52 protein-coding genes, 1 tRNA gene and 1 riboswitch (1 of these 54 only partly in view) are annotated in these 55,744 nt (G+C 71.3%); of the genes, 27 read left to right on the forward strand and 26 right to left on the reverse strand.

From position 1 onward, the window contains the following. Window positions 1-8: 8 nt before the first annotated feature. The 5 genes from OHB04_RS29130 (at window position 9) to OHB04_RS29150 (ending at window position 4,050) form a co-directional block, all read left to right on the forward strand. Window positions 9-467, forward strand: a complete 459-nt coding sequence (locus OHB04_RS29130) for a peroxiredoxin (protein WP_326690605.1) — start codon at window positions 9-11, stop codon at window positions 465-467. Between the two features lie 183 nt (window positions 468-650). Further along, window positions 651-1,226, forward strand: a complete 576-nt coding sequence (locus tag OHB04_RS29135) for a TerD family protein (RefSeq protein WP_326690606.1) — start codon at window positions 651-653, stop codon at window positions 1,224-1,226. A 122-nt stretch (window positions 1,227-1,348) separates the two neighbouring features. Continuing rightward, entirely contained in the window at window positions 1,349-1,924 is a 576-nt protein-coding gene (locus OHB04_RS29140) for a TerD family protein (protein WP_326690607.1), read from the forward strand. Between the two features lie 76 nt (window positions 1,925-2,000). Further along, a complete protein-coding gene (locus OHB04_RS29145) occupies window positions 2,001-3,161 on the forward strand; it encodes a DUF475 domain-containing protein (protein ID WP_326690608.1) in 1,161 nt (386 codons plus the stop codon). Between the two features lie 130 nt (window positions 3,162-3,291). Continuing rightward, window positions 3,292-4,050 (forward strand): TerD family protein, encoded by a 759-nt coding sequence (locus tag OHB04_RS29150; protein WP_326690609.1) that lies wholly within the window; start codon window positions 3,292-3,294, stop codon window positions 4,048-4,050. A gap of 61 nt (window positions 4,051-4,111) precedes the next feature. Here the strand turns inward: OHB04_RS29150 and OHB04_RS29155 are convergent, their stop codons facing one another. Then, a complete protein-coding gene (locus OHB04_RS29155; protein WP_326690610.1) occupies window positions 4,112-5,374 on the reverse strand; it encodes a TerD family protein in 1,263 nt (420 codons plus the stop codon). A gap of 201 nt (window positions 5,375-5,575) precedes the next feature. On the opposite strand from OHB04_RS29155, the gene OHB04_RS29160 reads away from it, so the two are divergent. From OHB04_RS29160 to OHB04_RS29170, 3 genes are all read left to right on the forward strand, one after another. Continuing rightward, window positions 5,576-6,754, forward strand: coding sequence for an HpcH/HpaI aldolase/citrate lyase family protein (locus OHB04_RS29160; protein WP_326690611.1), 1,179 nt, complete (start codon window positions 5,576-5,578; stop codon window positions 6,752-6,754). A 119-nt stretch (window positions 6,755-6,873) separates the two neighbouring features. Further along, complete coding sequence (locus OHB04_RS29165; RefSeq protein ID WP_326809546.1) at window positions 6,874-9,459, forward strand: phosphoribosyltransferase; 2,586 nt, start codon at window positions 6,874-6,876, stop codon at window positions 9,457-9,459. A gap of 206 nt (window positions 9,460-9,665) precedes the next feature. Then, complete coding sequence (locus OHB04_RS29170; RefSeq protein ID WP_326692965.1) at window positions 9,666-10,424, forward strand: HAD family hydrolase; 759 nt, start codon at window positions 9,666-9,668, stop codon at window positions 10,422-10,424. Between the two features lie 81 nt (window positions 10,425-10,505). On the opposite strand, the gene OHB04_RS29175 is transcribed toward OHB04_RS29170, so the two are convergent. Continuing rightward, the gene (locus OHB04_RS29175; RefSeq protein WP_442814973.1) at window positions 10,506-11,213 is read right to left on the reverse strand and encodes a DUF4383 domain-containing protein; all 708 of its coding nucleotides are present in this window, start codon (window positions 11,211-11,213) and stop codon (window positions 10,506-10,508) included. Window positions 11,214-11,350: 137 nt separating this feature from the next. Then, the gene (locus OHB04_RS29180; protein ID WP_326692967.1) at window positions 11,351-12,607 is read right to left on the reverse strand and encodes a hypothetical protein; all 1,257 of its coding nucleotides are present in this window, start codon (window positions 12,605-12,607) and stop codon (window positions 11,351-11,353) included. 173 nt (window positions 12,608-12,780) lie between these two features. Between OHB04_RS29180 and OHB04_RS29185 the strand changes: the two genes are divergently transcribed. Beyond that, window positions 12,781-12,855 (forward strand) — tRNA-Val (locus OHB04_RS29185). A 216-nt stretch (window positions 12,856-13,071) separates the two neighbouring features. Here OHB04_RS29185 and OHB04_RS29190 read toward each other — a convergent pair. Next, window positions 13,072-13,299, reverse strand: a complete 228-nt coding sequence (locus OHB04_RS29190) for a holin (RefSeq protein WP_326690612.1) — start codon at window positions 13,297-13,299, stop codon at window positions 13,072-13,074. A 233-nt stretch (window positions 13,300-13,532) separates the two neighbouring features. Between OHB04_RS29190 and OHB04_RS29195 the strand changes: the two genes are divergently transcribed. The 5 genes from OHB04_RS29195 (at window position 13,533) to OHB04_RS29215 (ending at window position 17,117) form a co-directional block, all read left to right on the forward strand. Continuing rightward, the gene (locus OHB04_RS29195; protein ID WP_326690613.1) at window positions 13,533-13,826 is read left to right on the forward strand and encodes a hypothetical protein; all 294 of its coding nucleotides are present in this window, start codon (window positions 13,533-13,535) and stop codon (window positions 13,824-13,826) included. Window positions 13,827-14,042: 216 nt separating this feature from the next. Further along, a complete protein-coding gene (locus OHB04_RS29200) occupies window positions 14,043-14,282 on the forward strand; it encodes a hypothetical protein (protein ID WP_326690614.1) in 240 nt (79 codons plus the stop codon). Between the two features lie 675 nt (window positions 14,283-14,957). Beyond that, window positions 14,958-15,191, forward strand: a complete 234-nt coding sequence (locus OHB04_RS41960; protein WP_442814974.1) for an ElyC/SanA/YdcF family protein — start codon at window positions 14,958-14,960, stop codon at window positions 15,189-15,191. A gap of 460 nt (window positions 15,192-15,651) precedes the next feature. Beyond that, the gene (locus tag OHB04_RS29210; protein WP_326693145.1) at window positions 15,652-15,843 is read left to right on the forward strand and encodes a hypothetical protein; all 192 of its coding nucleotides are present in this window, start codon (window positions 15,652-15,654) and stop codon (window positions 15,841-15,843) included. A 164-nt stretch (window positions 15,844-16,007) separates the two neighbouring features. Next, window positions 16,008-17,117, forward strand: coding sequence for a chitinase (locus OHB04_RS29215; protein WP_326690615.1), 1,110 nt, complete (start codon window positions 16,008-16,010; stop codon window positions 17,115-17,117). A 111-nt stretch (window positions 17,118-17,228) separates the two neighbouring features. Here the strand turns inward: OHB04_RS29215 and OHB04_RS29220 are convergent, their stop codons facing one another. Next, window positions 17,229-18,173, reverse strand: coding sequence for a DedA family protein (locus OHB04_RS29220; RefSeq protein ID WP_326808627.1), 945 nt, complete (start codon window positions 18,171-18,173; stop codon window positions 17,229-17,231). Between the two features lie 312 nt (window positions 18,174-18,485). Here OHB04_RS29220 and OHB04_RS29225 point away from each other — a divergent pair, with 312 nt between their 5' ends. Further along, on the forward strand, window positions 18,486-19,007 hold the full coding sequence (locus OHB04_RS29225) for a superoxide dismutase family protein (RefSeq protein WP_326690617.1): 522 nt from the start codon (window positions 18,486-18,488) through the stop codon (window positions 19,005-19,007). Here the strand turns inward: OHB04_RS29225 and OHB04_RS29230 are convergent. Beyond that, complete coding sequence (locus tag OHB04_RS29230; RefSeq protein WP_326690618.1) at window positions 18,970-20,700, reverse strand: alkaline phosphatase D family protein; 1,731 nt, start codon at window positions 20,698-20,700, stop codon at window positions 18,970-18,972. The two genes, OHB04_RS29225 and OHB04_RS29230, sit on opposite strands and share 38 nt — an antisense overlap. A gap of 107 nt (window positions 20,701-20,807) precedes the next feature. After that, window positions 20,808-21,491 (reverse strand): HNH endonuclease family protein, encoded by a 684-nt coding sequence (locus tag OHB04_RS29235; protein ID WP_326690619.1) that lies wholly within the window; start codon window positions 21,489-21,491, stop codon window positions 20,808-20,810. Between the two features lie 408 nt (window positions 21,492-21,899). On the opposite strand from OHB04_RS29235, the gene OHB04_RS29240 reads away from it, so the two are divergent. From OHB04_RS29240 to OHB04_RS29260, 5 genes are all read left to right on the forward strand, one after another. Beyond that, window positions 21,900-22,700 (forward strand): ABC transporter permease, encoded by an 801-nt coding sequence (locus OHB04_RS29240; RefSeq protein ID WP_326690620.1) that lies wholly within the window; start codon window positions 21,900-21,902, stop codon window positions 22,698-22,700. Between the two features lie 216 nt (window positions 22,701-22,916). Further along, complete coding sequence (locus tag OHB04_RS29245) at window positions 22,917-23,501, forward strand: TMEM165/GDT1 family protein (RefSeq protein ID WP_326808628.1); 585 nt, start codon at window positions 22,917-22,919, stop codon at window positions 23,499-23,501. Window positions 23,502-23,809: 308 nt separating this feature from the next. After that, window positions 23,810-25,837, forward strand: a complete 2,028-nt coding sequence (locus OHB04_RS29250) for an MDR family MFS transporter (protein WP_326808629.1) — start codon at window positions 23,810-23,812, stop codon at window positions 25,835-25,837. 254 nt (window positions 25,838-26,091) lie between these two features. Next, window positions 26,092-27,237 (forward strand): peptidoglycan-binding domain-containing protein, encoded by a 1,146-nt coding sequence (locus tag OHB04_RS29255; RefSeq protein WP_326808630.1) that lies wholly within the window; start codon window positions 26,092-26,094, stop codon window positions 27,235-27,237. A 144-nt stretch (window positions 27,238-27,381) separates the two neighbouring features. Continuing rightward, window positions 27,382-28,041: an HAD-IA family hydrolase gene (locus OHB04_RS29260; RefSeq protein ID WP_326690624.1), complete on the forward strand. Its 660-nt coding sequence runs from the start codon at window positions 27,382-27,384 to the stop codon at window positions 28,039-28,041. 125 nt (window positions 28,042-28,166) lie between these two features. On the opposite strand, the gene OHB04_RS29265 is transcribed toward OHB04_RS29260, so the two are convergent. Both OHB04_RS29265 and OHB04_RS29270 read right to left on the reverse strand, forming a co-directional pair. Further along, window positions 28,167-28,493: an antibiotic biosynthesis monooxygenase family protein gene (locus OHB04_RS29265; RefSeq protein ID WP_326690625.1), complete on the reverse strand. Its 327-nt coding sequence runs from the start codon at window positions 28,491-28,493 to the stop codon at window positions 28,167-28,169. A 324-nt stretch (window positions 28,494-28,817) separates the two neighbouring features. Further along, a complete protein-coding gene (locus tag OHB04_RS29270; RefSeq protein WP_326808631.1) occupies window positions 28,818-28,949 on the reverse strand; it encodes a hypothetical protein in 132 nt (43 codons plus the stop codon). 199 nt (window positions 28,950-29,148) lie between these two features. Between OHB04_RS29270 and OHB04_RS29275 the strand changes: the two genes are divergently transcribed. Next, the gene (locus OHB04_RS29275) at window positions 29,149-31,326 is read left to right on the forward strand and encodes a phosphatase PAP2 family protein (RefSeq protein ID WP_442814975.1); all 2,178 of its coding nucleotides are present in this window, start codon (window positions 29,149-29,151) and stop codon (window positions 31,324-31,326) included. Here the strand turns inward: OHB04_RS29275 and OHB04_RS29280 are convergent. Continuing rightward, complete coding sequence (locus tag OHB04_RS29280; protein WP_326690626.1) at window positions 31,247-31,657, reverse strand: DUF2000 domain-containing protein; 411 nt, start codon at window positions 31,655-31,657, stop codon at window positions 31,247-31,249. The two genes, OHB04_RS29275 and OHB04_RS29280, sit on opposite strands and share 80 nt — an antisense overlap. A gap of 79 nt (window positions 31,658-31,736) precedes the next feature. Between OHB04_RS29280 and OHB04_RS29285 the strand changes: the two genes are divergently transcribed. Next, window positions 31,737-32,585, forward strand: coding sequence for an AraC family transcriptional regulator (locus tag OHB04_RS29285; protein ID WP_326690627.1), 849 nt, complete (start codon window positions 31,737-31,739; stop codon window positions 32,583-32,585). A 101-nt stretch (window positions 32,586-32,686) separates the two neighbouring features. Here OHB04_RS29285 and OHB04_RS29290 read toward each other — a convergent pair whose 3' ends face one another. Then, a complete protein-coding gene (locus OHB04_RS29290; RefSeq protein ID WP_326690628.1) occupies window positions 32,687-33,925 on the reverse strand; it encodes a cytochrome P450 in 1,239 nt (412 codons plus the stop codon). A 204-nt stretch (window positions 33,926-34,129) separates the two neighbouring features. Here OHB04_RS29290 and OHB04_RS29295 point away from each other — a divergent pair, with 204 nt between their 5' ends. Continuing rightward, window positions 34,130-35,299 carry a steroid 3-ketoacyl-CoA thiolase gene (locus OHB04_RS29295; protein WP_326808632.1) on the forward strand — a complete coding sequence of 390 codons (1,170 nt, stop codon included), beginning with the start codon at window positions 34,130-34,132 and terminating at the stop codon, window positions 35,297-35,299. A gap of 306 nt (window positions 35,300-35,605) precedes the next feature. Here OHB04_RS29295 and OHB04_RS29300 read toward each other — a convergent pair whose 3' ends face one another. The 3 genes from OHB04_RS29300 to OHB04_RS29310 form a co-directional block, all read right to left on the reverse strand. After that, window positions 35,606-36,415, reverse strand: a complete 810-nt coding sequence (locus OHB04_RS29300; RefSeq protein WP_327392099.1) for a chitinase — start codon at window positions 36,413-36,415, stop codon at window positions 35,606-35,608. Between the two features lie 210 nt (window positions 36,416-36,625). Beyond that, complete coding sequence (locus OHB04_RS29305; RefSeq protein WP_326692969.1) at window positions 36,626-37,243, reverse strand: response regulator transcription factor; 618 nt, start codon at window positions 37,241-37,243, stop codon at window positions 36,626-36,628. Continuing rightward, complete coding sequence (locus OHB04_RS29310; protein WP_326808634.1) at window positions 37,243-38,508, reverse strand: sensor histidine kinase; 1,266 nt, start codon at window positions 38,506-38,508, stop codon at window positions 37,243-37,245. The genes OHB04_RS29305 and OHB04_RS29310 overlap by 1 nt, the downstream gene beginning before the upstream one ends. Before the next feature lie 341 nt (window positions 38,509-38,849). Between OHB04_RS29310 and OHB04_RS29315 the strand changes: the two genes are divergently transcribed. Further along, the gene (locus OHB04_RS29315; RefSeq protein WP_326808635.1) at window positions 38,850-39,536 is read left to right on the forward strand and encodes a DedA family protein; all 687 of its coding nucleotides are present in this window, start codon (window positions 38,850-38,852) and stop codon (window positions 39,534-39,536) included. A 99-nt stretch (window positions 39,537-39,635) separates the two neighbouring features. Here the strand turns inward: OHB04_RS29315 and OHB04_RS29320 are convergent, their stop codons facing one another. From OHB04_RS29320 to OHB04_RS29355, 8 genes are all read right to left on the reverse strand, one after another. Beyond that, window positions 39,636-39,824, reverse strand: a complete 189-nt coding sequence (locus OHB04_RS29320; RefSeq protein ID WP_326690633.1) for a hypothetical protein — start codon at window positions 39,822-39,824, stop codon at window positions 39,636-39,638. Between the two features lie 184 nt (window positions 39,825-40,008). Further along, window positions 40,009-40,593: a TetR/AcrR family transcriptional regulator gene (locus tag OHB04_RS29325; protein WP_326690634.1), complete on the reverse strand. Its 585-nt coding sequence runs from the start codon at window positions 40,591-40,593 to the stop codon at window positions 40,009-40,011. Between the two features lie 447 nt (window positions 40,594-41,040). Then, complete coding sequence (locus OHB04_RS29330; RefSeq protein WP_326690635.1) at window positions 41,041-41,982, reverse strand: ECF transporter S component; 942 nt, start codon at window positions 41,980-41,982, stop codon at window positions 41,041-41,043. After that, window positions 41,979-43,781 (reverse strand): ABC transporter ATP-binding protein, encoded by a 1,803-nt coding sequence (locus OHB04_RS29335; RefSeq protein WP_326690636.1) that lies wholly within the window; start codon window positions 43,779-43,781, stop codon window positions 41,979-41,981. Before OHB04_RS29335 ends, OHB04_RS29330 begins: the two co-directional genes overlap by 4 nt. Then, entirely contained in the window at window positions 43,778-45,154 is a 1,377-nt protein-coding gene (locus OHB04_RS29340) for an energy-coupling factor transporter transmembrane component T (RefSeq protein WP_405803334.1), read from the reverse strand. The genes OHB04_RS29335 and OHB04_RS29340 overlap by 4 nt, the downstream gene beginning before the upstream one ends. A gap of 1 nt (window position 45,155) precedes the next feature. Further along, window positions 45,156-46,001 carry an SCO2322 family protein gene (locus tag OHB04_RS29345; RefSeq protein WP_326690637.1) on the reverse strand — a complete coding sequence of 282 codons (846 nt, stop codon included), beginning with the start codon at window positions 45,999-46,001 and terminating at the stop codon, window positions 45,156-45,158. Continuing rightward, complete coding sequence (locus OHB04_RS29350) at window positions 45,998-47,452, reverse strand: prenyltransferase/squalene oxidase repeat-containing protein (protein WP_326808636.1); 1,455 nt, start codon at window positions 47,450-47,452, stop codon at window positions 45,998-46,000. Before OHB04_RS29350 ends, OHB04_RS29345 begins: the two co-directional genes overlap by 4 nt. 264 nt (window positions 47,453-47,716) lie before the next feature. After that, window positions 47,717-47,825: riboswitch (cobalamin riboswitch) on the reverse strand. Window positions 47,826-48,059: 234 nt separating this feature from the next. Then, window positions 48,060-49,193, reverse strand: a complete 1,134-nt coding sequence (locus OHB04_RS29355; protein ID WP_326808637.1) for an MBL fold metallo-hydrolase — start codon at window positions 49,191-49,193, stop codon at window positions 48,060-48,062. Between the two features lie 192 nt (window positions 49,194-49,385). On the opposite strand from OHB04_RS29355, the gene OHB04_RS29360 reads away from it, so the two are divergent. From OHB04_RS29360 to OHB04_RS29370, 3 genes are all read left to right on the forward strand, one after another. Next, window positions 49,386-50,915: an aldehyde dehydrogenase gene (locus tag OHB04_RS29360; RefSeq protein ID WP_326690641.1), complete on the forward strand. Its 1,530-nt coding sequence runs from the start codon at window positions 49,386-49,388 to the stop codon at window positions 50,913-50,915. Window positions 50,916-50,924: 9 nt separating this feature from the next. Then, window positions 50,925-51,158, forward strand: a complete 234-nt coding sequence (locus OHB04_RS29365; protein ID WP_326690642.1) for a ferredoxin — start codon at window positions 50,925-50,927, stop codon at window positions 51,156-51,158. Between the two features lie 224 nt (window positions 51,159-51,382). After that, complete coding sequence (locus OHB04_RS29370; protein WP_326808638.1) at window positions 51,383-52,414, forward strand: LLM class flavin-dependent oxidoreductase; 1,032 nt, start codon at window positions 51,383-51,385, stop codon at window positions 52,412-52,414. A 70-nt stretch (window positions 52,415-52,484) separates the two neighbouring features. Here the strand turns inward: OHB04_RS29370 and OHB04_RS29375 are convergent, their stop codons facing one another. The 4 genes from OHB04_RS29375 to OHB04_RS29390 form a co-directional block, all read right to left on the reverse strand. Continuing rightward, window positions 52,485-53,690: a DUF2891 family protein gene (locus tag OHB04_RS29375; RefSeq protein WP_326809549.1), complete on the reverse strand. Its 1,206-nt coding sequence runs from the start codon at window positions 53,688-53,690 to the stop codon at window positions 52,485-52,487. Between the two features lie 83 nt (window positions 53,691-53,773). Beyond that, window positions 53,774-54,457, reverse strand: a complete 684-nt coding sequence (gene pcp, locus OHB04_RS29380; RefSeq protein WP_326690644.1) for a pyroglutamyl-peptidase I — start codon at window positions 54,455-54,457, stop codon at window positions 53,774-53,776. Window positions 54,458-54,642: 185 nt separating this feature from the next. Beyond that, the gene (locus OHB04_RS29385; protein ID WP_326690645.1) at window positions 54,643-55,611 is read right to left on the reverse strand and encodes a DUF979 domain-containing protein; all 969 of its coding nucleotides are present in this window, start codon (window positions 55,609-55,611) and stop codon (window positions 54,643-54,645) included. Beyond that, window positions 55,608-55,744, reverse strand: partial view of a DUF969 domain-containing protein gene (locus tag OHB04_RS29390; protein WP_326808639.1) — the final stretch only. The gene runs 706 nt beyond the window's last position; the window shows 137 of its 843 coding nt (coding positions 707-843); its start codon lies off the right edge, out of view; the stop codon is at window positions 55,608-55,610. Before OHB04_RS29390 ends, OHB04_RS29385 begins: the two co-directional genes overlap by 4 nt.

Consider the following 55,744-nt stretch of genomic DNA (forward strand, 5'->3'; position numbering starts at 1 on the left):
ACACCGTCATGGCGATCGAGGCCGGCACCAAGGCCCCGGACATAGAGCTCAAGGACCAGCACGGCCAGACCGTGCGGCTCTCGGACTTCCAGGGCAGCAAGAACGTGGTCCTGCTCTTCTACCCCTTCGCCTTCACCGGTGTGTGCACCGGTGAGCTGTGTGCGCTGCGGGACGAGCTGCCGAAGTTCGTCAATGACGACGTGCAGCTGCTGGCCGTCTCCAACGATTCGCCGTTCTCGCTGCGCGTATTCGCCGAGCAGGAGGGGCTGGAGTATCCGCTCCTGTCCGATTTCTGGCCGCACGGTGAGGCATCCCGTGCCTTCGGCGTCTTCGACGAGGAGAAGGGCTGCGCCGTACGCGGGACCTTCATCATCGACAAGGAGGGTGTCGTGCGCTGGACCGTCGTCAACGGGCTGCCGGACGCGCGCGACCTCGACGACTACGTGAAGGCCCTCGAAAGCCTCTGAAACGCCCCTTCCGGTCCCTTGCAGGGCCCGGGTGCCGCGCACTCGCGAACCGAAAGGCGGAATCCCGTCCCGTAAGAGGGCTGTACCGAGGGGAACCGCTCACTAGGATCGAATCGTTGATCTGACGGCATCCAAATACGGGGGCACGCAGTGCTCCTTACGAACAATTATCCAGGAGGACTCGTGGGAGTCAGCCTCAACAAGGGCGGCAATGTCTCGCTGACCAAGGCGGCGCCGAATCTGACCGCGGTCATCGTCGGTCTGGGCTGGGACGCACGCACGACCACCGGCAGCGACTTCGACCTCGACGCGAGCGCCCTGCTGACGAACACGGAGGGCAAGGTCGCCAACGACCAGAACTTCGTGTTCTTCAACAACCTCAAGAGCCCCGACGGCTCCGTGGAGCACACCGGTGACAACCTCACCGGTGAGGGCGAAGGCGACGACGAGGTCATCAAGGTCAACCTCGCCGGGGTGCCCGCCGATGTGGACAAGATCGTCTTCCCCGTCTCGATCTATGAGGCGGAGAGCCGCCAGCAGAGCTTCGGCCAGGTGCGGAACGCCTACATCCGCGTGATCAACCAGGCCGACAACAACGAGCTGGCGCGCTACGACCTGAGCGAGGACGCCTCCACCGAGACGGCCATGGTCTTCGGCGAGCTGTACCGCCACGGTGCCGAGTGGAAGTTCCGTGCCATCGGCCAGGGCTACGCCTCGGGTCTGCGCGGCATCGCGCAGGACTTCGGCGTCAACGTCTGACCGACCCGGTCAGGCAGACACCGGCAGTCACGGGCGCCGCAGACTTCCGTAACCGGGAGGTGTGCGGCGCTCGGTGGTGCGGACACACTGGAGGCATCACACACCGGGGAGAGGACCAGAACATGAGCGTGACGCTCGCCAAAGGGGGGAACGTCTCCCTTTCGAAGGCCGCACCCAACCTGACGCAGGTCCAGATCGGCCTGGGCTGGAAGGCCCGTTCCACCACTGGCGCCGACTTCGATCTCGACGCGAGCGCGCTGCTGTGCTCGGGCGGGCGGGTGCTCGGCGACGAGTACTTCATCTTCTACAACAACCTCAAGAGCCCCGAGGGCTCCGTCGAGCACACCGGAGACGAGCTCGTCGGCGGCTCCGGCGGGGACGACGAGACGGTGCTGGTGGACCTCTCCCTGGTTCCCGCGCAGGTCGACAAGGTCGTCTTCGCGGTTTCCATCTACGACGCGGAGACGCGACACCAGACCTTCGGCCAGGTCACCGACGCCTACATCCGCGTGATCAACCAGGCTGACGGCGTCGAGCTGGCGCGCTACGACCTCACCGAAGACGCCTCTTCCGAGACTGCGATGATCTTCGGGGAGCTGTACCGCTACAACGCGGAGTGGAAGTTCCGTGCAGTCGGCCAGGGGTACGCGTCGGGGCTGAGAGGCATCGCCCTAGACTTCGGCGTCAATGTCGCCTAGACGCCTCCAACGTCGCAGACGACGCGCCCAGACCCTTCGAACACACTTGTAGACCGGATACCGGATTGGGAAGCCCGTGCTCCTGAAAACCTTTGGCTGGTCCTTCGGCGTTACCGCCGTGGGGCTCGCCGCAGCGGCGTACTTCTGGGGGTGGGAGGCGTTCACCCTCGTGGCGATCCTGTCCGTCCTGGAGATCTCGTTGTCCTTCGACAACGCGGTTGTCAACGCCGGCGTACTGAAGAAGATGAACGCCTTCTGGCAGAAGATCTTCCTCACCATCGGCATTCTGATCGCGGTATTCGGTATGCGGCTGGTCTTCCCAGTCGTCATCGTCGCCATCACGGCCAAGGTGGGACCGATCGAGGCAGTGCAGGTGGCCCTCGACGACCCCAATCGTTATGAGCAGCTTGTCACCGACGCGCATCCCGCCATCGCGGCCTTCGGCGGGCTGTTCCTGCTGATGATCTTCCTCGACTTCATCTTCGACGAGCGCGACCACAAGTGGGTGAGCTGGCTGGAGCGCCCGCTCTCCCGGCTCGGCAAGGTGAACGGGCTCTCGGTCTGCATCGCGCTGATCGTGCTGCTCGTCGCGGCGATGACCATCGCCACCGGGGCCCACCAGCACGGCGGAATGCACGCCGACAAATCGGGCACGGTGATGCTCTCCGGCATCGCGGGGCTGATCACCTATCTGATCGTCGGCGGACTCTCCAGCCATTTCGAGGACAAGCTGGAGGAGGAAGAGGAGCGCGAGCAGGAGGCCGAGGAGGCCGCCGAGCGGGCGGGCAAGCAGCCCTCCGCCGTCGGACTGGCCGGCAAGGCCGCGTTCTTCATGTTCCTCTACCTCGAAGTCCTCGACGCCTCCTTCTCGTTCGACGGGGTCATCGGCGCCTTCGCCGTCACCAACCAGATCTTCTGGATGGCCCTCGGCCTGGGCATCGGCGCGATGTACGTCCGTTCGCTCACCGTCTACCTGGTGCGCCAGGGCACCTTGGACGACTACGTGTATCTGGAGCACGGCGCGCATTACGCGATCGGCGCGCTGGCCGTGATCCTGGTCGTCACTATCAAGTACGAGATCCACGAGGTCATCACCGGAATGGTGGGTGTCCTCCTGATCGCTGCCTCCTTCTGGTCCTCCGTGCGGCGCAATCGCGCCATCGAGGCCGAGGGGGGCTCCGACGGGGACGACAGCGGGGGCGAGGCCGAGGAATCAGAGGTCACCTCACGCGTGTGACCGTCTCCTGAATGAGGAACGCTCCATGCGGGGCGGCTTCGAAACGGCGCGAGCCAACGGCTCCGCCCCGTTCCGGAGCCGCCCCGCCGCGTAGGCAGAGCGTGCACAGAGCACTGAGTGGGGGTGCGGGATGGTCTCCCTGTGGGAGAACTGGCGGCGCGGTGTGGGGATGTCCCGCCGCGGGCCCAAATTCGATACGGTCGGCGGCGCTTCGACGTACGCGGTGGAGCTGACCAAACGGAACGCCGAGCTGTCACTGACCAAACAGGGGGCCGACAGCGGGAGCATGCGGGTCAACCTCTCGTGGCGGATGCGCAGCTCCGACCTGGGCGGCAGGCCACGGCGCAGCGGCTCGCTGCGACACCCGCTCCAGATGCTCAAGCCCCACGTGGTGCAGGCCCACACCCAGGGCGTCGTCAATGTCGACCTCGACCTCGCGTGCATGTACGAGCTGGTGGACGGCAGCAAGGGCGTCGTCCAGCCGCTCGGGAACTTCCTGGGGGACTGGAACGCGCCCCCCTACGTCAAGCTCACCGGTGACGACCGGTTCGGCTCACCCTCCGGCGAGACGCTCTACGTCAACCTCGACCACCGGGACGAGATCAAACGCCTGCTCTTCTTCGTCTACATCTACGACGGCACACCCGCCTTCGACCGTACCCACGCCATCCTCACGCTCTTCCCGAGCAACGGCCCGCGCGTGGAGGTCGGTCTGGACGAGCGGGCCCCGCAGGCGCGCTCGTGCGCCGTGCTGCTGATGGAGAACGTCAAGGGCGAGCTGATGGTGCGCCGTGAGGTCCGCTACGTCTACGGATTCCAGGCCGAGCTGGACCGGCTCTACGGCTGGGGCCTCCAGTGGGGCCGCGGCTACAAGACCAACAAGGTCTGACCCGGCGGCGTGCGGCCGTGCGACGGGCCCCGGCCGCCATGCGGCCGGGGCCCGCGCGCTGTCATCGTTGGGTGAGGAACTGCGGCCCCTGGGGCGGCAGCGTGAACGCCGGGTCCGGCTGGGGATATCCGTAGGCGGGCTGGGGATATCCGTACGCCGGCTGGGTGGCGGGCGGCTGCTGGGGCGGCTGGGGGTAGCCGTAACCGGGCTGCTGCGGGTGCGGGCCCGGGGTCTGGGTGGTCCGCTGGTCCGGCGGTACGAACGGCGGTGGCCCCACGGTCGCCGCCGCGACCCCGGCCGGGTCCGGCTGGGGCTGGGGCGGCGCCGGTGCCGGGTCCGGGCCCGGGGTCGGACCGGGGCCCGGCGCCGGCGCGGGTCCGGGCTCGGGGCCCGGGGGCACCGGCTCGGGTCCGGGGCCGGGCGGAGGCCCTGGCGGGCCGGGAGGCGGCCCGGGCTCCGGCTGGGGCGCGGGGCTCGGATACGGATCCGGTACCGGGTCGGGGTCGGGGAAGCCGGGCTCAGGGGGCGGCTGCGGGACGGTCCCCGAGGGCGGCACCAGACGGAAGTCGTCCGCGCCCGTCGTGTCGGGGCCGGGTACGTGCGCCATGGTCGCGTCCGCGTCCACGCCCGAGTCCACACCCGCGTCCGTGCCGGGGTCGGTGCCGTGCGGGGGCGTCTCCTGGCTGGGTTCGCCCTCGTCGACGGAGATCCCGTACTCGGTGGCCAGCCCGATCAGGCCGGTGTCGTAGCCCTGGCCCAGCGCCCGGAACTTCCAGCCGTCACCCCGCCGGTACAGCTCCCCGCAGACCATCGCGGTCTCGGAGCCCGTCTCCGGCTCGATGTCGAAGGTGGCCAGCAGGCTCCCGTTACCGGCGCCGTCCGCTGCGCCATCCGGGTTGCCGCCCTTTGCGCCCTTGGTGCCGTCCGCACCGCCGGCCGCCGTGCTGTTCGAGCCCGCGGACGCGCTCGCGTCGTGCAGCAGCAGGCGCAGTTCCCGTACGCCGGTGAACGTACCGCCGTCCGCGGACGCGGCCAGCAGGACGCGGTCCACCGACGGGTCCAGCGCTGAGAGATCCGCCTCGATGGTGTCGCGCAGGCCCTCGGGCTCGCGCTTCTTGGCGAGGTGCCGGACCAGCCCCGAGGGGTGGCGCGGCTGGTTGTAGAAGATGAAATCCTCGTCGGACCTGACCTGGCCGTCTGTGCCGAGCAGCAGCGCCGAGGCATCGACATCCGGCACACCGGCACCAGGCGTCCAGCAGAGGACGGCACGCACCGCCGAGGCCTCCAGCTGGATGTTCGATCCCTTCGTCATCGCGTGCGTCATGTACTCATCCTGCCCTTCGTCCGCGGGACTCGACAACGCGGAACCGCCGACGGACGCGGCGGAGGAAGCGAACCGAGAGGTGTACATACAGGGAGAGTGATGTGTGTCCTGTCGTTTTGGAGAACTCTTGACCTCTGCTCATACGTACGATGAGCGCCTGTGCGGGGGACGCACAAAAGTTACAGCGAGACGGGGACCTTCATGCGGCATTTCAGGCATCTGACGCCTGAGCGCCGGAGCGCGCTCTTCCACCGCGAGCCTGCCGGGTTTACGGCCCAGGCACCCGCGAGAACGCTCGCCGTCGCCCTCGGCGCCACCCTCTACAGTCCCGCGACCAGGCCGGAGCTGGCCGAGGACGTGCTGAAACAGTCGGGGCGCGGCGTGGTGTCGATGGTGCTGTGCCTGGAGGATTCGATATCCGACGCGGAGGTCCCGGAGGCCGAGGACAACCTCGTCCACCAGCTCGCCCGCCTGGATGAGCGGCTGGATGAGGCGGAGCGCGACGAGCGGCTGCCGCTGCTGTTCGTGCGGGTCCGCACGGCACGGCAGATCCCCGCGCTGGTCGGCAGGCTGGGCCCCGCCGTGCGGATGCTGTCCGGATTCGTACTGCCGAAGTTCACCGAGGACAGCGGAGCGCTCTTCCTGGAGGCGCTCACCGAGGCCGAGGCGTCCTGCGGGCAGCGGCTGTTCGCGATGCCGGTGCTGGAGTCGCCCGAGCTGCTGCACATCGAGACGCGTACCGAAGCTCTGGCCGGCATCGTCAGGACCGTCGAGAAGTACCGCGACCGGGTCCTCGCGCTGCGCCTGGGCGTCACCGACTTCTGCTCCGCCTACGGGCTGCGCCGCACGCCGGAGATGACCGCGTACGACGTGCAGCTCGTCGCCTCCGTCATCGCGGACGTGGTGAACGTCCTGGGCAGGGCGGATGGCACCGGATTCACCGTGACCGGACCCGTGTGGGAGTATTTCCGGCCACAGGAGCGGATGTTCAAGCCACAGCTGCGGCAGAGTCCCTTCCTGAGCGGGCGCGCCGAGGACGTGCGAACGGCGCTGATCGAGCACGACATGGACGGGCTGCTCCGGGAGATCGAGCTGGACCGGGCCAACGGACTGCTGGGCAAGACCTGCATCCACCCCTCACATGTCGCGCCGGTGCACGCGCTCTCGGTCGTCAGCCACGAGGAGTTCTGCGACGCGACCGATGTGCTGCGCCCCGAGCGCGGTGGAGGCGGAGTGGTGCGCTCCGCGTACACGAACAAGATGAACGAGGTGAAGCCGCACCGTGCGTGGGCCGAACGCACGCTGCTGCGCGGCGAGGTCTTCGGTGTGGCCCGCGAGGGTGTGAGTTTTGTGGAAATGCTGGCGGCGGGAGTCAAGTGAGCGCGGACATACGAGGAGACAGCACCGGCGGCGCGGCGGGTACGAGCGCCGAGGTGGCTGCTGTGGGTGGCGGCGCGCCTGATACGGGCGGCGGCGCGGGCGCTGTGGGTGGTGGCGAGGTGTGGGCCGGGGCCTGGGTGGCCGAGCGGCTCGGTGTGCGCCTGGAGGGCGAGGGGCTGCGGGACCTGCTCGGGCTGGCGCTGCGCCGCAATCCGCGGCGGGCCCACCTGCTGGTCTCCCGCGTCCTCGGCAAGCACGTGCCGGAGAGTCCCGGCCGGATCGTCGGCGCCGGGGTCCGCCTGGGGGAACAGGTGCGCGAGCTGCTGGGCGGCCCCGAGGCGGACCGCTGCGTGGCGCTGGGCTTCGCCGAGACCGCCACGGGGCTCGGACACGGCGTGGCCGACGGCATCGGAGACGTCCCCTGCCTGCACTCCACCCGGCGACGGGTGCCGGGCGTCGACCCGGCGGGCGGCTTCGAGGAGGAGCACAGCCACGCCACCTCGCACCTGCTGCTGCCCGAGGACCCCGGACTGCTGGGCGGGGAGGGCCCGTTGGTGCTGGTCGACGACGAGCTGTCCACCGGCAGGACCGTGCGCAACACCATCGCCGCGCTGCACGCGCACCGGCCGCGCGACCGCTACGTCGTCGCGGCGCTGGTCGACACCCGCGCCCCGGCCGATGTGGCGTCCCTGGAGAAGTTCGCGGCCGACCTGGGCACCCGCGTCCAGGTGGTCGCCCTCGCCTCCGGCCAGGTACGGCTCCCGGACGCCGTGCTGGAGCGGGGCCGGGAACTGGTCGCCGCACACGGCGAAGGCCCGGACGCCGACGCCGTCCCGCACCAGGGGGTCGCCGGGGCTGCCGGGGCCGCGGTACGCCGGGTGGACCTCGGCTGGCCGCAGGGGCTGCCCGACGGCGGACGGCACGGCTTCGGCCCCGAGGAGCGGCAACGGCTGGACACAGCGCTCCCCGGCATGGCCGGACGGGTGCTGACGGAGCTGGAGTCGGCGGGGCTGGGCGTCGCGGGTCAGGACACCGCGGGGCAGGACACCGCGGTGCGTGACTTCGCGGGGGAGGGGCAGGCCACCGGGCGGGGTCCGTCCGCACCGGCCGGTACGGTCCCGGCCGGGACCTCGCCGCCGCGCGTGCTCGTCCTCGGCAACGAGGAGCTGATGTACGCGCCCCTGCGGCTCGCCGCCGAACTGGAGCAGCGCACCCAGGGCGCCGCCGAGATCCGCTTCTCGACCACCACCCGCTCGCCCGTCCTCGCCGTCGACGTCCCCGGCTACGCGATACGCAGCGCGCTGCGTTTCCCCGCGCACGACGCGCACCGTTGTTCGAGCGACGAGGACGACCCCGGTGAGCGCTACGCCTACAACGTCGCGGGGCAGGGCTTCGACGCCGTCGTGGCCGTCGTGGACAGCGAGGGCGACACCACCGAACTGCACGCTCCCGGCGGCCTCCTGGACCAGCTGGCCGGATGTGCCCCGCACGTGCTGCTGGCCGTCATCCCCTCCTACGTCCCCGGGGCTCCGCCCGCCGCGCCGACGCTGCCACGGCCGCGGTCTCGGCCCCTCGCCCGGCCCCTGCGGGGGCCCGCCTTCTCCTCGTACGCGCCCGAGGACGTCGCCTGGCTGCTGCGGGACCTGTCCGGCGTCGAGCTGGAGGCACCCACCGAGGAGCGCGAGGAGGCCATCCAGGCCGGCGGCGCCCACTACGCGGAGTCGCTGCCGGTGGAGTACCAGCCCTCCGAGGAGTATCAGCGGCTCTTCCACAGCGCGCTGGAGGGCTCGGCCGAGCGCATCGCGCGTGCCGTCGGTGCCGTGACGGAGACGGTGCTCGCCGAGCGCGGTCCCCGCCCCGTGCTGGTGTCGCTCGCGCGTGCGGGCACGCCCGTCGGCATCCTGATGCGCCGCTGGGCTCAGCACGCGCACGGGCTCGACCTGCCCCACTACGCCGTCTCGATCGTGCGCGGACGCGGCATCGACACCAACGCGCTGCGTTATCTGGCGGCCCACCACGACCCCGCCGACGTGGTGTTCGTCGATGGCTGGACCGGCAAGGGCGCCATCACGCGGGAGCTGGCCGAGGCGCTCGCCGGGCATCCGGGATTCGACCCGGACCTGGCCGTCCTCGCCGATCCGGGCTCCTGCGTGCGCACCTACGGCACGCGCGAGGACTTCCTCATCCCCTCCGCCTGCCTCAACTCGACGGTCTCCGGGCTCATATCACGCACCGTCCTGCGCCCCGGCCTGATCGGGCCGGACGACTTCCACGGCGCCAAGTTCTACCGCGAGCTGGCCGACAGCGACCTGTCCCGGCACTTCCTGGACACGGTCGCCGCCCGCTTCGAGGCCGCACGGGCCTCCGCAGGGCGGGACGCCACGGCGCTCGCCGGCGCGGACCGGGCGCCCACCTGGGAGGGCTGGCGCGCGGTGGAGCGCATCAGCCAGTCCTACGGCATCGGGGACGTGAACCTGATCAAACCGGGTGTCGGGGAGACCACGCGTGTGCTGCTGCGCCGCGTGCCGTGGCGCGTACTGGCCCAGCGCGGTGCCGGCGCCGACCTCGACCACGTACGGCTGCTGGCCGGGCAGCGCGGGGTGCCCGTCGAGGAGACCGACGACCTGCCCTACACCTGCGTCGGCCTGATCCACCCCCGCTACACGCGCGGTGCCACGGGCGCCGACGGAAGGGCGGCCCGGTGACACACCAGGACGAGGGTCGGGGACATGGCGAGGGACACGTGGGGCAGGACGGGGGCGAGGACGTGCGCGGGGACATGCGCGGGGACGGGGACGCAGGCGGGGACATACGCGGGGACGGGGACGGAAGCGGCGGGGGTCCGCTTCCGCTGATCGCCAGTGACCTGGACAGAACGCTGATCTACTCCGCCGCCGCGCTGGATCTGACAATGCCCGACGCCGAGGCGCCACGGCTGCTGTGCGTCGAGATGTACGAGCACAAGCCGCTCTCCTTCATGACGGAGCGGGCCGCCGCGCTGCTCGCCGAACTCGCGGACCGCACACTCTTCGTGCCCGCCACCACCCGCACCCCCGAGCAGTACCGCCGCGTCAGCCTGCCGGGGCCGGCCCCGCGCTTCGCCGTCTGTGCGAACGGCGGCCACCTGCTGGTCGACGGCGTGAGCGACCCGGAGTGGCAGGCCGTGGTCCGCGAACGGCTGACCGAGTGCGCGCCGCTCGCGGACGTACGCGCACACATGCTGCGTCACGCGCAGGACGCGTGGCTGCGCAAGGAGCGGATCGCGGACGATCTGTTCGTCTACCTCGTCGTCGAGCGCTCGCTGCTGCCCGACACCTGGGTCAAGGAGCTGGCCGACTGGGCGGGCCCGCGCGGCTGGAACGTCTCGCTCCAGGGCCGCAAGATCTACGCCGTGCCGCGCCCGCTCACCAAGAGCGCGGCCGTCGCCGAGGTGGCGCGCCGCACCGGGAGCCCCGCTACCTTCGCGGCCGGGGACTCCCTGCTGGACGCCGACCTGCTGCACGCCGCGGACCGGGGCTGGCGCCCCGCGCACGGCGAACTGGCCGAGAGCGGCTGGGACCCGCGGCATGTGCGGGCACTGACCGAACAGGGGGTCATGGCGGGGGAAGCCATCCTGCGCGCGATGGGCGCGGCGCTGACGTCGGCGGGCGCAGGGGCGCCCGTGGCGTGACGGGGGGCGTCCGCGGTGTGACGAGGGGCGCCCGGCGGCACGCGAGACCGGGTCGCCCGCCCCCACGCGCCTCCTCCGCCGTCAGTCCCGCTGGCCCTCGCTCCCATCCTCGCCGCCGTCGAGCTCCTCGCCTTTGTCGAGCTCCTCGCCTCCGTAGAGCGAGGCCTTGCGCCGCAGTTCGTGGCCCCGTGCGGCGGCCGAGGCGTGCCGTTCGCGTTCGGTCTGGTCGGGGTGCCGGTGCTGCCAGTACGGGTTGTCGTGCGGCAGCGCGCTGCCCACGCGCCCGTACATGCCGAAAATCAGCAGCAGCAGTCCGACGACAAAGCTGAACAGCACGTTCTGGAGGCCGAAAGCCAGCAGGTTGAACCCCGTGTCCAGCAGCGCCAGGTTGGCGAACCCGCTCAGGACGAACAGGGCGCCCAGCGTGATGTTGAGGCTGGAGGCGAAGTTGCCGCCGCGCACCATCCCGTAGAAGAGCAGCATTCCCACCACGACGGACAGCACGCTCAGCGCGCCGTTGGTGTTCAGCCCGGCGACCCGGTCGCCCCCTGTGTCGAGGAACCCGATCTGGTCGACCAGACCCAGGATGCCGAAGCCCGCCAGCCCCGCACCCACCAGCCCCGCGCCGACGCGGTAGATGCGGCTGAGCTTGTGGTGCGCCGGCATGTGTTCGTTGAGGAGCTGCCGTCTCGGCGGTTTCCGCTGCTGAGAGTGCCGACCGGTGTGCGGGTGGATGTGCGAGGGGCGGGGGTGCGACGGGCCGGTGTGCGACGGGTGGCTCACGACCATGATCCGGCCTCCCTCGGGAACGGTTCTGGAGGCGCCCAGCTCTCGCTCTCCAGCATCCGCCCCTGAGCCCAGGACCTCAACCGGGGCCCAGTACGCAGCCTCCTCAGCCCCGGGGTCAGTGCTCCCTGGACCCAGGATTAATGTCCCCCGGCACGCTCGTGGCGGATCTGTTCCACCACGAGCTGCACCGTCTCCTTCACCGCGTCCAGCTCGGTCAGCAGATGCCAGTAATCCGGGTGGCGCCCGGTGAGCGAGGCGACCGCGCGGTCCACCCGCTCCACGGCACTGTCCAGGGGCTGCGCGTGCCGGGGGTCGGGCGTGCTGCGCCCGGCCATCGCCAGGCGCTGCGCGTCGCGGATCGCGAAACGGGTGCGCTCGACCTCCTTGCTGTGGTCGAAGGAGACTTCGTTGAGCCGCTGGAGCCGCTCACCTGCGGCCTTCACCGCCTCGTCCGTCGTGTTGAGCAGGGCTCTGACGGTCGACAGCAGCGCCGTCGCATCCGGCCAGCGCTGCTCCTCGCGCGCTGTGCGGGCCTCCCGCAGCTTCTCGTCGGCCTGCCGCGCCGAGTGCTCCGCCTGCTGAGGCACCTGCTGGAGGTCTTGCCAGCACGCCACGCTGAAGCGTCGCCGCAGCTCGCTGAGCACCGGCTCGACCTGCCCAGCGCGGGTCTGGAGGGCCTGGGTGCGGGTACGGAGGGAGGTGAGGCGTTTGTCGATGTCGGCGGCCTTCTCCGGCAGCCGCTCGGCCTCGCCACGGATCGCCTCGGCCTCCCTGACGACCTTGTCGGCGCGCTGCACCGTCTCCTGAACGCCGTGCGCGCCCGCGCCCTCGTTGAGCTTGGTCAGCTCGGGGGAGAGCCGGGCCAGCCGGGCGGCCAGGTCGTCGGCCTTGAGGCCCTTGCCACGGACCGCGTCCAGCGCGTTGCTGGCCGCGAGGAGGCCCTGCCGGGCCCGCTCCACGGCGGGCGCGAGCCGCGCGAGCTGGTTCTCCGCCTGCGTCAGCACCGGGCCCAGGCTCTCGGCGAACCGGTCCAGCTCCGACTTGACGCGCTCCAGGTCCTGCCGCGCCTTGTCCAGCTCGGAGCGGGCGCGGGCGGCGGCGCCCGTGTCGAGGTCGTCGCGGTCCAGATCGTGGGAGTCCACGGCGGTGATGTAGTCGTGGCTGACGCTGTCGATGCGCGTGCCGAAGTCCGCGAAGCCGGCGACGGCCTGCCGGGCGGCGGGGGAGCTGTCGACGGCGCTGATCGTCTCGATCGAGATGCGCAGGTCGCGCTGAGCGGTGTCCAGCTCGTAGAAGGCGGCGGCGGCGGCGTCCTTCGCGGCTTGCGCGTCGGCCCGCAGATTCTCCGCGCGGCCACTGCCCCAGCCCCAGCGGCGGGTACCGCCGCCGTTCATCGCCGCCACGAAACCCTCTCCCCGTATGCGCCCGTCGATACTCGACCGGTGGTCATTCTCCCACCTGAGGACAACGAACACACGAGCTGGTTAGTTCGCGACCGCTCTCAGGAGCCCCTTTTGGCTTGCACCGCGAGCGGCCAGGCAAGGTACTCTGTCCTCTCACCACGTCAGGGCGCATAGCTCAGCGGTAGAGCGCTTGCCTTACAAGCAAGATGTCACTGGTTCGATCCCAGTTGTGCCCACCAGCCTTAGCGGCACGTCAGGTTGATTGAACGGCCCCCGGAGGGAGCTCCCCCGGGGGCCGTTTCATGATCAGAGTCCACCTCGCCGTTCGTACCGCCCTGGCCGGGGCGTCCGCCCGCCCGGGCTCGTGGTCGATGCGGGCCCGGATGACGACGACGGCCTCCGCGAGGGCGACCAGTACGCACGCCGGCAGCATCCCTCCGTGCCGCCCGAGCCGGCTACGGCGGTCGGCAGGGCGAGGACGGCGGCCAGGCCGCCGACGGAGAGCGCGGGTCCCAGTCGACGTCGAGCAGGCCGAGCCCGTCGCCGCCGAGGAGCGCGAGTACGGCCTGGGCGAAGGCGCGAGTACGGCCCTGGGCGAAGGTGCGTATGGCGTGCTCGGCAGTGGCGCGCCAGAAAGCAGAAGTGGTTATGGAGATATCTCGCCGTGGGTGTTGCCGGGACATTCGCGAGTCCCGCGATTCTCGAATCCCGACGGATTGGTGCTATTGGCTGGTCCGGGAAAACGAAGTCGTTCAGTTTGCATTCCTCGCGGGAATCATCACGTCGATCAGCAGTCCATGGCTCAGCAGCTCGTCACTCGTTCGACGGTAGTGATCCTCCTGTCGCCGGAATCGCCTTTAGCTCGCTTTCTGCGGGAATGCCGTACTCGTCGGACTCCGGACTGGTAAGGAGATTCATGCGTACCCGAACCTCTGTCACGGCTGCGGCGCTCGCCGTACTGGTCACGCTGGGAACTGCGGGAATCGCCGCAGGTGATGCAGCGACGCCCGATAGTCGCGCCTCCCGCACGTTGCACATGAACGATGACCCGCCGTCCCCGGACGGACACGAGTGGAAGGAAGGTTCATATAGCACCAGGATTGCCTGCATCAACCGTGGGGACTGGGGTGTAAAGAACGGGAAGTGGAAGAAATACAAGTGCGTGAACTACCCCCACTGGGAGTACACCGAGCTGTGGGTCCAGGCATAGCGGCTCCGAGGTCCGCCTGAGCCCGGACGTGGTCCGCCTCGGAGTGCTGTAGCGTCCCCGGCCTCATACGCATTTCGTCCTCAGTCTGTCGCCGGGCGACCGGGAAGCGGAGTGCGTCATCCGCTCGTCGACTTCGCGCAGGAGTCGGGGATGCGGTGGGCGAGTACACCGGGCCTGCGCCAGCACCACGTCGACCGTGAAGAGGCGACCGCGTCAATGCGGGAGATCATCGTGGATGACCACGGGAGACTGGTGCGGCAGGCCATGCCGAAGACCACCGCAGGGTTCCGCACGGTGCCCCTCTCGGGGAAAGCGATGGACGCGCTGAAGACGACGGAAGATGTCTGGGGAGTCCATTCGGGGCGCTCCGCACCCGAGGACGGCATGCACGCCGAAGAGCTGACCTTCAAGGGGGCCGAAATCCAGCAAACACCACGAAGAAGGGAAAGCCTCTGAACAACAGGAGGAGCTGCTTGCGACAGACGACCGCGGTTTCGTTCGTACTCCGGTGTCCGACGAGCTTCGAGATCTCCTCGGCGGGGACCCCGTGCTCGCCCAGGCGAGACGAAGCCTGTTCGGAGGCGAATACGAGACCCTTTTCCATCCACTTCGCGCCCGCCCGCCCGCCCGCTTCTGCTGACGGGTCGTGAGGGCTCGCAGTTCCTCGGTGCGAGCTCCGTCGGCCGCGGCGGCGGCTTTCGTGCGCTGTACGATGCCGGGTAAGAAATCGACCATATGCGGGAAGAGCTGTTCGCCCGTATCCCGATGCCGGCCGAGGGTAATCTCTTCTGGCTGCCGGCCGGCGAACCGTCATGGAGCTTCACCGAGCGCATACACGGCGGATGACACCGTGGTTGAGTCCGCCCATCGGGGTGCATGCCGATGGCCGCCCATCGGGGTGCACGCCGCCTCGCGCCTTCGCGTGGGCGTACGACTTCAGGTTCCTGAGTCGACAAAGGCCGGAAGGACGAGCAGTGATCTCGACGCAGGTACGGTCGGACGCCCGCCGTATCCGGGACTTTCATCAGATGCATCACCGGCTGCGGCGCCGTGCTCTGTGACTGTGGATCTCGGCAGCCACGACCTGGGCTGGGCGTGGCCGACACAACGGTGGACCTCTGCCAGCGGGGCATGGCTCCACTGATCGTCTTCGCCGGCTCCACGAGCCCTACGGCGAAGGTACGTATGCCGCGGGGCGAGGCAATCCACTACCGTGAGCGAGCACTTGAGCTCGGCGTGCCCAGCCCGGATGTGCTCGTGGAGCCGAACGCGTGCAACACGGGAGAGAACGTCCGCCTCTCCCGGGCCGTCCTCGAAGAAGCCGGCATCGACGTGGAGTCGGTGCTCTTGGCCGGCAAGCCGTAGGAGGAACGCCGCGCGTACGCCGCAGCACCCAAGCCGTGGGCCGAGGTCTAGATCGTGAGCGCGTGGCCCCGATGAGGTTCGAGGAGACGTGGACTCCCTCGGGGACGCTCAGTTGGTCATCGGCATGTTGGTGGGCGCGCTCCAGCGGCTGCTCCGCTACCCCGAGCAGGGATTCATGATCACGCAGGAGCCGACGGGCCCCGGGCGAGCCCCCAAGCACGCCGTCGGGCTGCTGAGTTGGGCCTCCAAGCAGGTCAACGTGGTACTGCTCCGTTCCGCGCGGGACGCGGGGGCGCTCCCCGTGAGTCGGGGACCCCTGTGTGTGAAAAGTCGAGGCGGGGTCACGTCCGGGTGTTGTGGGGGCTGGGGGCGCGTGCCTTCTGGGGGTGTGTGGTCGTTACCGGGGCTGAAGGCCCGGCCATCGGAATGCCGGGCACTCGGTACCACGAAGGAGAACCCCATGCGCCGATCCCTCGCCACCGCCGCTGCCGTCGCGGCCCTGGTTGTCGCTGTCGTGCCCGCCGCCACGGCACAGGCCGCGGGTCCGGGCCCCAAGAGCGGCTCGGGCAAGGGCGGAGCCGCCAAGAGTGTGGTGGACGTCCTGAAGGGTGTGCCGCCGATCCTCGGCAAGAACGGTCTCAAGAACCGCTGACCGTACGGAACCACGCGCCGCTCGCGGTGCGGACGCCTCGGCCGGGACGGGCCTCAGAGCCGTCCCGGCCTTGTCGTGCGATCGGGCGCACCCGCTCATCAGATGGCGTGAACGGTCGGATGCCGATGGGGCGTTGAGGGTGCGGCCGGACAGACATGGGTGGCATGACCCGTTCGCGAACGAACGTCCGAGAGCCCCGTCTGGCGCGCACAGCACGCGCGGTGGGGCTGCCCCTCCTGGCACTGACGGCACTGGTCGCCGTCCCGCAGGGAGTCGCCGCCCCGCAGGGGGTCGCTGACTCGCAGGGGGTCGCCGCCCCGCAAGGAGCCGTTGCCCCGCGGAGAGCCGCTGACTCGCAGGCGCTGGGGGTCGTCGCGCCCCGTGGCGTGCCGTCCGTCGCGCCGTATCTGTCCATGGGCTGGGGCGATCCGCCCGAGCCCGGTTCGCTGTTGCGCTCGACCCGATCGGATGGTTTCAGCTTCGCCTTCGTTCTGAGCGCGGGCGGTTGTGAGCCCCGCTGGGACGGCAGGCGTCCGCTGAAGGGCGGCCAGGACGAGCGGGCCGTGCGGGCCGTCCGTACGGCGGGCGGCTCGGTGGTGGTCTCCTTCGGCGGCGGGTTGGGCCGCAAGCTGGAGCAGGACTGCCCCACCGAGCGGGCGCTCGCCGGCGCCTACCAGAAGGTGATCAGCGCCTACGGTCTGCGTGCGATCGATGTCGACATCGAACTGGGCGCCTACGACAGCGCGGCGGCCCGGCAGAAGACCGTAGCGGCACTGAAGCGGGTCAAGGCCGCGAACCCCGGGCTGACGGTCTACGTCACGCTGTCGAGCATGCGCGGCGGGCCGGACACCGCGCTGATCGACCACGCCGCGCGGGCGGGACTCGCACCGGATGCCTGGACGGTGATGCCGTTCGCCTTCGAAAAGGGCTCCGGCAGTCCCGGCACCGAGGACATGGGCCGCTCCACCGTACGCGCCGCCGAGGGCCTCAGAGCGAGCCTCCAGGAGGCATATGGCTACAGCGCGACCGAGGCGTACGCGCACAGCGGTATTTCCACCATGAACGGTGTCACCGGGCGCGGCGAGGTCATCACCCCGGCCCACTTCCGCACCATCGCCCGCTACGCCCGCGGCCACCGGCTGGCCCGTCTCGCCTTCTGGTCGGTAAACCGTGACCGCCCTTGTGGGCAGCGCCCGTATCCGGCGGGGGACCGCTGTTCCGGGGTCACACAGAAGCCGTGGGAGTTCAGCAGGGCGCTGACGGCAGGGCGTTGACAGCCGGGCGTTGAGGCGGGCTGTGGGCTGTGGGCTGACGCAGGCTGAGGGCTGGGGGCTGACGCCGACTGGGGCCGAACGCCTGACCCGTCGCCAGTTCTGGGGGCGCGCTTACGCCGAGGGTGTCTCCGTCGGGGCCGCCGCCGCGGGCGCGACAGGCGCCGGCAGCAGGCCGCCCTCGCCGACCGCGGCGCGCATGGACGGCAGCAGCGGGAAGCTGAGGCCGACGGGAGTGACGGCCGGGCCCGCCAGCGACTGGAGGGGAGAAAGAGGCGGGAGAGACCGGGCCGCGAGAGCTGGGGCTGCGGGAGACAGAGCTTCGAGCGTCGGAGCTGTGAGTGACGGGGCCGTGGGAGACGGCGCTGTGGGAGAGGGGGCCGCCGTCTCCGGGGGCGTCGGCTCTTCCGTGGCGGCGGCCTGCTCGTCCGTCAGCTCCTGCTCCGGCTCTCGCCGTATCAGGAAGGCCGCGAAGCCCCCCGCCGCGAAGAGCGCGAAGACCGATACGACGGTGCCCAGCCAACTGGCGCCCAGCCATTGGCCGCCGAGGTAGCCGAGGCCCACGCTGTACGCGGCCCAGGCCAGGCCCGCCAGGGCCGACCAGGGCACGAAGTCGCGGGCGCTGCGGTGCGCGGCGCCCGCCGTCAGGCTGACGACCGAGCGGCCCGCAGGGGCGAAGCGCGCGAGGACGACGAGGGCGCCACCCCCACGGGTGAGGGCCTTCCCGAGCTGTTCCTGCGCGCTGGCCAGCCGCCGGGAGCGGGCGATGGCGCGGTCGAAGCGGGCGCCGCCGCGCCAGGCCAGGCGCCAGGCGACCAGGTCACCCAGGACGGAGGCGACGGCCGCGCACAGCACCAGCAGTGCGACCTCCGCGAGGTGGCCGCTGTCGGCCGCGTGGCGCGTGGCGGCGCTGGGAAGGTCGGCCGCGTCGGCGGCGGTGGTTCCGGCTGCGGCCGTGGCCGCGGCGATCACCAGCACTCCGCTCGGCAGGAGGGGCACGAAGACGTCCAGCAGTACGGATGCCGCGATGACGGCGTAGATCCACGGGGATCCGGTCATCGTCCCCAGGATTTCCAGCACTGCGCTCCCCGTTTCTCCCCTGCCCGACTCTCGTTGCACTGGAGGTTTACCGCCGTACAGCGTACGCCCGGGTCCCCCGCTCAGGGGCGCTGGGTCCACGTGGCGACGCTCGCACCGCACTCCGGGTTACAGATGCACTGAATCGGACCATAGGCGGAACTTGAATCACTGGAGGCCAGCACGATGAGGGCAGCACATCGCAGGGCAGGCGTGGTGGGAGTGATCGCTGTGACGATGGTGACAGCGGTGCTCGCGGGGAGTGGACCGAGTACGGCGAGTGACGCACGCCGTGTGGACGATCAGTTCGTTTCCGTACTGGTGCGCTCCGACCAGTTCTCACCGCCCACCGCCTTCATCCGCCCGGGCGCGGTCACCTACAACTTGCGCAAGGTACCCGCCGGCGCTGACATCCGCGCCGTCCGGCGGGCGACCCGGCACGCGACCTCAGTGGGCATCGTCGTACGGGGCCTGCCCGCGCACCGCACGTACGGCGCGCACGTGCACACCAAGCCGTGCGGCGCACGCCCCGACGACTCGGGGCCGCACTACCAGCACGTCAAGGACCCGGTACAGCCCTCGACCGATCCGCGCTACGCCAACCCGCGCAACGAGGTGTGGCTCGACTTCACGACCAACGCCAAGGGCATTGGCACCGCAACCTCCCGCCACCGCTGGAACTTCCGTGCGGGCGAGGCCAGGTCGATCGTGCTGCACGAGACGGCCACCCACACCGAGCCGGGCCACGCGGGCCAGGCCGGGGCCCGTCTCGCCTGCCTCACGGTGCCGCTGAGTGCTGAGGTCCGGGTGCGCTGAGCCGGCTGCTGAGCACCCGCTCCAGGCTGGAGCGGGGCGTCCCGTCGGGCGCCGATGTCGCGGGGCGTGCCTGGTCGAGCGTGTAGTCGGCGGCGCGGCCGTGCAGGGTCAGCGTCATGATCTGGTTGCCGAACCATGGGCCCCCGGTGCGGCGCCAGGTGAGCGGCGGCTCCTCCGCACGGCCGTGCCGGGCCAGCGCCCGCCCGAGCCACCGGCCGGGGCGGCTCCAGCCGAAGCGGAAGCCGGAGCGCATGATCGCCGGGATGCTGTTGTGCATCGGCGAGCAGGTGAGCTGGACGACACGCGACCTGGGGCCGCCCCCGGCAACCTTGAGGTTGTCGAACTCGGGCTCGGTCACGTAGGCGTGATGCACGTCCCCCGACAGGACGCTGACCGACGCCGGCGCCTCCTGGTCGCTGGCCACCCGCTCGATCAGCTCGGTGAGTGCCCGGAACGAGTGGGGGAAGGCCGGCCAGTGCTCCAGGTCGGCCCGCTGGCGCAGCTTCTCGCTGAACCGTATCCAGCGCTCGCCGCGGGCACCGGCGCACAGCGCGCTGTTCCACACCTCCACCCCGTGCACGGCCGGAGGCAGCAGCCACGGCAGCGAGGAGCCGATGACCAGGTGGTCGACGGCGCCGGAACCTCCGTCGAGCGCCTGCTCGTGCAGCCAGTCCATCTCCTCGTCGTCGACCATCCGGCGCTTGCCTTCGGGCAGCACCCGTCCGGCGCGGGTGTCGACCATCATCAGCCGGACCCGGCCGAAGTCCCTGCGATAGCTCCAGCGGGCCGCCGTGGGGTCGTGGTCGGCGCGCTCGGCGAACTCCCGCAGCGGCCCGGCGCCGTCCCCGCCGTCCTGCCCTGCGGCGCGCACCGTGGCGTACAGGGGGTCCTCGGCCAGCTCGGCGGGGGAGAGGTTGCCCAGGTGCTGGTGGACCCAGTACGAGGTGAGCCCGCCCAGCACCCGCTCGCGCCACCACGAGGTGCCGCGCACCTCGCGCTGCCATGCCTCGCTGGTGTTCCAGTCGTCGATCACGTCGTGATCGTCGAAGATCATGCAGCTGGGGACGGTGGACAGCAGCCAGCGGACCTCGGGATCCAGCCAGGACTCGTAGTACAGCTCGGTGTACTCCTCGAAGTCCGCCACCTGGTCCCACGGGGGCTTCGACAGGTCGCGGCGGCGGCCGAGCTTCTCCCGGACCCGCTCGGAGGTGGCGTCCGCGTAGACCTGGTCGCCCAGCAGGAGCAGGACATCCGGCCGCTCGCCGCCCGCGATGGCCTGCTGGGCGAGCGCGTCCAGCGCGTCGGGGCCCACCGGGTCGTGGCGCGCGTCGGCGGGGCGGGATGCCCAGCGGCAGGAGCCGAAGGCCATCCGGAAGGGCTGCGTCCGGCTCGGCGGCTCCTCGGGCGGGGGCAGCGTACGGATCGCGCTGCGCGGGTGGGGGGAGCCGGGCAGCGGCCACACCTGCTCGCCGTCGAGCGTGACGCTGTACGGCGTCTCGGTGCCCGGCTCCAGGCCGACCACCGTGATCAGCGCGTAGTGGTGCCCTGCGACCTGCCAGGTGCGGGCCGAGCCCCCGGCCGTGGTCCCCTCGCAGTGGACCTCGGCCTCGCAGGGGGCCGCCGCCTCCACCCAGACGGTGGCGGTGTCCTGGTCGACGTAGCGCAGGAGCGGGCCCAGTCGGAGGCCGGTCATGCGGTTCTCCCTCGTCCTCGTCACGCCGTACGGTGCGGATCCTGCACCCGCACCGTACGGAACGAGGGAGCGTTTCTACCAGTTTCCGGACAGGTCCGGTCCGGCGATCAGCAGGTGGTCAGCGTCTTCTTCAGCGCCTCCTTCTCCGGGGCGTCGGCGGTCAGCTTGTACTCGTGCTTGACCCAGATCCACATGCGGACGTATTCGCAGTGGTAGCTGTCCTTGGGGGGCAGCCACTTGGCGGGGTCCTTGTCGCCCTTGGCCTGGTTCACGTTGTCGGTCACCGCGAGGAGCTGGGCGATGTCCAGGTCGTTGGCCAGCTTCTGGCGCTGGTCCTGGGTCCAGCCGGAGGCACCGGAGCGCCACGCCTCGGCGAGCGGGACCATGTGGTCGATGTCCACGTCGCCGGGCTCGGTCCAGGACCCGTCGTCGTAGGGGCTCTTCCAGGTGCCCTTGGTGGGGTAGCAGTCGCTGCCGGTCTCGACGCCTTCGCCGTCCCGCTTGAGCACGGCCTCACGGGTGTTGCAGCCGCTGCCCTGGTCGATCCAGTGCGGGAATTTCTCGCGGGAGTACCCGTCGAGCGAGCCCTCGGCCTTCTCGGTGATGTCACCGAGCATGGTGGTGGCCTCCTGGGCGCTGGGCGGCGCGGGGGGCTCGGCCTGCGCCGTGGCGGTGCCCAGGGTGAGGGCGATCAGCAGACCCGAAAGAGTGGCGGCGAGCGCGATGAGCGGCGCTGTCCAGCGTCGACGCGCGTAGCGGCGGCGGGGGGTTATCCGGTGCCCGTGCGGCATTCGAACTCCCAAGTGGTGGGGGGATGTTGAGCGCTAACAGCGTGACGGTCGTGAGCACGTCACTTCAAGAGCTTGCCCATGATCCGGTGTTCCCCCACACGCGATACACCCATCCGGCCCTCAGACGATGGGAGTTGAGTGCCGGATGCCCACGATGTTCCGATACGCGATCCCTGGTGTTCCCTCACATGTCGGGTTTCTGACCGCTTCCGGGCGCGGGACCGCCCTTCGGGGGCGGGCCGGTGGTACGTGGCGGCTGGTGCCGGATTGCCGGCACCGGATGGTCGGCACGGAATTGCCGGGCACCGGATGGTCGGCGCGGGGTTGCCAGCACCGGATGGTCGGCGCGCGGGATTTCCGGCGTGCGGTTCACACGTCGCTGTGAGGTTCACGGGGCGGCCGTAAGGTGTGCCGGTGCCGCTCGCCGCCGCAGCCCTGCTGCCCGTCACGCCCACCCTCGGGGCCGTCCTGGCCGCCCTGCTGCTCGCCGCCGCCGCGCTCGCCTCGTACGCCCGCCTCACCCAGGACAACGGCCGCCCCTACGCGCGCGCCATCCTCGCCGCCGGGTTGCGGGCCACGGTGCAGCTCGGCGTCGTCTCCCTGGTCATCGGCTGGGCCGTCGGCGCCGTGCCCTCTCTGATCGGTTTCATCCTGGTGATGCTCGGCGTCGCCGTACGGACCGCGGGACGGCGCCTCACCGCCAACCGCACCTGGTGGTGGGCCGCGGTGCCTGTGTGCGCGGGTGTGCTGCCGGTCCTGGCCGTCCTGCTGCTGACCGGGCTCGTTCCGCTGCGGGGCATCGCCCTCATCCCCATCGCCGGGATCCTCACCGGAGGAGCGCTCACCGCGACTGTGCTCGCGGGGCGGCGTGCGCTGGAGGAGCTGACGACGCGGTACGGCGAGGTCGAGGCAGCCCTCGCGCTCGGGCTCCTGGAGCGGGACGCCCGCCTGGAGATCGCCCGGCCCTCGGCGGCCGGGGCGCTGGTGCCCGGCCTCGACCAGACCAGAACGGTGGGGCTCGTCACGCTGCCCGGCGCCTTCGTCGGCATGCTCCTGGGCGGTGCCTCGCCTCTGATGGCCGGGGCTGTACAGCTGTTCGTGCTGGTGGCGCTGCTGTTGGTGCAGGTGGTGGCGGTGGGGGCCGTGCTGGAGCTGATCGCGCTGGGTCGGCTGCATCGCGTACAGTCGGACGCGTCAGAAGGGGAGTAGCTCTTCGCCGGACCGTCGACATACTGGCCCACCTCGGTGGGCCCGGCGCCCGGAGCGAGGTGCCGCGCGGGCGGTTGAGCCGCCCGCCGTGTACCGCGCCAGCGAGACCTTCGGCCGCAGTGTCCTTGCCCGCACGCGTGTGCGGGCACCTACGACGCTGCCGTGCCGGAGAGTGCTCAGCGTCGGCGCGGCAGCCCTTACCGGAGGGATCCCCCCGTGATCAGCCTCACCGTCATCGGCGTGGTCTTCGGCGTCGTCTTCCTCGCCGAACTGCCGGACAAGACGGCCCTGGCCGGGCTGATGCTCGGCACCCGCTACCGGGCGTCCTACGTCTTCGCGGGCGTCGCCGCCGCCTTCCTCGTACACGTCGCGCTCGCCGTCGCGGCGGGCAGCGTCCTCACGCTGCTGCCGCACCGGCTGGTGCAGGGCATCGTGGGCGTGCTCTTCCTGGTGGGCGCGGGTCTGCTGCTGTTCAAGAAGGACGACGAGGACGAGGGCGAGGCGCGCAGGCCCGCCGACCAGTCGTTCTGGAAGGTCGCCGGCAGCGGGTTCATGCTGATCCTCGTCGCGGAGTTCGGCGATCTGACGCAGATCATGACCGCGAACCTCGCGGCCCGCTATGACGACCCTCTCTCGGTGGGGGTCGGCGCGGTCCTCGCGCTGTGGGCGGTGGCCGGACTCGGCATCGTGGGCGGCCGTACGCTCATGAAATACATTCCGCTCCGCCTCATAACCCGCGTTGCCGCGCTCTTGATGCTGGCCCTCGCCGCCTTCAGCCTCTTTGAGGCCGTCGTCCCGTAACCCCCCGCCCGGGAGCCCTTTCCGTCGTGTCGGGACCTCCCACATTCCCGGTGGGGCTGCTCCCTTTTCCAGGTGGGGCTACGCCCTTTGGCGAGCCACCCCCTTCCCCGCCGCAGCGGTGCTCAGCCGGGACGTGCGTGTTCGGCGGTGCCGAGCTGCGTGAGGCCGTGGGGGCACCGCCGGTCCCGCGTCATCGGGGTGTCCGTCGTCGCGGCCGGGCAAGGGCCGCCGTCGCGGCGGGAAGGCGCCGGGCCCTAATGGGGGCGCTCGGCGGGCGCCGGGCGCCGGGAGGCGCGACCGTGGGGGGTATGAGCGGGCAGTACGGGGTGCCGGACACGTATGGGGCGCCGGATACGCACGGGGCGCCGGGCACGCGTTCGGGGGTTCTTCTGCCGATCGGTGCTCTGCTGCTCGGACTGCTGCTCGCCGCGCTCGACCAGACGATCGTGGCGACCGCGCTGCCGACGATCGTCAGCGACCTCGGCGGGATGGATCACCTGTCCTGGGTGGTCACCGCCTACCTCCTGGCGGTGACGGCGGCGACGCCGCTGTGGGGCAAGCTCGGCGACCAGTACGGGCGCAAGCGGCTGTTCCAGGCGGCGATCGTGATCTTCCTGGTGGGCTCGGCGCTGTGCGGCATGGCACAGGACATGACGCAGCTCATCGGCTTCCGCGCGCTTCAGGGTCTGGGTGGCGGCGGGCTGATCACGCTGTCCATGGCGATCGTCGGCGACCTCGTACCGCCCCGGGAGAGGGGCCGCTACCAGGGGCTGTTCGGCGCCGTCTTCGGGACGACCAGCGTGCTCGGCCCGCTGCTGGGCGGCTTCTTCACCGAGCAGCTCAGCTGGCGCTGGGTGTTCTACATCAACCTGCCCATCGGCGCCATCGCCCTGGTCGTGATCGCTCTGGCCCTGCACATTCCCGTGCACGCGCACCGGCACAAGATTGACTACCTCGGCACGTTTCTGATCGCTTCTGTCGCCACCTGCGTGGTACTGGTCACCTCGCTCGGCGGCACCACGTGGGCCTGGCGGTCTGTCGAGGTCTACGGGCTGGGCGCGCTGGCCGTCGTCCTGCTGGTGTGCTTCGTGGTTGTGGAGCGCAAGGCGTCGGAACCGGTCCTTCCGCCGAGCCTGTTCACCGTCCGCAACTTCACGCTGTGCGCGGCCATCAGCTTCGTCATCGGCTTCGCGATGTTCGGCGGCATGACCTATCTGCCGACGTTCCTCCAGGTCGTGCACGGGGTCTCGCCGACGATGTCGGGTGTACACATGCTGCCGATGGTGCTGGGGGTGGTGTTCTCCGCGACCCTCTCGGGCCATCTCATCACCCACACAGGGCACTGGAAGATCTTTCCCGTGCTGGGCACGGCTCTCACCACGCTCGGCCTGCTTCTGCTGCACCGTATGGCCCCGGACAGCTCGCAGTGGGAGATGGGCGCGTACTTCGCGGTGTTCGGCCTGGGCCTGGGCCTGGTGCTCCAGGTGCTGGTGCTGGTCGCGCAGAACGCCGTGCACTACCGCGACCTCGGCGTCGCCACCTCGGGCGTCACCTTCTTCCGCTCCATCGGCGCCTCGGTCGGCGTCGCCGTCTTCGGCGCGGTCTTCGCCTCGCGCCTGGGCGGCAAGCTCGCGGACGCGCTGCGCGGGCAGCGGCTGCCCGGCGGGCTGTCCGCCGGCTCCCTCAAGCGCGATCCGCACTTGGTGAACCGGCTGCCCTCCGCCGAGCGGCGCGGTGTCCTGGAGGCGTACTCCTCCTCGATCACCGATGTCTTCCTGTACGCCTCCCCGCTCGCATTCGTGGCGTTCGTTCTGACGTGGCTGCTGCGCGAGCAGAAGCTGCGGCGCAGCGTGCAGGTGCCCGACGAGAGCGAGACGCTCGGTCCCTGCCCAGTCGAACGCTCCTCGGCGGACGAGGTCGCCCGCGCGCTCTCCCGGCTCAGCACCCACGAGGGGCGGCACGATCTGTACGCGCGGATCGCGGATACGGCCGGCCTGGACCTGACGCCCGCCGCCACCTGGATGATGCTGCGCGTGCACAACGACGGCCCCGTCGAGCCCGCGCGGCTCGCGGACTCGGGGGTGATTCCCCGGCGCGTGATCGCCGAGGGCGCACGGCAGTTGGAGGAGCAGGGGCTCGCGACCCGGGAAGGGCTGAGCCTGATGGCCACCCCGCGCGGCGAACAGGCGGCGCGCGCCCTCTCGGATGCCCGCCAGGAACTGCTGACCGACCTGCTGGGCGACTGGTGGACGGCGGACCGCCCCACGGATCTGACCGAACTGGTGCGGCAGTTGAACGAGGAGACAGGCCGCGCCGAGCCGCCCCGCGCGGCCTAGGTGTGTCGTCGAAGTCCCGTCCGCCCGCCGGGCGGACGGGACTTCGACGACACTCCCCAGTGCCCCTTCCGGCAGGCTTTGCCCGGCCGCGGCACCAGCCTCCCCCGAGAACGCCTCCGTTGGCGGCTTTTCAGGCGAGCTTGACCATGACCGACCTCGACCGCGTATGGTCCAGCACTGGACAGTTGCTGGCGATTCGGGCACGGCTGTCGTGAGCCGGATGGTGGGCGAGGTGCCCAGGGGAGGGGACCGGGATGACGGCGGACGAACGCTGTCCCGAGTGTGGGGAGAGCGCGCGCACGTGCGCGCACGGCGCGGAACACGGCCACGAGCCCGAGGACCCGCTGCACATACGCCCCTACGTACGCCTGACCGAGGTGGGAGAAGGCGACGGGAGCGAGCCGGGACCGGGGCAGATGGCCGCCTCGCCCGGCGACGGGGCATCCGGTGGGACTGATGGTTCCGGGGCATCCGGTGGGGCTCCGGCGGGAGCGCATGTGCCACTGCCCGACCTGTCGCCGTTCGCGCGGCAGGGCACGGACGAGACGGCCGAACTGCCCCCTGTCTCCAGGAAGTCCGGGCCGAAGCGGCGCGTCCCCTTCACGCGCCCGCGTCACTCCGAGCGGCCCGAGGAGCCGTCCGGAGAGCCGTCCGGGGACGCTGGTACGTCCGGGGGCGCCCGTCCGTCCGTCGACGCGGCGGCATCCGAGGGCTCCGGCTTAGGCTCCGGCTCGTCGTCGCCCGCCGTCTCGCACCGGAGGGACGACGGTGAGCGGCGGCGGCCGAGTACGGGAGTGCTGGCGGGCGTCGGCGTGGCCGCTGTCCTGGGCGCCGGGCTGCTGACCACTCAGGTCCTCACCGGCGGCGAGGGAGGCGCGCACGGCGGCGAGGAGCGCGCCCTGCGGCACACGCCGACCGGCGTCCCCACCGACGACGTGCCGCCCTCGTCCTCGCCGTCCCGCGGCAAGAGCCCGGGCAAGAGCGAGCGGCCCTCCGCCGTGCCCTCCCGTCCGAGCGCCTCGGGCACGCCACGCGCCGCGCGGGACGGCGAGGGGCACACCGCCCCGGCGGCCCCCTCCCGGCCCCCCAAGTCCGCCTCCGCCCGGCCGGACAAGACCGCCGAGGACCAGCGCCCCCGGCCCCCGCACCCCGGCTGGCCCGGCCACCCCTCCGAGGGCACGCTGCGTCCCGGCGACTCGGGGACCGAGGTCGCCGAGCTGCAGCGGCGGCTGAAGCAGGCCGGGTTCTACGACCGGGGCGCCGAGGAGGACGGCGTCTACTCGGCAGAGGTCCAGGAGGGCGTCTTCCGCTACCAGGCCCGCTACAGCCTCTTCGACGACGTTCCCGGTGACTACGGCCCGGTTACCCGGCGCCATCTGGAGGCCAGGACCTCGGACTGACGCGGACTGTTTCCCATCAGGCGGAGTTTGTATGATGGAGGAACAAATGGTCCCGCCCGTGTCCCTCACCTGACGGGAGGGGCGTCCCTGACCGGCGGGCGGGCCCATCTGTTCCGCCGTCCGCGACCCGCAGGGAGCCCGCGCATGCCCACTCCGTCGATCACCGTCCGAGGGCTGCTGCTCGACATGGACGGCACGCTGGTCAACTCCGACGCCGTGGTCGCCCGCATCTGGCGCGACTGGGCAGCCGAGCAGGGGCTGGATCCGGACGAGGTGCTCCGCGTCGCCCACGGCCGGCAGGGCCACCTGACGATGGCCATGGTGCTGCCCGAGCGTTCCACGGAGCAGAACCTTGCTGACAACCGCGCGCTCTTGGCCAAGGAGACCGCCGACCTCGAAGGCATCGTTCCGGTCCCCGGCGCCCCCGCCTTCCTCGCGGCGATCGAGCGGCTCCCGCATGCGCTGGTGACCTCGGCCGACCGGGGCCTGTCCACCGCCCGCATGGACGCGGCGCGCCTTCGGATGCCGGAGATCCGCATCACATCCGAGGACGTCAGCGCCAGCAAGCCCGACCCGGAAGGCTTCCTCAAGGGCGCGGCGGAACTGGGCTTCCTGCCCGCAGAGTGCGCCGTCTTCGAGGACTCAGGAGCGGGCATCGCCGCCGGGCTGGCGGCCGGTATGTCCGTCGTCGGCGTCGGCCCGCGCGCCGCCGCACACGGCCCGACCGCACACGTGCCCGACCTGGAGGCGGTCCGGGCCGAGCCGCTCCAGGACGGCCGGGTGCGCCTCAGCTTCCGCGACTGAGCCCGTACGCCGCGCACGTCCCCGCCCCTCCCGGAGCGGGGTGGCCGTGCGCCGCTCGGGTCCCGTAGTCGCTCGGGCCTCGTGCGCTGCTCAGGTCTTGTGCGCTGCTCGGGCGGGGCCTGCCGCTACTTGGGCTGCGCCTGCTGGACGACCTCGAAGGACCAGGTCTCCGAGCCGGTGGCGGCCGGCTTGGGGCGTTCCTTCGCTTCATCCGGTGAGCCGGTCTGGTGGGCCTGCTTCATGGAGCCGTTCATCCACGCCTCGAACGACTCCTCGTCCCGCCAGCGGGTGTACACGAGGTAGCGGTCGGTGCCGTCGACGGGACGCAGGAGTTCGAACCACTCGAAGCCGTCGGAGCCCTCCACGGCACCGGCGCGCGAGGCGAAGCGCTTTTCGAGGGTTTCCCGCTGGTCGGCCGGGACGGTCAGGACGTTGATCTTGACTACGCTCATGGGGCCATCCTGCCGCAAAGGTGATCCTCGGCGGGCCTCCGGGGTTGGCCCGAAGTGCCGTTGTGGCGTTGCCGGACGCTCAAGGCCGCATGAGCGCGCCTCCGGATGCTGCACTGCCGGACTGACCGTGACCTTGGACAGGTCTCGAACTCCGCGCCGGACGCGACGGCGAGGCGGGCGTGACGCCGAGGGGGCGCGACGGTGAGGCGGTGCCGCCCGCGAAGCGGGGAACGGGCCGCGTGCCGTCGTGCGGCACCCCTCCCCGCGCTGTGAGCGGACGCCGGCCGTCTCAGGCGGGCGGCCGGTGGTCCAGCAACACACCTGTCACAGGCGGGAGTTCGAACCGCCCGAAACCGTCCGCGCACTCGCGAAGCCCTTGCGCGCGACGAAGCGCTGCTCCAGAATTTTCCGCCGTTCGCCGGGCACAGTCAGCGCGTTGATCTTCACAATGTTCACGAGCCCATCCGGTCTCAGCCCGTGAAGAGTGTGCTAATTCCCCAAAGACGCGGACACCCCTTACAAAAAGGCTGGTCTGGGTCTCCCCAAGCGTGGCGCCGGAGCAGTCAGGTAGCGAGTAGGTTTCTTGCGTCTGACCTCCCGGGTCGGGTGACCCGGATCAGGTGGGGATCGGCGGACAGGACGGAGACGGCGGGGCGTGGCGGCGGAATCGGCGGCGGACAGGCCGGACAGGGGCGGGCAATATCGACGGCTGGCCCGGCAGATGGGCTCGCATATGGGCTCGCGCTCGGGGATGGCCCTGGTAGGCCTGTGGCTCCTCGCGCTCGCGCTGGCGGCCCGGCAGGCGGCGGTGGTGCTGCGCATGCCGCAGGAAGACCGGCTGGTCGATCTGTTCGCCTGGATCGGGGACAACGGAGTCCTGCGCGTGCACGGCTCCCTCTACGACGGGGACACCCCCTTCACGGGGACGCCGTTCGCGGGCCTGGTGCTCAAGCCGCTCGTGCACTCCGCCGAGCGCGGCCTGGGCGTGGCTTGGACGTTCGGCACGATGCTCCTGGTCGCCGCCGTCGGGGTGGTGGCGGCGCGTGCCCTGCCCGAGCCCGTCTCCAGCCGGACGGCGCGCTTCGCGGTGCCGGTCGCGCTGAGCCTGCTGGTGATCTCGGTGCCGGTGCGCAACACCTTCCACCTGGGCCAGACCAGCATCCTGCCGGTGCTGCTCGTGCTGGCGGGCTGGCTGCTCAAGGGCGACAGGAGACAGGCCGGCGGCGTCCTCATCGGTGTCGCGGGCGCCCTCCAGCCCGCCACGCTGCTGTTCGTTCCGCTGCTGTGGCTGACCGGGCGCCGCCCGGCGGCCCTCGCCGGCGCGGGCACGTTCCTGGCCTGCACGCTGGCCACCTGGGTGGCCATGCCCAGCGACTCGTGGATGTACTGGATACATCACCTCGCCGGGGCGGGGCTGGGCGATCCGGCCGACGCGACGGCCAACCAGTCGCTGCACGGCGCCCTGTTGCGTGTCGGTCTGCGCGGCCCGGGCGAAGTGGCGCTGCTGCTCGTGCTGGTGGTGGCGGTCGGGGTGCTGGCTGTGCGCCGCGCGGTGCGCTACGCCCGTGACGGGCAGCCGCTGCTGGCCGCGGCGATCGCCGGGTGCGCCGCCGTCGCCGTCTCGCCGACCGCCTGGCAGCACCAGCAGCTGTGGGTGCTGCTGGCGGTCGTGGGCCGGGTGGGCAGACGCAGCGGCGACCGGCTGATGTGGCCGGTGTTCGTGGTCATGGTGATGACCCTGGACGGCTCGGCGCTGGTGCCCAAGGTCGCGGCCTTCGGAGTGCTGGGCGGCAACGCGGTGCTGCTGGCCGCCCTGTTGGCGGCCTGCGCCATCCCCTTCCTCACGCGCACCTCCCCTGTGTGGGACAGCCCGGTGCCCTCGGGCCCCCTCAGCCGCCCCAACCTGATGCTGGAGCTGCTGCTGATCCGTGTCGGATACTGGGCGTATTCGTACGTCCGTGGCCACGCGCCCGACTCCCGCTCGCTGGCGGAGGGGCACGGGGATCAGATCCTGCGCCTGGAGTCGTTCCTTCACATCGACATGGAGCACAGCCTCAACAAGCTGGCGGTGCGCACCGGATGGCTGCGCGATTTCGCGGACTTCTACTACACGACGTTCCACTTCCTGGTGCCCATCGCGCTGCTGGCCTGGCTGTATGTGCGCAAAGCGCCGCAGTACCGCACGGCGCGCACGGCGCTGAGCTTCGCCACGCTGCTGGGCCTGGTCGGCTTCTGGCTCTACCCGCTGGCGCCGCCGCGGCTGATGCCGGGCCTCGGCTACATCGACACGGCGCACGGCCCGCAGGATCTGTCCAACCCGGACTTCGGGGCGCTGACGCAGCTGTCCAACCAGTACGCGGCGATGCCTTCGCTGCATGTGGGCTGGTCGCTGTGGTGTGCGCTGATCATCTTCAAGATGACGAAGAACTGGTGGCTCAGAGCGCTGGGTGCGCTGTATCCGGCGCTGACGACGTTCGTGGTGATGGCCACCGCCAACCACTACCTGCTGGACGCGGCCGGCGGTGTCCTGGTCGTCGCGGCCGGCTTCCTCGGCCAGCGGCTGCTCGCCAGGACGCGGGAGGGGGAGCCGCAGGAGGCCGCCCCCGAGGCCGGGCCCCCGGCGTCCGCCGCCGTGGCGGGCCCGGAGGGCGGGAAGCCCGGGAAGCCGGAGGAGGCAGGGAAGCCAGAGGGGCCAGGGAAGACGGGGGAGCCGGTGGAGGCCGACGAGCCCGTGGAGGTGCCCGCGGGCGGGGTCAGCCGTGCAGCTTCAGACCTTTCGTCGTCCGGTCCACCGCGTTCCGGGGACCGTAGACCGCCAGCCCGGCGAGAGTGAGCTTGCCGGCCTCCACGGCGCGCACGGCGGCGCGGTTGTCCGCGTCGTTGCCGGTGGCGAACAGCTCGTCGGTGTAGACGGCGGTGGCCAGGCCGCGGGAGAGGGCGCGGCCGTGCACCGTGGCGAGTTCCTCGGCGTCGGCGGCGAAGCACAGCACCGGCTCGCGGAACATGGGCAGGTAGCGGTTGCCGGAGCCGTCCTCGTAGGGCTCGCCCATCACCTCGTCGGTGGCGGTCGCGATCCCGCCGGCCAGGAACGCGGTCACATTGAGCTTCTGCCAGTCCGCCAGGCCGGAGCGGACGATCACGGCGATCTTCGTATCGGAACGCATGGGCTGATCCTGCTCCATGCCAGGTCAGCGGTCTTGAACGCTTGTGCGGGCCGCTCCGCGCGGTGGCAGACTGGCTTGTATGACGGGGATGGTGGGCGCGCGCGAGGCGGCCGACAAGGACTGGGTGCGCTACTGGCGTGCTCCGGACCGGCCGATGGAGGCCATGCGCGCGCACTTCACGGGGCACGTCTTCCACCGGCACAGCCATGACGCCTACTCCTTCGCGGTCACGGAGACCGGCGCGCAGCGCTTCCGCTGCCGGGGCGGGGACCACACCAGTGGCGAGGGCATGGTGATGGCCTTCAATCCGGACGACCCGCACGACGGGGAGGCCGCGGCGGCCGACGGCTTCACCTACCGCATCGTGCATCTGGGCCCCGGACTGGTGCGTTCCGTCCTCACCGACGCGGCAGGCCGCGACGCTTCGATGCCGCTGTTCCCCCATCCGGTGCGCGAGGACCCGGTGCTGCGGCAGGCGCTGCTGCGGCTCCACGCGGCGCTGGTGGGGGGCGCGGCGGCGGGAGCGCTGGCACGCGACGAGCGGCTGACGGAAACGGTCCTGGCCATGGTGCGGCGCGGGGCCCGCACTCCGGTGCGTCCCGCCATGGCGCGCGCGGGATCCGCTTCGGTGCGCCGGGTCCGCGAACTGCTCGAGGCCGACTGGGCGCTGGACGTCCCGGCCGAGCGGCTTGCCGAGGCCGCCGGATGCAGCCGCTTCGCGCTCTACCGCGCCTTCCGCGCCGAGATGGGCATGCCGCCCAGCGACTTCCAGCGCCAGCTGCGGCTGCGCGCCGCCCGGCGGATGATGGCGGGCGGCAGCTCGGCGGCGGAGGCCGCCGCGGCGTGCGGCTTCGCCGACCAGAGCCATCTGCACCGCTGGTTCGTGCGCTCCTACGGCATCACGCCAGGCGTCTACGCACGCGCATAGCTCCACACTCCGGTCCCGCCGTTGAAACCTCTCCTCATCTGCGCTCCGCCCCCGTTCAAACCCCGCTCCGGGTGCCGCCGCGTTCCGAACGGCCGGATGCTTCAGGAGTAGTTGACGCGCAGCTCCTTGATGCCGTTGATCCAGGCGGAGCGGAGCCTGCGCGGGGGCGGACCTTCGAGGGTGATGCCGGGCACGAGGTCGGCTATGGCGTTGAAGATGAGGTTGATCTCCAGGACGGCGAGGTTCTTGCCGAGGCAGAAGTGGGGTCCTCCGCCGCCGAAGCCCAGGTGGGGGTTGGGATCGCGGGTGATGTCGAAGGAGCCCGGGTCCTCGAAGACTTCGGGGTCGTTGTTGGCGGAGGAATAGAAGATCCCGACGCGCTGTCCGGCGGAGATCTTCTGTCCGCCCAGCTCGGTGTCCTGGGTGGCGGTGCGCTGGAAGGAGACCACAGGTGTGGCCCAGCGGACGATCTCCTCCGCCGTGGTCTGGGGCCGCTCGCGCCGGAAGAGTTCCCACTGGCCGGGGTGGGTGAGGAAGGCGTGCATGCCGTGGCTGATGGCGTTGCGGGTGGTCTCGTTGCCCGCGACGGCCAGGAGGATCACGAAGAAGCCGAACTCGTCGGAGTTGAGGTTGCCCTCGCCCTCCGCCGCGACGAGCTGGCTGACGATGTCCTTGGCGGGGCACTCCTTGCGCGTCTCGGCCATGGTCATCGCGTAGGAGACCAGCTCGGCGGCCGACTGGGCGCCGATCTCCTCGGTGATGGCGTACTCGGGGTCGTCGTAGGCGACCATCTTGTTCGACCAGTCGAAGATGCGGGAGCGGTCCTCCTGCGGGACGCCGATCAGCTCGGCGATGGCCTGGAGGGGGAGTTCGACGGCGATGTCGGTGACGAAGTCCCCGCTGCCGCGTTCCTTGGCGCCCTCGACGATCTTGGCCGCGCGTCGGCGCAGCGTGTCTTCCAGGGCGCGGATGGCCCGGGGCGTGAAGCCGCGCTGCACGATCTGGCGGACCCGGGTGTGCTCGGGCGGGTCCATGTTCAGCATGATCAGCTTCTGGACGTCTATCTGGTCGCGGGTCATGCGGTCGTTGAACCGGATGACGGCGGTGTTGGTGTTGGAGGAGTAGATCTCCGGGTGGACGGAGACCTCCTTGACGTCGGCGTGCCGTGTCACCACCCAGTAACCCTCGTCCCCGAAGCCGGCCGCGCCGTGCGGCTGCTGGTTCCACCACACCGGGGCTGTCTCCCGCAGGAGGGCGAACTCCGGTACGGGTACGCGCTGTTCGTAGACATCCGGGTCGGTGAAGTCGAACCCGTCGGGCAGCGCGGGGCAGGAGGACATCGGCAGCTCCACTCCATGTCTGACGGCCCATCAGAATTGCCCCGAAGGTAGTAACGGGTTCTACAAGTGGCAAGGGTCACGGCGGCAGTTCTTGCGTGCGGAAGGTGTGCCGGACTCATGCACGCCCCTTGCGCGGCGGGCGCGGGCTCATAAGACTGTTTCAAGAACTAGAACGCGTACTAGTTGGGCTGGAGAGGACGACTCATGGCCGCCGAACCCGTCATCGTCGAAGCGGTACGCACTCCCATCGGCAAGCGCGCAGGCGCGCTCGCGAATCTGCACCCCGCCTACCTGCTGGGGGAGACCTACCGCGAACTCCTCGGCCGCACGGGCATACACGCCGACTGCGTCGAGCAGATCGTCGGCGGCACCGTCACCCATGCGGGTGAGCAGTCCATGAACCCGGCCCGCAACGCCTGGCTGGCAGTCGGGCTCCCCTACGAGACGGCCGCGACCACCGTCGACTGCCAGTGCGGCTCCTCCCAGCAGGCCAACCACATGGTCGCCAACATGGTCGCCGCCGGTGTCATCGACGTCGGCATCGGCTGCGGCGTCGAGGCCATGTCCCGCGTGCCGCTGGGCAGCGGCTCCAAGCACGGCCCCGGGAAGCCCTGGCCGGACGAGTGGAACGTCGACCTGCCCAACCAGTTCGAGGCCGCGGAGCGCATCGCGCGGGCGCGCGGGCTCACTCGCGAGCGCGTCGACTCCCTCGGCCTCCTGTCCCAGGAACGCGCCGCCACCGCCTGGGCCGAGGAGCGCTACAAGCGCGAGACGTTCGCCGTCCAGGTCCCCACCACGGAGGAGGAACAGGCGGCGGGCCAGGGCATGTGGCGCCTCGTCGACCGCGACGAGGGGCTGCGGGACACGACCATGGAAGGGCTGGCCGGGCTCAAGCCCGTCATGCCGGCGGCCGTGCACACCGCGGGCAACTCCTCGCAGATCTCCGACGGCGCCGCCGCCGTCATGTGGGCCTCCAAGCGCATGGCCAGGGCGCTCAAGCTGCGGCCCCGCGCCAGGATCGTCGCGCAGGCACTGGTCGGCGCCGACCCGCACTTCCATCTCGACGGGCCGATCGACGCCACCCGCGCGGTGCTCGGCAAGGCCGGGATGTCACTCAAGGACATCGACCTCGTGGAGGTCAACGAGGCGTTCGCCTCCGTCGTGCTGTCCTGGGCACAGGTCTTCGAACAGGATCTGGAGAAGGTGAATGTGAACGGCGGGGCCATCGCCCTCGGCCACCCCGTGGGGGCGACGGGCGCCCGCCTGATCACGACGGCGCTGCACGAACTGGAGCGGCATGACAAGGAGTTCGCCCTCATCACGATGTGCGCGGGCGGCGCGCTGTCGACGGCCACCATCTTGCAGAGGTTGTGAGGGGGCTGCGAGGGGGCGCTCGGTGGATGGGCGGGGGCGTGGTTCCCTAGTGCTCCTCCCGGCAAGCTTTGCCCTGTCGCGTCGTCCGGCATGCACTCCCCCAAGCTCTCCGAGCAGGGGGGTGCCCCCAGCGGTGTTGGCCAAAAGCTCTGGTAGATCCTTCCTCAAGTTCTCAGCTTCTCCCCCGGCCTTCGGCCGGGAGGCGCTCCCAGGGCAGGGGGGACCCCGATCAAGGGCTTCCGGCCGCCTTGCGATCGCACGTACCGGACGACGCTTCTTGACGGGCAAACATTGCCGGTCACGGCACTAGCAGGTGAGCCCGTAGCCGGGCCGGGTGCGGAGTTCGTGGGTGAAGCCGATGTACAGCTCCACGCGGTGCCGCATCTGGTCCGGGTTGGCGCCGCCGCACTCGTTGGGCCCGTTCAGCGAGCGGATCGTCTCCCCGAAGCCGTAGCCGCGCACCATCGCGTGGTGGCCGGTCATCGTGCCCGGGCCCTTCTGCGTGTTCCAGTACCAAAGCGCGGTGGCCCAGGCGACCTTCGGGTCCTTCTCGACGAGCGAGGGATTGCCCAGCAGGTCGAGGCCGAGGGCGTCCCCGGCCGCCTTGTAGTTGAAGTTCCAGCTCAGCATGATCGCGCCGCGCCCGTAGTAGGCGGCCTCCCCTGCGGGACAGCCGTACGGCTTGGTCTCGTCGCAGGTGTCGGCCGGGGGCACCTGTGTGGTGACGTAGCGCAGCGCGCCCGTCTCGTGGCTGACGTTCGCCAGGAACGCGGCGGCCTCCCGCGCCCGCACGGCACGTGGTCCGGTGCGGGCGAAGCGCGGGTACGTCTTCGTCGCCTCGATGAGCCCCTCGTAGGTGAAGAACGGATCCCGCTCGGGGAACATCCGCTCGAACTGCCGCTCACTCACCACGAATCGCTCGCCGTGGTTGCCGGGGGTGCTGTGCTCGCCGGGGTGGTGCGGGTGGCCGGGCTGGGCGTGCTGTGAGTGCTGTGCGTGCCCCGGGCGGTGGCGGCCTTCCTCGGCCGTGGCACCCCCGGTGCTCGCCAGAAGCCCGACCAGCGTGGCCAGTACGACAACGAGCAGTCCCGGCGTACGTCTTCTGTGCACGTGCATCCTCCTGAACGCGACGACCGACATCCGGCGCGGAGAGAATACGACTCCGGACAGGATTGGTACAGACCATTCATTGGCTGGGGTTGAGCCAGGGGGCGGCTGGTCGGGCCGTTGGAGGGGCTGCTGAAGAAGGTGCTGGCGGGGCTGGTGGGTGCTGGTGGTGAGGGCTTTTGGCCAAGGCTTTGGCGAGGGGCCGCCGGTGAGGACCGGTCACCGGTTGAGGTCCAGATAGCGCAGTACCGCCAGCACGCGGCGGCTGTATCCGGCGGAGGCGGGCACGCCCAGCTTTGTGAAGACCGCGTTCGCGTACTTCTCGACCGCGCTGAGCGACAGATGCAGCCGCCCGGCGATGGCCGCGTTGGTGTGCCCCTCGGCCATGGCGGCCATCACGTCGTGCTCGCGCGGCGACAACCGCTCGGACAACAGCCGCCGCACCACCTCCGGGTCCAGCGCGGTACGGCCCGACCCCACACGCTCCAGAGCGTCGAGGAACTCGTCGACCTGCGCGATCCGGTCCTTCAGCAGATAGCCCACGCCGCCCTCGGGTGAGGACAACAGCTCAGCGGCGTAACGGCGTTCGACGTACTGCGAAAGCACGAGAACGCCCGTGCGGGGCCAGCGCGAGCGGATCTCCAGCGCGGCGCGCAGCCCCTCGTCCGTGTGGGACGGCGGCATCCGCACATCCACCACCGCCACCTGTGGCGGATCGCGGTCCACCGCCGCAATCAGGGTCTCCGCGTCCCCCACCGAAGCCGTCACTTCGTGTCCCTCGTCCGCCAGGAGCCGTGCGAGGCCCTCTCGCAGCAGCGTCGAATCGTCGGCCAGCATCACGCGCACGGCAGCTCCGCGGTGATCACCGTGGGCCCGCCTGCCGGGGAGGCGACCGTGAACCGGCCGTCCAGCGCGGCAACCCGCCGCGCCAGCCCCAGCAGCCCACTGCCCGTCGCGTCCGCACCCCCGCACCCGTCATCCCGGACCGAGACCGTCAGCCCGGCGGTGGCGGCGGCGGACGCGGCGCTCACGGCCTCGGAGCGGGGGCCGGGTTCTGGCCGGCCGGGATCCGGGCGGGGCCCGGGGCTGGTGCGGACTCCGGCTCCGGGGTGATGGCCGGCTCCTGAGCGAGCCTCGGCCACGGGACGGGTGGTCCCGGCTCCAGGAAGGGTCCCGGCCCCGGCGTGAGCCGCGGTCACTGCGTGGGACCCGGCTGCGGCGCTGGCCCCGGCACCCGCGCGGGGTTCGGTCTGGGCCGCCATGCTGTCACCGTCCGAGACCACGGCGGCAGCCCCGTCCCCGGTCACCGCCACCTCCACCTCGACGTGGGTCGCCCCCGCGTGCTTGACCGCGTTGGTCACCGCCTCGGCCGCGACGAAATACGCCACCGCGCGCACCGTCGGCGGCGGCTCGACCGGCAGCTCCACAGCCAGCGTCACCGGCACACCTCCCGCTACCGCGCGCTCCGCCACCGTCTCCAGGGCGGCCCGCAGTCCTCCTTCGTCCAGCATCGCCGGATACACCCGCCAGGCCACCTCCCGCAGTTCCGCCAGCACCAGTTGGGACTCCTCGTGAGCTTGCCGCAGCAGCGCCGCCGACTTGTCCGGCTGTGCCGTCGCGCGCCGCGCGCGGCCCAGCACCAGCGCGAGCGCGACCAGCCGCTGCTGCACACCGTCGTGCAGATCCCGCTCGATACGGCGCCGTTCCTCGTGCACCGCCTCCACCACCCCCGCCCGGGTCGCCGCCAGCTCCCCGATCCGCCGCTCCAGCACCTCCCGCCCGTCCGGCCCCAGAAAACGCCGCGTCAGCGCCGTCTCCCACAAAGCCACCCCGTACACGCCCTGTACCGCGAGAAACAGCAGGAACAGCCCACCGCAGGCGGACAGCAGCACATCGCCGGGATTGTCCAGCCGCGCCAGCACGAACCAGCCCCACACCAAGAAGGACGCCGACAGCACCCCCAGAGTGACCGCCACCAGCACCGCGGCACCCAGCAAACCTGGCCCGGTGCGCAGCGCCAGATACACCATCACACGGCCGGCACGCCCTGGTACCGAGCCCAGCTCGACGTCGTAACAGCGCGCGATACGGCGTCTTTCCACCTCCGCCAGCCGGTGTGCGGACGCCCTCGCGCGTGGCCACGCGGCAGCCACGAGAAGAAACCCGCACGTGCCCAGCGCGGTCACGGAACCGAGGAGGAGGCCGACGGCGGTACGCGGCCAGCGGGCGCGCCACCAGCGGGCCGACGACGAGCCATTACGTGACCAACCGGACCGCGACCGACTGGCCCGCGGCCGACCGGCTCTCGACCGAAGGTGCTGAGTGGTACGCATGCGGGATCACGCTAGTCGTCACGTGCGGCGGTGCGTACTGCGGGAAACCGCACGGTCTACGGGGGCGGCCTGGATTACGGAAGCAGCGGAGACGCTCTTACCTTTTAAGCATGATCGCTCTCGCATCCGCCTCCTCCGCCGCGCCGGCCTCCGACGAGCCCAGTCTCGGCGGTGTCGCCGGCTGGGCCGCCGGGCTCATGGAGTCGCTCGGCGCGCCCGGCGCCGGGCTCGCCATCGCCCTGGAAAACCTCTTTCCGCCACTGCCCAGCGAAGTCATCCTGCCACTCGCCGGATTCACCGCCAGCAAGGGCAGTCTCAGCATCGTCGCCGTCCTCATCTGGACCACCGTGGGCTCTCTCGTCGGCGCCCTCGCCCTCTACGCCGTCGGCGCGCTCCTCGGCCGTGACCGCACCGTCGCGCTCGCCAACCGCATACCCCTGGTGAAGGCTTCCGACATCGAGAAGACGGAGCGGTGGTTCGTCAAGCACGGCACCAAAGCTGTCTTCTTCGGGCGGATGATCCCCATCTTCCGCAGCATGATCTCCGTCCCCGCGGGCGTCGAACGCATGCCGCTCCCTGCCTTCGTCGGCCTGACGACCCTGGGCAGCCTGATATGGAACTCTCTGTTCGTCTTCGCCGGTTACGCACTGGGCGAGCGCTGGCAGGAGGTCACCGACATCGTCTCCCTCTACTCCAAGGGCGTTCTGGCCGCCGTGGCGCTCGCACTTGTGGTTTTCCTCGCCTACCGCCTCACCCGCGGCACCGGCGCCCGCAGGTCGGGGAAGTCGAGCAGGTAGCCGTCGGCGCCGGGCTGGGCAGGGCAGGACCGCGAACCCTGGCGGGAGCGGGTCAAACTCGTCGCGACGCGTTCATGTGGCGCACACCGGGACAGATATCTACGGGTCCGGAACGTGCGGGACGAACCGCCAGGTGGACGAGGAGGAGACGCGGCGAGTGAAGGCGTGGAAGCGGGAGACGGCCCGCGGCGACGGGCGCGGCTGGAGCGTACGGGAGAGCGGCGCAGACCGTTCGCGGATGACGATGCGGGTCTCGCGCGACGGCGGACGCACATACGGTCCGGTCATCGTGATCAGCCCGCGGAAGGATGTGCCGCCGCAGAACGGGTCGGCCCGGCTGCCGGACTGCGCGTGCCCACGCTGCGGGGCGCCCTGATCCGCCCTCGCTCCATGAGACCTTGCTCCGGCGGACCTTGTCTCGGCGGCTCTTGTCGGGGGCATTCCCCGGGCTCTCGCCCTTCGGGGCGCGCTGTCACCCATGACCGGCTCCCATCAGGGTCGCTCCGCTCAGCAGGGTCCGGGCGGCGGCGCGCGCCTGGCGGGCAGGGGCGGGGGAGTCGGTAATGGACGCGGTGCTCATGGCGCCGTCGAGCAGGAGGACCAACTGCGCCGCCAGCCCGTCGGGTTCGGCGGCGCCGGTCTCGTGTACGAGGTCGCTCAGATACTGGTGCACGGCCGCTTTGTGATCCCGTACGGCATCGGCCACCCCCTGGGAGCCGGAGCCCAGTTCACCGAAGGCGTTTATGAAGGCGCAGCCGTGGAAGTCGGGCCCCTCGAACCAGTCGTGGAGCCAGTCGAAGACCGCCAGCAGCCGTTCCTCGGAGTCCACGTGGCGCGCCACGTGTTCCTCCAGCGCCGTGCGCGCCCAGCGGTCACGGCGCCTCAGATACGCCTCCACCAGGGCCCCCTTGGACGGGAAGCACTGGTAGATCCGCTTGAGCGAGACACCGGAGGCATCACGGATGCGGTCCATCCCCACCGCCTGCACGCCGTGTTGGTAGAAGAGCGCGTCAGCAGCGCTCAACACCCGTGTTTCGACCGTTGTTTCGGCTTCCATCGTTCCCCGCTCTCCCCAGGCCTTGAGAACTATCGTTCTCTACGATACGGTCTCCTTGGAAGCGAGAACGATCGTTCTCTGCATCCATAACGGGGATCGAACGGGGGACTGAGCATGGCCAAGCACGGAGCAACGCGCTGGACACGCTTGGGCGACCCGACGAAGGCCGGGCTGCTTGCGGCCCCGGCCTTCGTCGGCGCACCGTGCTGGGCCGGACCGCCCGTACCGCGGTCCCGGCGCCTGGCCGAGCCTCTGTGGATACCCGCAGCCGCCTGACGCACATCACGGCGCCTCGTCAGCCGTTAACGGCTGACGTGCCAACAGCGGCTTGCTGATTGCTGGTCGCTGTCTCTGCTCGCCAGCTGCCGCCCGCGTTATGCCCGGCGCCGCTGCCTCGTGACTTGCCCCTCCATACGGGGTGCCCCTCCCCCTATTGGGGCCACCCTCTTACACGCTGCTGCTCCCGGGATCCTGCCGTCCGGTAGCCGCTCCGCCCCGGTTGGCGGGCCCGTCCGTCGCGGGCTCCGAGGCGGAGGAGGCGTCGAAAGCGGGCAAGGCATCGAAGGCGGGCGAGGCGTCGAAAGCGGCGCGGCGGGTGGCCCGGCGCAGCGCTCGCAGAACGCTGCCGCCCAGCGCGAAGGTCAGCACGATGGTGAGCAGCGCCCGGGGGACGTCCCACCCGAGCGATGTGGCCAGGACGTAGGCGAGGAAACGGGGAAGGTTCTCGTGCAGGGAGTCGCCCGGCACGAACGAGATACCGGACCCCAGCCCCGCGATGTACGGCCACCCCTGAAGGTTCATGATCGCCCCGTAGAGCAGGGAGGAGACAGCTCCGTAGGCGGCCAGCAGAAGGAGTTCGCGGCGCCCCCGCAAAGTGGCGGGCGCGGGCAGCAGCCCGGCTCCCATGGACACCCAGCCCATGGCGAGCATCTGGAACGGCATCCAGGGGCCGACCCCGCCGGTGAGCAGTGCCCCGGCGAACATCGACAGCGCACCCAATACGAATCCGAAGCCGGGCCCCAGCACTCGGCCTGACAGCACCATCAGAAAGAACATCGGCTCCAGCCCAGCGGTGCCCGCACCCAGCGGTCGCAACGCGGCGCCGGCAGCGGCCAGAACGCCCAGCATCGCAACGGCTTTGGCATCGAGCCCGGTGTCGGAGACGGTCGCCACGGCGACTGCCAGCAGAAGGGGGAGAAGTGCGGCGAAGAGCCAGGGCGCGTCCTGGGAGTGCGCCAGACCGGAGGTCTCGTCAGCCAGCAGCGGCCATGCGAACGCGACGATTCCCGCCGCACTGGTGAGTGCCAGCGCGGCGATGGACCGGGGGCCTAGACGAATGGCTTTGACGGCGGAGGGAGAAGGAAGCGAAACGGGAGGGGAAGAGGTCACAGTGCCTCCCTCACCTGGCTGACGGTCAGCCAGGGCTGTGGAGCGAGGATCTTGGAGATCTGCGGGGAGTAGGCGGGGGAGGAGGTGACAACCTCTTCGGTGGGCCCGTCCGCGACGGGCTCGCCCTGGGCGAGGATGACCACGCGGTGCGCGATCTCCGCGACGAGTTCGACGTCGTGGGTGGCCAGCACGACGGCGTGGCCTTCGGCGGCGAGTTCGCGGAGCAGCGTGACCAGCCGCGCTTTGGCCGCGTAGTCCAGTCCTCGGGTGGGCTCGTCCAGAAGCAGGAGCGGTGGCCGGGCGGTAAGGATGATCGACAGTGCGAGGGCGAGACGCTGGCCCTCGGACAGATCGCGGGGGTGAGTGGTGTCAGGTATATCCGGAAGCAGACGTGAGACCAGCGCGCGGCAGGTGCCGGGAACGGCATCCGCGTCCGCGTCGGCGGACTGGCACTCGCGGGCGACGGTGTCGGCGTAGAGCAGATCACGTGGCTCCTGCGGCACGAGTCCGGCGTGACGCAGAAGCTCGGCGGGCCGGGTGCGGTGCGGGGCCTTTCCGCCGACGTTGATCTGGCCGGAGGTGGGCCGGTGCATCCCCACGAGGGTGTTCAGCAGCGTGGATTTGCCCGCCCCGTTGCGGCCCATGAGAGCCACCGTCTCGCCGGCGCTGAAGGTGAGCGTCACCTCGTGGAGGGCGGTGACGCGGTCGCGGACCAGTGTGAGCCGCGAGACCTCGGCAAGCACCGCCCCCTCCAGAGCGCCCTTCGCGGGAGCCGGACGTGCCGTAGCGGGTGCGGGTGCGGGTGTGGGTGTGGGTGTGGGAGGGGGTGCGCTGGGTCCGCCGGGGGTTCGAGGGGTGCGTGCTGCCAGGTGCTCCCTGAGGGGCGCGCTCCTCCGCCGGGCGTCCCGTACGGACAGCGGCAGCGGGTCCCAGCCCGCGAGTTGCCCCAGCTCGACCACGGGCGGCTGCACGGGCGACACGGCCAACAGCGCCGCGGGCTCACCGAGCCGGGCGGCAGGGGGAGAAGTGGGGGAGGGAGGGGAGCCCCCCGAGGAGGGGGAAGGGAGCAGCAGGACCTGGTCGGCGTACTGCACCACGCGCTCCAGCCGGTGTTCGGCCATCAGGACGGTGGTGCCCAGGTCGTGGACCAGCCGTTGCAGGACGGCCAGTACCTCTTCGGCGGCGGGCGGGTCCAGCGCCGAGGTCGGCTCGTCCAGGACGAGGACCTTGGGGTGCGGAGTGAGCACGGAGCCGATGGCCACGCGCTGTTGCTGGCCGCCCGAGAGGGTGGCGATGGGGCGGTCGCGCAGTTCGTTGAGGCCGAGGAGGTCGAGGGTCTCCTCAACGCGGCGGCGCATCGTTCCCGGCGGGAGGCCGAGGGACTCCATGCCGTAGGCCAGCTCGTCCTCGACGGTGTCCGTGACGAAGTGAGCGAGGGGGTCCTGGCCCACGGTGCCGACGACGTCGGCGAGTTCGCGGGGTTTGTGGGTTCGGGTGTCACGTCCGGCGACGGTCACCTTGCCGTGCAGCGTGCCACCGGTGAAGTGGGGGACGAGCCCCGAAACGGTTCCCAGCAGCGTGGACTTCCCGGCTCCGCTGGGGCCGATCAGCAAGCACAGCTCCCCTTCGGGGATGTGCGCGTCGACGAGGGGGAGAGCGGGGGCGAGGGGTGCCGTGTGCGCCGGGTTCGCTGGGTTAGCCCGGTTCGCCGAGAGGGCTGGGCTCGGTGGCTTTGGGGTGCGTGAGGTGTCGCGGGCGGTGTCCTCGTAGGTGACCGTGACATGGTCGAAAGTGATCACTGTGAGGGCTCCTCATCATGCTGTCGGCCTCGGAGTGCCTCCGGCCCCCGGCGAGGGGTGGATACCCGGGCGCGGGGAACGGATCCCCGCGTGCCCCTCTCGTGCCGCGGTTGCCCCGGCTGTGCTGGTGGGGCGGATTGTGCGGATTGTCCTGGCTGTCCGCCCCGGCCCTGGGCTGACGAGCCTGGTGCGGGCGCGCGAGCGGCTGGGGGTGTGGGCGACGGGGCCACGAAGGCGGGGAGGAGGCCGAGGAGGAGGGCCGCCGCCGGCCACAAGGGGAAGGCGGGGGCGGTGAGGGGTACCGCCGGAGGGTGGAGGGCCTCCGGGTAGGGCCCGGCCGCCATGATCATGAGCGCGGCGACGGCGGCGCCCGAAGCGGAGACAAGCCAGGCGCGTACGCCCCAGCGGTCGGGGCGGTAACGCGTACGGGTCGCCCGCCTGCCACCCAGCCACAGCCCGGCGAGCGCCAGTGCGAGTCCGGCGAGCAGAACGGGCAGTCCGAAACCGGCGCCCTCGGCGGCCAGCAGCCCGTAGGTCCCCGCGCACACCCCCAGCAGTCCGCCGAGGGTCAGGGCGGTGGTCGTATGCCGGATGGCGGGCGGCACCTGCGCCGTACGGCCGTAGCCGCGGGCGTCCATGGCCGCCGCGAGCGCGACCGAACGCTCCAACGCGCCCTCCAGCACGGGGAGTCCGACCTGTAGCACTCCGCGCAGACCGCGATCCCCGCGCCCTCGGAGCCGTCGTGCGGCGCGTAGTCGCCGGACGTCCGCGACGAGGTTCGGCGCGAACGTCATGGCCACCACCACCGCCACCCCCGCCTCGTAGAGCGCACCGGGAAGGGTCTTGAGCAGGCGCGCCGGGTTGGCCAGCGAGTTGGCCGCGCCTACGCAGATGAGGAGCGTGGCCAGCTTGAGGCCGTCGTACAGCGCGAAGACCATGCCCTCGGCCGTGACCCGCCCCCCGATCCGCACGCCCTGCGCCCACTTGGGCAGCGGCACCTCGGGCAGCTCGGCGATCACATGGCTGCCCGGGATGGGGGAGCCCAGGAAGAAGGCGAAGACGAGACGGATGACCAGGACGAGGATGCCCAGCTTCAGAAATGCCGCATAGGAGCGTGCCCAGGGGGCGTCGGTACGCCGGACGGCGACGACGTAACCCGCCACCACGATCAACAGGGCGAGGAGGAGGGGGTTGGTGGTGCGGGACGCGGCCGTGGCCAGGCCGAGCGCCCAGAGCCACCATGCGCCGGGGTGGAGAGCAGTGCTCCGCGTGGAGAGCGGCGCCCTTTTCGAGAGCGGTGCTCTTGTTTTGGAGCGGGACCATCGGGCCCGCCGATCTGTGAGCAGTGCTCTCGTCGTGGAGCGGGGGTGCATGTCAGGGCCTTCGACGGCGGGCCTGCCAGAGGGCTGCGGCGCCGAGTACGGCTACGGTTGCGATGCCTGCGATCACACCGAGGCCGGTGGACAGGGCGCTGTCGCCACCGCTGTCCCCACCTCCACTGGCGTCACTGGCGTCACTTTTGCCACCGGCCTCCCCCTTGTCGCCGGTGCCTCCGTTGCCCCCGTTGCCGCTCTCCTCCCCGTTCCTCTCCCCGCTCTCGGCCTGTTCGCCGCAGCCCTGGGTGGGATAGCGGCTGATGCCGCAGAGGAGGGACTCGGAGTTGTAGCGGAGAGGGGTTGCTACGGCGGCGAGGGCGTCGGCGGCGGACGCGGTGTCGTCGACGCGGACGCACTCGGTGCGGGGCTTGGGCGGGGACTTGGGCTCACCCTTGGGGGCGTCGGCGGGGGTGCCGAAGTCGATGCGGATGGCCACGCGCTTGGTGCCGGACTTCTTGGGGGTGTGCGCGCAGGCGTCGGTGAAGTCGGTGGTGCCGCGCGGTTGTTCGGCGTCGCGGGAGTCCTCGCTGAGGGCGAAGCGGAAGCCGAGGATTTCACCGTCGTCGGGGCGGAGGACGGCGGGGCCCTGGATCGCGTATGACCAGGACCCGTTGTCCTTCTGCTGCCAGAAGGACCAGTAGCGGTAGCCGCTCTGTGCCGTTGCCGCCCGCGCTGTTCCTGTCTGCGCCGTGCCCGTCTGAGCCGTTGCCGCTTGTGCCGTTGCCGCCTGTGCCGTGCCCGTCTGTGCCGTGGCGGAGAAGAAGGTGAGGGCGAGGAAGAGGGTGAAGGCCGGGGCCAGGAGTAGGGCGGGCCGGGGCACCGTTGCCGGGCGGAGTGCTCTCACAGCTGCTGCCTCTTGCGGCGACCGCTCAGGAGGATGCCGAAGCCCGCGCCGACGGCGAGGCCGACGATGATGAACGCCCAGACGGGGATGGTGGTGCCGTCGTCCTTGCCGGAGTCGCCAGAGCTGTCGGGCCTGTCGGAGTCGGGCATCTGGGCGGGCGCCGGGCCCGTCTTGTTGAGGCGGGTGAGGAGGTTGGTGCTGCCGAGCTTGGTGGGGTCGCCGCCGGTGGCGCGGGAGGCCAGCATGAGAGAGCTGATGGCGGCGGGGTCGCTCTTGGCCTTGTCCCACTTGTCGAGGTTGTCCGCCAGCCACTTCAAGGAGGCGTTGGCCTCGGTGCGGTGGCCGCCGGCGGCCAGGGCGACGACGGCGTCCGCGGTGTTCGCGTAGTCGGGCTGCTCCTTCTTGGAGCCGGGGAGCACGGTGTTGAAGTGGCCCCCGTTCTTCTTCAGGGTGGAGGCGAGGTACGCGGCTCCGGCGCCCGCTGCCTGCTTGGGGTCGTCCGTCGCGCCTCCCTCGCCGTCGGCACCCTCTCCCTTGCTGGCTTCTCCCTTTCCGCCTTCTCCCTTTTCGTCGGCGCCCTCTCCTCCCGTCGCGCACTTCAGTGGCGTCACGGGCGCGCTCTTACGGTCCTTGTCCAGCGGCTTGACCAGGATGCCGTCGCCCAGGCCGGCGAGGGAGGCGGCGGCCGTGGCGTCGTCGTTCGGGGCGAGCCGGTCCTTCTTGTCGGGCTGGTAGGCGAAGGCGCCCTGCGCGCCTTGGGCGTCCTTGATCCCCTTCGTGCCGCAAGTGAGCTGGAAGGACAGCAGCGCGTCGAACGGTGTTTCGCCGTCGGTGGTGATCCGCTTCGGGTTCTCGCCCGCTGCGTGCAAGGCGCCGATGGCGAGGGACGTGGAGTTGGCGTCCGAGGGGCTGCCGGGCGCGTAGCCCCAGCCGCCGTCCTTGTTCTGCGCCGCCTTCAGCCAGTCCACGGCCTTGCCGACGGCCGCGCCACGCCCGCCCGCGGCGGCGAGCGCCTGGACGGCGAGCGTGGTGGCGTTGATGTCGGGGGACGTCTTCTTCGGGTCGCACGTGGCCTTGGCGTCGGCGCGGTATGCGGCGAAGGAGCCGTCGTCGCACTGCTGGTCGGCCAGCCAGTCCACCGCCTTCTTCGCCGGGACGGCCCCGGCCCCGTCCAGCGCCAGCAGCGCCATGGACTGCCGCCACACGCCGTCGTACTTCGGATCCGCCTTGCCGTAGAGCCCGTCCGGCAATTTGCCCGCTTTGGTCGACTTGGCAGACCTGGCGGAGGTGGAGGTGGAGGCGATGGAAGTGGCGGAAGCGGCGGAGGAGGAGGCAGAAGTGGTCGAAGCTGCGGCCGTGGACGGTTGCGCGGATGCCACGGGTGCGGCTGTCGCGCAGAGCACGGTGGCGGCGGCAAGGGCCGTGGCGCAGTGGCGGCGGCGCGGTGACATGCGGGTGCCTTTCGGGACGGGAGCGGACCGCAGCCGTGCACGGCCGCCCCGTCGCGCGGAATCCCGCGCAGCGGCGCACCGGGCTCGGCTCCGTATACCTCGACGGTGCCGGTGGCCGGCCCGGCGCGCTGTCGCCGTACGTCTGCGCACGTGGCGTGCTGCGTACTTGATGTGCGGCGTACGTGTCGTGCTGCGTACGTCGCGCGTGGTGCGGTTGTACGGCGGCGGTGCGGCGGGTCGGTCATGGGAGCCCGCCTCGGCCCGGGTGCTCCGGCTCGCGGACGCCGTACCGCTGTCCGTACGACGGGTACGGGCGGCGGTGCGGCGGTCCGCTCACGGTTGCGGGTCAGCGCCGGATTCGCACCGGCTTCCCCCGGTCGGAGGCGTCGTTTGTCTGTCCGCCACTGTAGCCCGAGCGCGCGGACGGCCCCGGCGGCGGCCTCTCCACCCCCCGCCTGCTCCCGGCCCCGCCTGCTCCCCGCCCCGGCCGGTGGTCGACAGCCGAGAGCCGAGAGTCGAGAGCCGAGAGCCGAGAGCCGAAGGCCGACTACCGACAGCCGAAGGTCGGCAGAAGGGGTCGGCCTGTAGGTCCGTCGTGCGGGACCCGTCAGTCCGTCGCGCGGTAGGTGAGCGGCTCGGTGCCGGGGACGGGCTCGGCGTGGCCGAGCTTGACCAGGCGGCGCAGGTGCGCCTCGGCTTCGGACACGGCGATGTTGCGCGAGCCGTAGGGGATCTGTTCCCAGGGGCGGTTCCACTGCATCGTCTCGGCCAGCTGCCAGGGGGTGAGCGCGCGTTGCGAGAGCAGTGCTCTCAAATCGGAGAGGCGCTCTGCATGGTGAGCAATCAGTTGTTCGACCCGGCCCTCCGTGTCCGAGAACGCGTACTGGTGTGCGGGCAGCACCTCGGCGGGCCGCAGTCTGGCGACCCGTTCGAGAGAGTCGAGGTAGTCGCCGAGCGGGTCGGTGATCTCGTCGCTGTTGGGGTCCTCGTACAGGCCGATGTGCGGGCTGATCGTCGGCAGCAGGTGGTCGCCGGAGAACAGCCGCCCGCTTCCGGCCCGTTCGCCCCCAGCCCCAGCCCCAGCCCCAGCCCCAGCCCCAGTCCCGGCGCCGGCCCCGGCCCCGGCCCCGCTGCTGCCGCGCCGGCCCGGGTGCCGCTCCTCCAGGTGCAGGCACACGTGCCCTGGGGTGTGTCCCGGCGTCCAGATCGCTCGCAGCCGCCGCCCCCGCAGGGGCAGCAGCGCGTTGGGCTCGATGTCGCGGTCCGGCAGCGCGGCGCGCGAGCCGGGCAGCGAACGGGTGCGTCCCTCCGCCAGCGCCGTGCGCAGCGGCGCTGTGTGCGCGTCGGGTGCCCCGGCCGCGGCCAGTTTCTCGGCGAGGTAGCTCATCCACTGTCGGGAGTTCGAGCTGCGGGTGCGGCGCACGATGGCGGCGTCGGCGGCGTGCATGGCGATCCACGCGCCGGACTCCTCCCGTACGCGCGCCGAGAGGCCGTGGTGGTCGGGGTGGTGGTGGGTGACGAGTACGCCGTGCAGCTCCGCGACCGAGGTGCCGCACGCGGTGAGCCCGTCGGCGAGTGTCTGCCAGGAGTCGGGGTCATCCCAGCCGGTGTCGATCAGGACGGGGCCCGCGTCGGTGTCGAGGACGTGGACGAGGGTGTGGCCCAGCGGGTTGTCCGGTATGGGGACGGGGATGCTCCAGATCCCGCCGCCGTGGTCGGTGACCTGCGGTGCGTTCGTCATCTGTGGCGGCTCCCCCGGTCGGTGCGCGCGGCCTGCCGACGGCGGCGCCGGCAGAGGCATTGTTCCCTAGAACTAGAACTGGTACTAGTTCTGATGCACTGTCAGGAGAGTGTCGGGCGTCACAGACCGCGAAGTTGCCCGAATCCGGAGAGACCCGCACAGCGGGAGCGGGAGAGGCAGGCAGGCAGGGCCATGACGGACCACACGGAGCACACGGACCACACGGAGCATGTAGACCACACGGGCCACGCGGACGACTCGGGCCACCCCGGCGTCGCGTATGCCGAACACCATCAGCTCTACATCGGCGGCACGCTGACCGACCCTCTCGGCAAGGACACCATCGAGGTGATCTCGCCGCACACCGAACAGCCCATCGGGCGTGTGCCGCACGCCTCCCGTGAGGACGTCGACCGCGCCGTGCGCGCCGCACGTGACGCCTTCGACTCCGGGGTGTGGGCCGGGCGCAGCCTCCAGGAGCGGATCGAGGTCGTCACCCGTATCAAGGACGCGTTCGCGGTGCGCAGCGAGGAGTTCGCCCGGCTCATCAGCGCGCAGAACGGCACGCCCTACACCTCCGGCGTGATGGTCCAGTCCCTGGCGGCGATGATGGTGTGGGACTCGGCACTGAAGGTCGCCGCCGACTTCCCTTACGAGGAGCGCAGGGCGGGCGTGCTCGGCCCGCTGCTGGTGCGGCGGGAGCCGGTGGGTGTGGTCGCGGGCGTGGTGCCGTGGAACGTCCCGCAGTTCACGGCGGCGGCGAAGCTCGCGCCCGCGCTGCTGACCGGATGCTCGGCCATTTTGAAGGTCTCGCCCGAAACCCCGCTGGACGCCTACCTGCTGGCCGAGATCGCCACCGAGGCCGGGCTGCCGGAAGGCGTGCTCTCGATCCTGCCCGCCGACCGCGAGGTCAGCGAATACCTCGTCGGGCACCCCGGCGTCGACAAGGTCTCCTTCACCGGCTCCGTGGCGGCCGGCAAGCGCGTGATGGAGGTCGCGGCCCGCCAGCTGACGCGCGTGACACTGGAGTTGGGCGGCAAATCCGCCGCCGTCATCCTGCCGGACGCCGACCTGGACGCGGCCGTCGCGGGCATCACCCCGTTCGCCTGGATGATCAACGGGCAGGCCTGCGTGGCCCAGACCCGCATCCTCGCCCCGCGCTCGCGCTACGAGGAGATCGCGGAGCGCTTCAAGGCCGCCGCCGACGCACTCACCGTCGGCGACCCGCTCGACCCGAGCACCGAGATCGGCCCCCTCGTCGCCGACCGCCAGCGCCGTCGCTCCCTCGACTACATCGCGCTCGGCCAGGAGGAGGGCGCAAAGGTCCTCGCCGGCGGCGGCAGGCCGGAGTCGATGCCCACCGGCTGGTACGTGGAGCCCACCCTGTTCGGCGATGTCGACAACTCCATGCGCGTCGCCCGCGAGGAGATCTTCGGTCCCGTCATCTGCCTCCTGCCCTACGAGGACGAGGCGGAGGCCGTGCGCATCGCCAACGACTCCGACTACGGCCTCTCCGGCAGCGTGTGGACGGCGGACACCGAGCGCGGCATCGACGTCGCCCGCCGCGTGCGCACCGGCACCTACTCCGTCAACACCTTCAGTCTCGACATGCTCGGCCCCTTCGGAGGCTACAAGAATTCAGGAATCGGGAGGGAGTTCGGTCCCGAGGGTTACGGCGAATATCTGGAGCACAAGATGATTCACCTCCCGGCGGACGCGTGAGGGGGCGCCATGGGTGACCGTTGGCACGTCGAGGTGGACCGGGATGTCTGCATCGGCTCGGGCATGTGTGTGGGAGGGGCGCCGGAGGACTTCCGGCTGGACGGCGCACGCCAGTCCCACCCCGTCACCCCGGACCGGGACCCCTCCGAGACGGTGCTCGCCGCCGCGGAGAGCTGCCCCGTCGAAGCCATCGTCATCACGCTCGCGGAGACGGGCGAGCAGGTCTTTCCCCCCGACGACTGAACCCGCCCCGTCCGTCCGCCCCGTCCGTCCGCCCTGTCCGCCCGTTGGCCGCGCCGCGCCCGCCCGCTGGTTGTGCCTGCCGGATGACCTGCCGGATGAACGAGCCCGTCGGGCGAACCGGATGAACGAGCTCTCTGGGCTCCTGGGCCGCGTGCGGGTGATTCCGGGAGCGACGCCCCGAAAAGCGATTGTCCGCACGGAAGGAGGCGGGTAGGAACAGGCGTATGACTGCTCTTGGCGTTGTGTTCCGGCCCCAGTTGGCTCCCGAACGGCTGCGGGGCGTCGTCCGCGCCGCCGACCAGGCGGGCCTGGAGGAACTGTGGCTGTGGGAGGACTGCTTCCTGGAGAGCGGCATCGCCACCGCCTCGGCCGCCCTCGCGTGGACCGAACGGCTGCGGGTCGGCGTCGGCCTGCTGCCCGTCCCCTTGCGCAACGTCGCGCTGACGACCATGGAGACCGCCACCCTCCGCCGTCTCTTCCCCGGCCGCTTCGCCGTGGGCCTCGGCCACGGGGTCCAGGACTGGATGGGGCAGGTCGGCGCCCGCGCGGAGTCGCCCGTGACGCTGCTGCGCGAACACCTGGACGCGATGCGGGCGCTGCTGCGCGGCGAACGTGTGTCCGTGGAGGGGCGGTACGTGAAGCTCGACGCCGTCGCCCTGGACTGGCCGCCCGCGGTGGACGGCGATGCCGCGAACGGGGCCGGGGTCGCGAACGAGGCCGGGGTCGCAAACGGGGACGGGGCCGGGACCGGGGTCGCGAACGGGGCCGGGAACGCGAACGGGGCGGGTGGCACGGGCGCGGCGGCCGGCCCCTACGCGGGTGCCGCGGTGCTGGCCGGTGCGCGTGGGCCGCGCTCGCTGCGGCTGGCCGGCGAGGCCGCCGACGGCACGGTGCTGGACGCGAGCAGCGCGCTCGAAGACGTACGCGCCGCGCGGCGCCTCATCGACGAGGGACGCGCGGCGGCCGGACGCACCGGCCACCACACGGTCGTCGTCTACCTCCACACCGCCACGGGCCCGGACGCCACGTCCCGGCTGCGTGCCGAACTCGAACGCGAGGGCCTCGCCACCGCGAACTCCCACGAGCCGGCCCTCGAACTCGGCGTCGCCGGAGACGCCGCCACCGTCGCCAAGGCCGTCCAGCGCGTGGCCGAAGCGGGCGCGGACACGGTCGTCCTCCAGCCCACGGCGGACGAGCCCGACCCCGAGGCTTTCGTACGCTTCGCAGCCGAACAGGTCCGCCCGCTGGTGCCCTGAGAGCACGCCTGGCACCAGGTGCTTGTGCCGGGTGTCGGGTGCCGGGTGCCCGGGTGCCGGGTGCCGGGTCCTACCGTGCGGCGACTCCGCCGTCGAGGGCGAGCGTGGCGAACGTCGCCAGCCAGTGGTCGGTGGTGAAGTCGCCCGAGGCGGTCGCGGACAGGGCCGCGTCGAGGTTCGCCCCGGCCGAGGCGGTGAGGACGGCGATACGCGGATCACCGGGCGGAAGCGCGCCGGCGAGGTCGCGCAGCGCGGCGGCCCGGCTGAGGCAGAGCCCGAAGAGGTGACCGATTTGCGGGTCCGCCGCGTCCGAGACGCGGGGCGGCGGCATGAAGCCGGCACCCCCGCCCTCGCCCTCTTCGTCGCCCTTGTCGAGGTGGGCGGCCTCGTCGAGTTCGGGCAGGAACCGGCTCAGCCACTCGGTGAACTCCGCCTGCGGCAGCACCCGCCGCACCACATCCGCCTCACACAGCACGGGAGACAGAAAGTCCTGCCCCGAGGGCTCCCAGCGCACGGCAGCGCCATGTTCCGGCACGTACCACTCCCGCACCTTCGCCCTCACGGGCTCCAGGAGCCGCGCCTGCCCCGCGCGTTCGGCACTGTCGAGGATGAGGCCCAGCGAGAACGCGCTGTTGGCGTGCGTTCCGTGCCGTACGGGATACGTCGCCTTCGGCAGCCAGCCGAGCACGAGCTCCGCGACCGCCGCCGCGGCGGGCGCGAGCGCCTCGCTCCAACGCCGCGCCGACGCGGGGAGAGCGGTGCTCTCGGTTGTGAGCGGGGGGTGGGCGGCGCTGGGGTGCTCCGGAGCGAGAGCGGCGCTCTCGTCGTGGAGCGGCGGCTGGCCTGCCGCGGGGTGCTCCGAACTCAGAGCGGTGCTCTCGTTTGTGAGCGCCAGGAGCCAGGCCCAGCCGTAGGGGCGTTCGAAGGAGGGGTGGGCGCGGAGGTAGGCAGCCTCCTGGGCGAGGGCTTCGGGGGTCAGGTGGGTGTCCAGTACGCGGATCGCGGCCTCGCGCCACTGCCGCTGCGTACCGTCCGCGTCCGAAGGGGGCGGCAGGCGCAGGAGGCGGATCAGGAGCCAGTGCATGTGGACGGAGGAGTGCCAGTCGTAGGCGCCGTAGAACGCGGGGTGATACGTGCGAGGCGGCACCAGTTCGGCGGGGCCGGCGATGAGGTGGGCGGGGGCGTTGGGGTATTCGCGGGTGATGTTGGCGAGGGCGAGTTCGGCGAAGAGGGGCGCGCGGGTGGTGAGGGCCGTGGCGCTCGCGGCGTCGCGCACGCCGTTTGCGCGGGGCAACCCCGGTGCCCCCTCCTCGGGGGCCACGCCCGCCCCCGTACGGCCGGCCTCATCCTGTGACGTGCTCAATGTGTCGCCCCTCCCGTTTCGTGGATGTCGTGCGTCGTGCGGGCCGCCGCAGTGAGGAGCGCGGCGATCCCGGTGGCGGCGTCGCGCGGGGAGAGCGACGGCTGGGCGGAGCGTCCGGCCGCGATCTGCTGCGGGGTGTAGGGCACGTGGACGAAGCCGCCCCTTATGCCCGGGTGTTCGGTGGCCAGCAGGTGGGCGAGGCCGTAGAAGACGTGGTTGCACACGAAGGTGCCGGCCGTCTGGGAGACCGAGGCGGGTATCCCCGCCGCCCGGGCCGCCGCGACGCACGCCTTGATCGGGAGCGAGGAGAAGTAGGCGGCGGGGCCGTCGGCGACGACGGGCTCGTCCACGGGCTGGTGCCCGGCGTTGTCCGGGATGCGGGCGTCGTCGACGTTGATCGCGATCCGCTCGACGGTGAGGTCCGCGCGTCCGCCCGCCTGGCCCAGGCAGACGACCAGGTCGGGAGCGGCCGAGGCGAGCGCGGCGCGCAACTCCGTGAGCGCCTTGCCGAAGACGCAGCTCAGCTCGACGGCGGTGATGTCGAGCCCGGCGGGCGGTTCGGCCGCCAGGAGAGCGGCGACCTCCCAGGACGGGTTGGACGACTCGCCCCCGAACGGTTCGAAGCCGGTGACCAGCACTTTCAGCGGCCCGGAGAGGGCCTTGTCGGTTGGTGAAGACATGTGCACTGTTCCGTTCCTCCGCTCACCGAGGCGGCCGGCTCCAGCCGGCGGCCCACGCGCCCGGCACCCCGCGTCCACGCGCCCGGCACCCCGCGTCCACGCGCCCGGCGCCCCGCGTCCACGCGCCCGGCGCCCCGCGTCCACGCGCCCGGCGCCCCGCGCCCACGCGCCCGGCGCCCCGTGCGCTAAAAGGCGAAGAAGTAGATGATGACGATGTTGCAGCCGAGCAGCGCCACGGCCGACGGGGCCTGTGCCTTGATCGGCCCGTACTGATCCTTGAGTTCGAGCAGCGCGGCCGGTACGAGGTTGAAGTTCGCGGCCATGGGCGTGCAGAGCGTGCCGCAGAAGCCGGCGAGCATGCCGACGGCGAGGACGCATGCCGCGTTGCCGTTCATCTGCTCGACCAGTACGGGCCAGCCGACGGCGGCGGTCATGACGGGGAAGGCCGCGAAGGCGTTGCCCATGATCACGGTGAAGATGAACATACCCGCGCAGTAGAGCGCGACAGCGGCCAGCTTCTGGCCGTCGGGCAGGATCGACTCGGTGATCTTGCGGACCTGGGTACCGACGCCGGCGGCCTGGAATATGGAGCCGAGGACAGCCAGCAGTTGCGGCAGCAGCAGTGCCCAGCCCATGGACTCCAGCAGTCCGCGCCCCGCGTGCAGCGGCACGCTGACCCGCCGTTCGCGCAGCACCCACATGCCTACGCCCAGCGCGATGACGGCGCCGATGCCGAGTCCGAGGATGGTCTCGCTGCCCTTCTCCAGCAGCGGGGTGCCGCCGACCTTCCACTTGGCGACGAGTACGGCGCACACCATCGCCACCAGCGGAATGGTCAGCGCCGGGATGAACAGCTTGCCGCCGAAGCGCGCGGCGAGCTGCACGCGCTGCTTCTCGGTGGTGGTGTCGGGCTTGCCCTTTCCGGTGAGGTTGAAGCCGCCGACGCAGATGAGGACGAGGACGGCCACGCCCAGGGGTTCGGCCGGCGCGGACTTCTCGTTGACCCAGGTGCTGTAGAAGAAGCAGGCGCCCAGCAGGCCCCAGAAGGCGGCGGTGCCGTGCCGCCTGGGGTTGGTGCGGTCGGCGAGCATCTGCGCCGCCATGACGAGGAAGACGGCACCGACGAGCCAGAAGAACCACTCGGACTTGATCACTTCGCCGCCCCGCCTTCCGTACCGGCCCCGTCCTGCGCGGCCCCGTCCTGCGCGGCCCCGCCCTTCGCGGTCCCGCCCTGCGCGCCCTCGTTCCGCGCGGCCTTGCCCTGCGTGGCCCCGCCCTGCGCGTCCT

It is taken from the genome of Streptomyces sp. NBC_01775 (genome assembly GCF_035917675.1).
Lineage (GTDB): Bacteria > Actinomycetota > Actinomycetes > Streptomycetales > Streptomycetaceae > Streptomyces.

Bases quoted from the DNA above. Each gene is read 5' to 3' on its own strand.
- OHB04_RS29150 (WP_326690609.1), top strand. From the start codon at position 3,292: ATGGTCTCCCTGTGGGAGAACTGGCGGCGCGGTGTGGGGATGTCCCGC.
- OHB04_RS29300 (WP_327392099.1), bottom strand. From the start codon at position 36,415: ATGCACGTGCACAGAAGACGTACGCCGGGACTGCTCGTTGTCGTACTG.
- OHB04_RS29215 (WP_326690615.1), top strand. From the start codon at position 16,008: ATGACCCGTTCGCGAACGAACGTCCGAGAGCCCCGTCTGGCGCGCACA.
- OHB04_RS29360 (WP_326690641.1), top strand. From the start codon at position 49,386: ATGACGGACCACACGGAGCACACGGACCACACGGAGCATGTAGACCAC.
- OHB04_RS29340 (WP_405803334.1), bottom strand. From the start codon at position 45,154: ATGCACCCCCGCTCCACGACGAGAGCACTGCTCACAGATCGGCGGGCC.
- OHB04_RS29190 (WP_326690612.1), bottom strand. From the start codon at position 13,299: ATGTCCCGGCAACACCCACGGCGAGATATCTCCATAACCACTTCTGCT.
- OHB04_RS29230 (WP_326690618.1), bottom strand. From the start codon at position 20,700: ATGACCGGCCTCCGACTGGGCCCGCTCCTGCGCTACGTCGACCAGGAC.
- OHB04_RS29315 (WP_326808635.1), top strand. From the start codon at position 38,850: ATGATCGCTCTCGCATCCGCCTCCTCCGCCGCGCCGGCCTCCGACGAG.
- OHB04_RS29290 (WP_326690628.1), bottom strand. From the start codon at position 33,925: ATGTCCTCCTGCCCCGCGCTGCCCGACGGGTTCGACTTCACCGACCCG.
- OHB04_RS29350 (WP_326808636.1), bottom strand. From the start codon at position 47,452: ATGTCACCGCGCCGCCGCCACTGCGCCACGGCCCTTGCCGCCGCCACC.
- OHB04_RS29130 (WP_326690605.1), top strand. From the start codon at position 9: ATGGCGATCGAGGCCGGCACCAAGGCCCCGGACATAGAGCTCAAGGAC.
- OHB04_RS29155 (WP_326690610.1), bottom strand. From the start codon at position 5,374: ATGACGCACGCGATGACGAAGGGATCGAACATCCAGCTGGAGGCCTCG.
- OHB04_RS29255 (WP_326808630.1), top strand. From the start codon at position 26,092: ATGACGGCGGACGAACGCTGTCCCGAGTGTGGGGAGAGCGCGCGCACG.
- OHB04_RS29325 (WP_326690634.1), bottom strand. From the start codon at position 40,593: ATGGAAGCCGAAACAACGGTCGAAACACGGGTGTTGAGCGCTGCTGAC.
- OHB04_RS29160 (WP_326690611.1), top strand. From the start codon at position 5,576: ATGCGGCATTTCAGGCATCTGACGCCTGAGCGCCGGAGCGCGCTCTTC.
- OHB04_RS29180 (WP_326692967.1), bottom strand. From the start codon at position 12,607: ATGAACGGCGGCGGTACCCGCCGCTGGGGCTGGGGCAGTGGCCGCGCG.
- OHB04_RS29355 (WP_326808637.1), bottom strand. From the start codon at position 49,193: ATGACGAACGCACCGCAGGTCACCGACCACGGCGGCGGGATCTGGAGC.
- OHB04_RS29285 (WP_326690627.1), top strand. From the start codon at position 31,737: ATGACGGGGATGGTGGGCGCGCGCGAGGCGGCCGACAAGGACTGGGTG.
- OHB04_RS29250 (WP_326808629.1), top strand. From the start codon at position 23,810: ATGAGCGGGCAGTACGGGGTGCCGGACACGTATGGGGCGCCGGATACG.
- OHB04_RS29305 (WP_326692969.1), bottom strand. From the start codon at position 37,243: ATGCTGGCCGACGATTCGACGCTGCTGCGAGAGGGCCTCGCACGGCTC.
- OHB04_RS29280 (WP_326690626.1), bottom strand. From the start codon at position 31,657: ATGCGTTCCGATACGAAGATCGCCGTGATCGTCCGCTCCGGCCTGGCG.
- OHB04_RS29140 (WP_326690607.1), top strand. From the start codon at position 1,349: ATGAGCGTGACGCTCGCCAAAGGGGGGAACGTCTCCCTTTCGAAGGCC.
- OHB04_RS29370 (WP_326808638.1), top strand. From the start codon at position 51,383: ATGACTGCTCTTGGCGTTGTGTTCCGGCCCCAGTTGGCTCCCGAACGG.
- OHB04_RS29260 (WP_326690624.1), top strand. From the start codon at position 27,382: ATGCCCACTCCGTCGATCACCGTCCGAGGGCTGCTGCTCGACATGGAC.
- OHB04_RS29235 (WP_326690619.1), bottom strand. From the start codon at position 21,491: ATGCCGCACGGGCACCGGATAACCCCCCGCCGCCGCTACGCGCGTCGA.
- OHB04_RS29200 (WP_326690614.1), top strand. From the start codon at position 14,043: ATGCGGGAGATCATCGTGGATGACCACGGGAGACTGGTGCGGCAGGCC.
- OHB04_RS29320 (WP_326690633.1), bottom strand. From the start codon at position 39,824: ATGACCGGACCGTATGTGCGTCCGCCGTCGCGCGAGACCCGCATCGTC.
- OHB04_RS29265 (WP_326690625.1), bottom strand. From the start codon at position 28,493: ATGAGCGTAGTCAAGATCAACGTCCTGACCGTCCCGGCCGACCAGCGG.
- OHB04_RS41960 (WP_442814974.1), top strand. From the start codon at position 14,958: ATGGCTCCACTGATCGTCTTCGCCGGCTCCACGAGCCCTACGGCGAAG.
- OHB04_RS29170 (WP_326692965.1), top strand. From the start codon at position 9,666: ATGCCCGACGCCGAGGCGCCACGGCTGCTGTGCGTCGAGATGTACGAG.
- OHB04_RS29175 (WP_442814973.1), bottom strand. From the start codon at position 11,213: ATGGTCGTGAGCCACCCGTCGCACACCGGCCCGTCGCACCCCCGCCCC.
- OHB04_RS29220 (WP_326808627.1), bottom strand. From the start codon at position 18,173: ATGACCGGATCCCCGTGGATCTACGCCGTCATCGCGGCATCCGTACTG.
- pcp (WP_326690644.1), bottom strand. From the start codon at position 54,457: ATGTCTTCACCAACCGACAAGGCCCTCTCCGGGCCGCTGAAAGTGCTG.
- OHB04_RS29210 (WP_326693145.1), top strand. From the start codon at position 15,652: ATGCGCCGATCCCTCGCCACCGCCGCTGCCGTCGCGGCCCTGGTTGTC.
- OHB04_RS29195 (WP_326690613.1), top strand. From the start codon at position 13,533: ATGCGTACCCGAACCTCTGTCACGGCTGCGGCGCTCGCCGTACTGGTC.
- OHB04_RS29365 (WP_326690642.1), top strand. From the start codon at position 50,925: ATGGGTGACCGTTGGCACGTCGAGGTGGACCGGGATGTCTGCATCGGC.
- OHB04_RS29295 (WP_326808632.1), top strand. From the start codon at position 34,130: ATGGCCGCCGAACCCGTCATCGTCGAAGCGGTACGCACTCCCATCGGC.